This window comes from Sutcliffiella rhizosphaerae, assembly GCF_917563925.1.
Lineage (GTDB): Bacteria > Bacillota > Bacilli > Bacillales > Bacillaceae_I > Sutcliffiella_A > Sutcliffiella_A rhizosphaerae.
The window spans coordinates 1-57,671 of sequence record NZ_CAKJTJ010000013.1; the positions used below are offsets into that span (position 1 = coordinate 1).

General features: G+C 36.3%; 61 protein-coding genes, 2 pseudogenes and 4 riboswitches (1 of these 67 running past the window's edge). Of the genes and pseudogenes, 22 read left to right on the forward strand and 41 right to left on the reverse strand.

Annotated features, from left to right (window positions below; translation table 11 throughout):
* Window positions 1-197: 197 nt before the first annotated feature.
* Window positions 198-304: riboswitch (TPP riboswitch) on the reverse strand.
* Between the two features lie 73 nt (window positions 305-377).
* Together LRP81_RS12400 and LRP81_RS12405 are read right to left on the reverse strand one after the other, a co-directional pair.
* A complete protein-coding gene (locus LRP81_RS12400) occupies window positions 378-1,658 on the reverse strand; it encodes an MFS transporter (RefSeq protein WP_230501600.1) in 1,281 nt (426 codons plus the stop codon).
* Window positions 1,659-1,972: 314 nt separating this feature from the next.
* Window positions 1,973-4,054, reverse strand: coding sequence for a transglycosylase domain-containing protein (locus LRP81_RS12405; protein WP_230501601.1), 2,082 nt, complete (start codon window positions 4,052-4,054; stop codon window positions 1,973-1,975).
* 506 nt (window positions 4,055-4,560) lie between these two features.
* Here LRP81_RS12405 and LRP81_RS12410 point away from each other — a divergent pair.
* Window positions 4,561-5,076, forward strand: coding sequence for a universal stress protein (locus tag LRP81_RS12410; protein WP_230501602.1), 516 nt, complete (start codon window positions 4,561-4,563; stop codon window positions 5,074-5,076).
* A 108-nt stretch (window positions 5,077-5,184) separates the two neighbouring features.
* Window positions 5,185-5,604: a hypothetical protein gene (locus tag LRP81_RS12415; protein WP_230501603.1), complete on the forward strand. Its 420-nt coding sequence runs from the start codon at window positions 5,185-5,187 to the stop codon at window positions 5,602-5,604.
* A 145-nt stretch (window positions 5,605-5,749) separates the two neighbouring features.
* Here LRP81_RS12415 and LRP81_RS12420 read toward each other — a convergent pair whose 3' ends face one another.
* Window positions 5,750-6,079, reverse strand: a complete 330-nt coding sequence (locus LRP81_RS12420; protein ID WP_230501604.1) for a hypothetical protein — start codon at window positions 6,077-6,079, stop codon at window positions 5,750-5,752.
* 13 nt (window positions 6,080-6,092) lie between these two features.
* Window positions 6,093-6,242 (reverse strand): hypothetical protein, encoded by a 150-nt coding sequence (locus LRP81_RS12425; RefSeq protein ID WP_230501605.1) that lies wholly within the window; start codon window positions 6,240-6,242, stop codon window positions 6,093-6,095.
* A gap of 140 nt (window positions 6,243-6,382) precedes the next feature.
* On the opposite strand from LRP81_RS12425, the gene LRP81_RS12430 reads away from it, so the two are divergent.
* From LRP81_RS12430 to LRP81_RS12440, 3 genes are read left to right on the forward strand one after another with little or no spacing between them, the layout of a single operon-like run.
* The gene (locus LRP81_RS12430; RefSeq protein WP_230501606.1) at window positions 6,383-6,979 is read left to right on the forward strand and encodes a TetR/AcrR family transcriptional regulator; all 597 of its coding nucleotides are present in this window, start codon (window positions 6,383-6,385) and stop codon (window positions 6,977-6,979) included.
* Window positions 6,979-7,332 (forward strand): DMT family transporter, encoded by a 354-nt coding sequence (locus LRP81_RS12435; protein WP_230501607.1) that lies wholly within the window; start codon window positions 6,979-6,981, stop codon window positions 7,330-7,332. Before LRP81_RS12430 ends, LRP81_RS12435 begins: the two co-directional genes overlap by 1 nt.
* Complete coding sequence (locus LRP81_RS12440; RefSeq protein ID WP_230501608.1) at window positions 7,333-7,647, forward strand: DMT family transporter; 315 nt, start codon at window positions 7,333-7,335, stop codon at window positions 7,645-7,647.
* Window positions 7,648-7,694: 47 nt separating this feature from the next.
* Here LRP81_RS12440 and LRP81_RS12445 read toward each other — a convergent pair whose 3' ends face one another.
* Entirely contained in the window at window positions 7,695-8,945 is a 1,251-nt protein-coding gene (locus LRP81_RS12445) for a dicarboxylate/amino acid:cation symporter (RefSeq protein ID WP_230501736.1), read from the reverse strand.
* A gap of 272 nt (window positions 8,946-9,217) precedes the next feature.
* Between LRP81_RS12445 and LRP81_RS12450 the strand changes: the two genes are divergently transcribed.
* Window positions 9,218-9,448 carry a hypothetical protein gene (locus tag LRP81_RS12450; protein ID WP_230501609.1) on the forward strand — a complete coding sequence of 77 codons (231 nt, stop codon included), beginning with the start codon at window positions 9,218-9,220 and terminating at the stop codon, window positions 9,446-9,448.
* Between the two features lie 145 nt (window positions 9,449-9,593).
* Here the strand turns inward: LRP81_RS12450 and LRP81_RS12455 are convergent, their stop codons facing one another.
* Entirely contained in the window at window positions 9,594-10,496 is a 903-nt protein-coding gene (locus LRP81_RS12455) for an aldo/keto reductase (RefSeq protein WP_230501610.1), read from the reverse strand.
* Window positions 10,497-10,661: 165 nt separating this feature from the next.
* Window positions 10,662-10,857: riboswitch (cobalamin riboswitch) on the forward strand.
* Window positions 10,858-11,040: 183 nt separating this feature from the next.
* Between LRP81_RS12455 and LRP81_RS12460 the strand changes: the two genes are divergently transcribed.
* Both LRP81_RS12460 and LRP81_RS12465 read left to right on the forward strand, forming a co-directional pair.
* Window positions 11,041-13,290 carry a ribonucleoside-diphosphate reductase subunit alpha gene (locus LRP81_RS12460; RefSeq protein ID WP_230501611.1) on the forward strand — a complete coding sequence of 750 codons (2,250 nt, stop codon included), beginning with the start codon at window positions 11,041-11,043 and terminating at the stop codon, window positions 13,288-13,290.
* Window positions 13,291-13,306: 16 nt separating this feature from the next.
* Window positions 13,307-14,347, forward strand: coding sequence for a ribonucleotide-diphosphate reductase subunit beta (locus tag LRP81_RS12465; RefSeq protein WP_263458242.1), 1,041 nt, complete (start codon window positions 13,307-13,309; stop codon window positions 14,345-14,347).
* Between the two features lie 173 nt (window positions 14,348-14,520).
* On the opposite strand, the gene LRP81_RS12470 is transcribed toward LRP81_RS12465, so the two are convergent.
* Window positions 14,521-15,300 carry an undecaprenyl-diphosphate phosphatase gene (locus tag LRP81_RS12470; protein ID WP_230501612.1) on the reverse strand — a complete coding sequence of 260 codons (780 nt, stop codon included), beginning with the start codon at window positions 15,298-15,300 and terminating at the stop codon, window positions 14,521-14,523.
* A gap of 11 nt (window positions 15,301-15,311) precedes the next feature.
* Window positions 15,312-15,899: a DedA family protein gene (locus LRP81_RS12475; RefSeq protein ID WP_230501613.1), complete on the reverse strand. Its 588-nt coding sequence runs from the start codon at window positions 15,897-15,899 to the stop codon at window positions 15,312-15,314.
* A 152-nt stretch (window positions 15,900-16,051) separates the two neighbouring features.
* On the opposite strand from LRP81_RS12475, the gene LRP81_RS12480 reads away from it, so the two are divergent.
* From LRP81_RS12480 to LRP81_RS12495, 4 genes are all read left to right on the forward strand, one after another.
* Entirely contained in the window at window positions 16,052-16,414 is a 363-nt protein-coding gene (locus tag LRP81_RS12480; protein WP_230501614.1) for a hypothetical protein, read from the forward strand.
* A gap of 287 nt (window positions 16,415-16,701) precedes the next feature.
* Window positions 16,702-17,115 (forward strand): hypothetical protein, encoded by a 414-nt coding sequence (locus LRP81_RS12485; protein WP_230501615.1) that lies wholly within the window; start codon window positions 16,702-16,704, stop codon window positions 17,113-17,115.
* Between the two features lie 59 nt (window positions 17,116-17,174).
* Window positions 17,175-17,831, forward strand: a complete 657-nt coding sequence (locus LRP81_RS12490; protein ID WP_230501616.1) for a hypothetical protein — start codon at window positions 17,175-17,177, stop codon at window positions 17,829-17,831.
* A 325-nt stretch (window positions 17,832-18,156) separates the two neighbouring features.
* The gene (locus LRP81_RS12495; RefSeq protein ID WP_230501617.1) at window positions 18,157-18,351 is read left to right on the forward strand and encodes a hypothetical protein; all 195 of its coding nucleotides are present in this window, start codon (window positions 18,157-18,159) and stop codon (window positions 18,349-18,351) included.
* 49 nt (window positions 18,352-18,400) lie between these two features.
* On the opposite strand, the gene LRP81_RS12500 is transcribed toward LRP81_RS12495, so the two are convergent.
* Window positions 18,401-18,796 (reverse strand): DUF2500 domain-containing protein, encoded by a 396-nt coding sequence (locus tag LRP81_RS12500; RefSeq protein WP_230501618.1) that lies wholly within the window; start codon window positions 18,794-18,796, stop codon window positions 18,401-18,403.
* A 227-nt stretch (window positions 18,797-19,023) separates the two neighbouring features.
* Window positions 19,024-19,125: riboswitch (purine riboswitch) on the forward strand.
* A 157-nt stretch (window positions 19,126-19,282) separates the two neighbouring features.
* On the opposite strand from LRP81_RS12500, the gene LRP81_RS12505 reads away from it, so the two are divergent.
* Window positions 19,283-19,876: a xanthine phosphoribosyltransferase gene (locus tag LRP81_RS12505; RefSeq protein ID WP_230501619.1), complete on the forward strand. Its 594-nt coding sequence runs from the start codon at window positions 19,283-19,285 to the stop codon at window positions 19,874-19,876.
* A gap of 18 nt (window positions 19,877-19,894) precedes the next feature.
* On the forward strand, window positions 19,895-21,424 hold the full coding sequence (locus LRP81_RS12510) for a SulP family inorganic anion transporter (protein ID WP_230501620.1): 1,530 nt from the start codon (window positions 19,895-19,897) through the stop codon (window positions 21,422-21,424).
* Between the two features lie 201 nt (window positions 21,425-21,625).
* On the opposite strand, the gene LRP81_RS12515 is transcribed toward LRP81_RS12510, so the two are convergent.
* The 9 genes from LRP81_RS12515 to LRP81_RS12555 form a co-directional block, all read right to left on the reverse strand.
* Complete coding sequence (locus LRP81_RS12515) at window positions 21,626-22,438, reverse strand: undecaprenyl-diphosphate phosphatase (RefSeq protein WP_230501621.1); 813 nt, start codon at window positions 22,436-22,438, stop codon at window positions 21,626-21,628.
* 193 nt (window positions 22,439-22,631) lie between these two features.
* The gene (locus LRP81_RS12520) at window positions 22,632-23,363 is read right to left on the reverse strand and encodes a DUF3784 domain-containing protein (RefSeq protein WP_230501622.1); all 732 of its coding nucleotides are present in this window, start codon (window positions 23,361-23,363) and stop codon (window positions 22,632-22,634) included.
* Between the two features lie 176 nt (window positions 23,364-23,539).
* Window positions 23,540-24,175 (reverse strand): TVP38/TMEM64 family protein, encoded by a 636-nt coding sequence (locus tag LRP81_RS12525; protein WP_230501623.1) that lies wholly within the window; start codon window positions 24,173-24,175, stop codon window positions 23,540-23,542.
* 405 nt (window positions 24,176-24,580) lie between these two features.
* Window positions 24,581-25,216, reverse strand: a complete 636-nt coding sequence (locus LRP81_RS12530; protein WP_230501624.1) for an FMN-dependent NADH-azoreductase — start codon at window positions 25,214-25,216, stop codon at window positions 24,581-24,583.
* 193 nt (window positions 25,217-25,409) lie between these two features.
* Window positions 25,410-25,562 carry a hypothetical protein gene (locus tag LRP81_RS12535; protein WP_230501625.1) on the reverse strand — a complete coding sequence of 51 codons (153 nt, stop codon included), beginning with the start codon at window positions 25,560-25,562 and terminating at the stop codon, window positions 25,410-25,412.
* A gap of 120 nt (window positions 25,563-25,682) precedes the next feature.
* Window positions 25,683-26,441 (reverse strand): DUF4825 domain-containing protein, encoded by a 759-nt coding sequence (locus tag LRP81_RS12540; RefSeq protein ID WP_230501626.1) that lies wholly within the window; start codon window positions 26,439-26,441, stop codon window positions 25,683-25,685.
* Window positions 26,434-26,946 (reverse strand): RNA polymerase sigma factor, encoded by a 513-nt coding sequence (locus LRP81_RS12545; protein WP_230501627.1) that lies wholly within the window; start codon window positions 26,944-26,946, stop codon window positions 26,434-26,436. Before LRP81_RS12545 ends, LRP81_RS12540 begins: the two co-directional genes overlap by 8 nt.
* A gap of 120 nt (window positions 26,947-27,066) precedes the next feature.
* The gene (locus LRP81_RS12550; protein WP_230501628.1) at window positions 27,067-27,705 is read right to left on the reverse strand and encodes a protein kinase family protein; all 639 of its coding nucleotides are present in this window, start codon (window positions 27,703-27,705) and stop codon (window positions 27,067-27,069) included.
* Between the two features lie 39 nt (window positions 27,706-27,744).
* Window positions 27,745-28,182 carry a DUF6376 family protein gene (locus LRP81_RS12555; RefSeq protein WP_230501629.1) on the reverse strand — a complete coding sequence of 146 codons (438 nt, stop codon included), beginning with the start codon at window positions 28,180-28,182 and terminating at the stop codon, window positions 27,745-27,747.
* A gap of 521 nt (window positions 28,183-28,703) precedes the next feature.
* Here LRP81_RS12555 and LRP81_RS12560 point away from each other — a divergent pair.
* From LRP81_RS12560 to LRP81_RS12580, 5 genes and pseudogenes are all read left to right on the forward strand, one after another.
* Entirely contained in the window at window positions 28,704-29,891 is a 1,188-nt protein-coding gene (locus LRP81_RS12560) for a chromate transporter (protein WP_230501630.1), read from the forward strand.
* A gap of 736 nt (window positions 29,892-30,627) precedes the next feature.
* Window positions 30,628-30,840: pseudogene (locus LRP81_RS12565) on the forward strand (spore germination protein); the annotation flags it as partial.
* Between the two features lie 129 nt (window positions 30,841-30,969).
* Complete coding sequence (locus tag LRP81_RS12570; protein ID WP_230501631.1) at window positions 30,970-31,212, forward strand: spore germination protein; 243 nt, start codon at window positions 30,970-30,972, stop codon at window positions 31,210-31,212.
* Window positions 31,213-31,242: 30 nt separating this feature from the next.
* A complete protein-coding gene (locus LRP81_RS12575) occupies window positions 31,243-31,674 on the forward strand; it encodes an Hsp20/alpha crystallin family protein (protein ID WP_230501632.1) in 432 nt (143 codons plus the stop codon).
* A gap of 41 nt (window positions 31,675-31,715) precedes the next feature.
* Window positions 31,716-32,120: a hypothetical protein gene (locus LRP81_RS12580; protein WP_230501633.1), complete on the forward strand. Its 405-nt coding sequence runs from the start codon at window positions 31,716-31,718 to the stop codon at window positions 32,118-32,120.
* A 138-nt stretch (window positions 32,121-32,258) separates the two neighbouring features.
* On the opposite strand, the gene LRP81_RS12585 is transcribed toward LRP81_RS12580, so the two are convergent.
* From LRP81_RS12585 to LRP81_RS12640, 11 genes and pseudogenes are all read right to left on the reverse strand, one after another.
* Entirely contained in the window at window positions 32,259-32,531 is a 273-nt protein-coding gene (locus tag LRP81_RS12585; RefSeq protein ID WP_230501634.1) for a hypothetical protein, read from the reverse strand.
* A 97-nt stretch (window positions 32,532-32,628) separates the two neighbouring features.
* Window positions 32,629-34,497 (reverse strand): PTS fructose transporter subunit IIABC, encoded by a 1,869-nt coding sequence (locus LRP81_RS12590; RefSeq protein WP_230501635.1) that lies wholly within the window; start codon window positions 34,495-34,497, stop codon window positions 32,629-32,631.
* A 2-nt stretch (window positions 34,498-34,499) separates the two neighbouring features.
* Complete coding sequence (gene pfkB / locus LRP81_RS12595) at window positions 34,500-35,426, reverse strand: 1-phosphofructokinase (RefSeq protein ID WP_230501636.1); 927 nt, start codon at window positions 35,424-35,426, stop codon at window positions 34,500-34,502.
* A complete protein-coding gene (locus LRP81_RS12600; RefSeq protein ID WP_230501740.1) occupies window positions 35,423-36,175 on the reverse strand; it encodes a DeoR/GlpR family DNA-binding transcription regulator in 753 nt (250 codons plus the stop codon). Before LRP81_RS12600 ends, pfkB begins: the two co-directional genes overlap by 4 nt.
* Window positions 36,176-36,516: 341 nt before the next feature.
* On the reverse strand, window positions 36,517-37,137 hold the full coding sequence (locus LRP81_RS12605) for an HAD family hydrolase (RefSeq protein WP_230501637.1): 621 nt from the start codon (window positions 37,135-37,137) through the stop codon (window positions 36,517-36,519).
* 35 nt (window positions 37,138-37,172) lie between these two features.
* A complete protein-coding gene (locus tag LRP81_RS12610; protein WP_230501638.1) occupies window positions 37,173-37,820 on the reverse strand; it encodes a pentapeptide repeat-containing protein in 648 nt (215 codons plus the stop codon).
* Between the two features lie 187 nt (window positions 37,821-38,007).
* Complete coding sequence (locus tag LRP81_RS12615) at window positions 38,008-38,712, reverse strand: DUF5694 domain-containing protein (RefSeq protein ID WP_230501639.1); 705 nt, start codon at window positions 38,710-38,712, stop codon at window positions 38,008-38,010.
* A 200-nt stretch (window positions 38,713-38,912) separates the two neighbouring features.
* Window positions 38,913-39,462, reverse strand: a pseudogene (gene uppS / locus LRP81_RS12620) (polyprenyl diphosphate synthase).
* Between the two features lie 66 nt (window positions 39,463-39,528).
* The gene (locus LRP81_RS12630) at window positions 39,529-39,960 is read right to left on the reverse strand and encodes a hypothetical protein (RefSeq protein WP_230501642.1); all 432 of its coding nucleotides are present in this window, start codon (window positions 39,958-39,960) and stop codon (window positions 39,529-39,531) included.
* A gap of 89 nt (window positions 39,961-40,049) precedes the next feature.
* A complete protein-coding gene (locus tag LRP81_RS12635; protein ID WP_317987069.1) occupies window positions 40,050-40,415 on the reverse strand; it encodes a DUF2975 domain-containing protein in 366 nt (121 codons plus the stop codon).
* A gap of 479 nt (window positions 40,416-40,894) precedes the next feature.
* Window positions 40,895-42,310, reverse strand: coding sequence for a SpoVR family protein (locus LRP81_RS12640; RefSeq protein WP_230501643.1), 1,416 nt, complete (start codon window positions 42,308-42,310; stop codon window positions 40,895-40,897).
* Between the two features lie 158 nt (window positions 42,311-42,468).
* Here LRP81_RS12640 and LRP81_RS12645 point away from each other — a divergent pair, with 158 nt between their 5' ends.
* Window positions 42,469-43,338 (forward strand): sulfite exporter TauE/SafE family protein, encoded by an 870-nt coding sequence (locus LRP81_RS12645; RefSeq protein ID WP_230501644.1) that lies wholly within the window; start codon window positions 42,469-42,471, stop codon window positions 43,336-43,338.
* 40 nt (window positions 43,339-43,378) lie between these two features.
* Here LRP81_RS12645 and mgtE read toward each other — a convergent pair whose 3' ends face one another.
* Window positions 43,379-44,740, reverse strand: a complete 1,362-nt coding sequence (mgtE, locus tag LRP81_RS12650; RefSeq protein ID WP_230501645.1) for a magnesium transporter — start codon at window positions 44,738-44,740, stop codon at window positions 43,379-43,381.
* Window positions 44,741-44,975: 235 nt separating this feature from the next.
* Window positions 44,976-45,141: riboswitch (M-box (ykoK) riboswitch) on the reverse strand.
* A gap of 53 nt (window positions 45,142-45,194) precedes the next feature.
* The gene (locus LRP81_RS12655) at window positions 45,195-45,521 is read right to left on the reverse strand and encodes a DUF3889 domain-containing protein (RefSeq protein WP_230501646.1); all 327 of its coding nucleotides are present in this window, start codon (window positions 45,519-45,521) and stop codon (window positions 45,195-45,197) included.
* Window positions 45,522-45,721: 200 nt separating this feature from the next.
* Between LRP81_RS12655 and LRP81_RS12660 the strand changes: the two genes are divergently transcribed.
* On the forward strand, window positions 45,722-45,979 hold the full coding sequence (locus LRP81_RS12660; protein WP_230501647.1) for a YhdB family protein: 258 nt from the start codon (window positions 45,722-45,724) through the stop codon (window positions 45,977-45,979).
* A 94-nt stretch (window positions 45,980-46,073) separates the two neighbouring features.
* On the opposite strand, the gene LRP81_RS12665 is transcribed toward LRP81_RS12660, so the two are convergent.
* The 9 genes from LRP81_RS12665 to LRP81_RS12705 all read right to left on the reverse strand — a co-directional run bounded on the left by LRP81_RS12665 (window position 46,074) and on the right by LRP81_RS12705 (window position 56,716).
* On the reverse strand, window positions 46,074-46,616 hold the full coding sequence (locus tag LRP81_RS12665; protein ID WP_230501648.1) for an NADPH-dependent FMN reductase: 543 nt from the start codon (window positions 46,614-46,616) through the stop codon (window positions 46,074-46,076).
* Window positions 46,617-46,745: 129 nt separating this feature from the next.
* Window positions 46,746-47,381 carry a response regulator gene (locus tag LRP81_RS12670; protein WP_230501742.1) on the reverse strand — a complete coding sequence of 212 codons (636 nt, stop codon included), beginning with the start codon at window positions 47,379-47,381 and terminating at the stop codon, window positions 46,746-46,748.
* Window positions 47,375-48,514 carry a GAF domain-containing sensor histidine kinase gene (locus LRP81_RS12675; protein ID WP_230501649.1) on the reverse strand — a complete coding sequence of 380 codons (1,140 nt, stop codon included), beginning with the start codon at window positions 48,512-48,514 and terminating at the stop codon, window positions 47,375-47,377. Before LRP81_RS12675 ends, LRP81_RS12670 begins: the two co-directional genes overlap by 7 nt.
* Window positions 48,515-48,869: 355 nt before the next feature.
* On the reverse strand, window positions 48,870-49,592 hold the full coding sequence (locus LRP81_RS12680) for an SDR family oxidoreductase (RefSeq protein ID WP_230501650.1): 723 nt from the start codon (window positions 49,590-49,592) through the stop codon (window positions 48,870-48,872).
* Window positions 49,593-49,812: 220 nt separating this feature from the next.
* The gene (locus LRP81_RS12685; protein WP_230501651.1) at window positions 49,813-51,570 is read right to left on the reverse strand and encodes a phospho-sugar mutase; all 1,758 of its coding nucleotides are present in this window, start codon (window positions 51,568-51,570) and stop codon (window positions 49,813-49,815) included.
* A gap of 176 nt (window positions 51,571-51,746) precedes the next feature.
* Window positions 51,747-53,438: a glycerol-3-phosphate dehydrogenase/oxidase gene (locus LRP81_RS12690; protein WP_230501652.1), complete on the reverse strand. Its 1,692-nt coding sequence runs from the start codon at window positions 53,436-53,438 to the stop codon at window positions 51,747-51,749.
* Window positions 53,439-53,663: 225 nt separating this feature from the next.
* Window positions 53,664-55,154 (reverse strand): glycerol kinase GlpK, encoded by a 1,491-nt coding sequence (gene glpK, locus LRP81_RS12695; protein WP_230501654.1) that lies wholly within the window; start codon window positions 55,152-55,154, stop codon window positions 53,664-53,666.
* A 20-nt stretch (window positions 55,155-55,174) separates the two neighbouring features.
* Window positions 55,175-55,732, reverse strand: a complete 558-nt coding sequence (locus LRP81_RS12700; protein ID WP_317987070.1) for a glycerol-3-phosphate responsive antiterminator — start codon at window positions 55,730-55,732, stop codon at window positions 55,175-55,177.
* Window positions 55,733-55,813: 81 nt separating this feature from the next.
* Window positions 55,814-56,716 (reverse strand): AEC family transporter, encoded by a 903-nt coding sequence (locus tag LRP81_RS12705; protein WP_230501659.1) that lies wholly within the window; start codon window positions 56,714-56,716, stop codon window positions 55,814-55,816.
* Window positions 56,717-56,894: 178 nt separating this feature from the next.
* Here LRP81_RS12705 and LRP81_RS12710 point away from each other — a divergent pair, with 178 nt between their 5' ends.
* Window positions 56,895-57,314, forward strand: a complete 420-nt coding sequence (locus tag LRP81_RS12710; RefSeq protein WP_230501662.1) for a DUF4395 domain-containing protein — start codon at window positions 56,895-56,897, stop codon at window positions 57,312-57,314.
* A 349-nt stretch (window positions 57,315-57,663) separates the two neighbouring features.
* On the opposite strand, the gene LRP81_RS12715 is transcribed toward LRP81_RS12710, so the two are convergent.
* A protein-coding gene (locus tag LRP81_RS12715; RefSeq protein WP_230501664.1) for a carbon-nitrogen hydrolase family protein crosses the window boundary here: on the reverse strand, window positions 57,664-57,671 show its final stretch. It continues 1,528 nt past the right edge of the window; only the last 8 of its 1,536 coding nucleotides appear in the window; the start codon falls outside the window, past its right edge; its stop codon occupies window positions 57,664-57,666.

A 57,671-nucleotide genomic window follows, 5' to 3' on the forward strand; every position in this document is an offset into this window, starting at 1 on the left:
CCGCCCGCTTCCTTCAGATTCCACGTCGCCATGGACACCCTTGCGTTAAGCTAACTGCTACTTCTGTCTTCACAGTTCGGGACTTGCACCCTATAGATTGCACCCATGCCGGGCGCACATAAAAAACCACCTTCCTCACATGCGCAAGAAAGGTGGTGAATACACGTATATCACTAAAAAACAATCATAATAGTAAGCAGTGTTCCGCCCCACTTCCCTACGCTGGTGTTAACCAGATCAGGTTCTAAGAGTCTTGAAGTCACACTTCAATCTCAGCCTTATAAAGGCACCCCTAGTGGTATGTTCGTATTAAGTTATCGGAAAGTAATTTCTGATAATTATCATATCAGCTTTTTCTTTTTTGTCAAAGAGGAATTTTAAACGGACGCTGATTTTTCTAAACTCGATGGAACCTCCTCTTCTTCTGTCGAATGCTTTGGCAACGTAAACAGATAGAAAAGTCCTACAAATAATAAGCAGCCACCTACAAGAAGATGAAGTCCTTCAATCGTTAATGTCTTCTGAAATGTCAAAGCGATGACGCCAAGTGTTATGGATTGGGATAGCATCATCAATGGAGTAATCCATCCTTGTACACGCCCCATCATTTTCGGATCTACAATTCTTGGCAGCCACCCGCCAATTCCTATATTCACATAAGGTAGCCCAAGTCCAATAAGTGCAGTGAATGCTAAGTAATAGTAAACGGTTGAACTATACCCACTAGCAACAACAAATGCTCCTGATATTCCAAGTCCGATAATAACCATCTGATAAAGCTTTAATTTTTTTGACATCATCGAAGCTACTATACTGCCTAACAATACAGATATACCAAAAACTATTCCCATTATCACCATGAATTGCTCGTAATCCTCTGGTGCCAGTTTGTATTTAAGAATGTACGCTGGCATAACGGATAATCCCCCATTTACAATTCCAAAAACAAAGAAACCGATAATTAAATATACGAGCAAGGGGTTCTTTAGAATGTAGACTAATCCTTCTTTAAAGTCATTAGCGACAAATTTAATATTTAACTGGTTCCATTTATGACTGCCATTCGGCAATAATATTTTGCTGTCCAATTTGCAAGCTTTTATGAGGATAGCACTTATCATGTAAGTGACAAAGCAGACAAGTATTGCTCCTTGTAATCCGAACGTCCAATAAATAAAGATGCCAAGTGCATTTCCAAAAAGCATAAACAAGCTGCTCGTCATTTGGTTTAAACCTGCTGCAACCGTATATTCATCCTTCGTGAGGATTCCTTGAATGATTGCTGCCTGTGCAGGATGGAAAAACTTTGACACAGCACTTCGAAGGAACAATAAGGCAAACACTAATGGCATCCAGTCAATGTAAACTGCCCCCATTAGGGCTAGTGAAAGAATCGCACATATGTAATCACTATAAATGGCTATTTTTTGGCGGTTCATTCTATCAGCTAGAACACCTACGAGAAAAAATACAGCGAGTGTAGGTAAAGAATACATAAGCTCTGTTAAAGCTGCATAAAACGGTTGTTCCGAGTATCTATCTAACAAATACAACATCATGGCTGCAATACCAATAATACTACCCATCATTGAAGTAAACGAAGACCAAAACAATAAACTATAATTTCGATTTTTAAAAATATAAATCATTTCTCTCATTTAACTTCCTCCACCCTATCCATTATCTAATTGTATTTTATTAATTTTAGAAAATTCAAGTAACCGCCTATTGGGACTTTTTTTCTCAGCCTATAGTTGGAGGAAGTGTAGGCTTTAAATCCATGCAAAGAAATATGTTTGGCTTGCCCAACATATTTGAAACAGGAGAATTTTTCATATTAATAATATTGGTTTATGACCAAGATTGGTTTGGAATTTATGTTTGAGACTGTTCGACCTTACTACACTTCTACTAAAAAAAATAGTAGCACAAACCATAAGCTTGGTCTGAACTACTATTGTTAGCATGTTTATCAATTATCGTCTTCCTTGCCTTTCTTTTTTTTCTGCTCTTTTTCTTCTTTTTTCTTTTCTTTCTCACGTTTCTTTTCTTCCTTTTTCCGTTTCTTTTCTTGTTCTTTCTCTTTCTTTTTACGTTGCTTTTCTTCTTCTTTCTTTTCATTACGCTGTTCATTTTCTTGATTTTGTTGGTTTTTATCTTGATTTATCTTTTTTTTTAATGAAGATGGTAGGTTAAAAGATTCTTTCGGTTCTCCTTTTAATGCTTCGCTTACCACCTGCTGAAATACTTTCGCAGAAGGACTTCCAGCTCCCGAGATGATAGGTAAGACATTTTCCGATGACTCTTTATCAAAGCCAATCCAAAATGCACCGACTATCTGAGGGGTATAGCCGACAAACCATTGGTTAGAGGTAGCACGATGGTTATTGTCACTCGTTTGAGTGGAACCTGTTTTCCCAGCAACTTCACGTCCATCGATGATAGCATTTTTTCCGCTGCCTTCTTCCACTACACCTTTAAGCATAAAGTTCATTTTTTCCACTGCATTTTCAGAAAAGACCCTCTCTTTCTCTTCTTTAAATGCAGCCACTTCTTCTCCCGTTACCGTCTCAATTTTCACAATAGCATGAGACTCTATCAGTTCCCCATTATTGGCATAGACAGAATAAGCTTCCGCCATATGTTTTGGAGATACACCATAAAAGCCACCTAAAGCGATATTCCCAAGTTTGCGATCCTCTTTTTCATCAACTGGGAGGTATAGCTTTTTGGCAGCGTCCATCCCCTTTTGGATACCCATATCATAAAGAAGAGAGACCGCGGGAACATTATATGATTGTAACACCGCATCATACATACTTACTTCCCCACGAAAATCAAGTGTGTGGTTTTGAGGAGCATACTCCCCAAACTCAGTAGGCGAATCATTTAACATATCATAAATGTCATAGCCCTCTTCCAATGCCGGGGTATAAACCAGTAATGGTTTTGCCGTTGAACCAGGTGGTTTCTTTAATCGAGAAGCTCTATTAAAGTCGCGGTACTGATAATCTCTACCGCCAATCATGCCAAGAATTCCTCCGGTTTTTGGATCAAGCAACACACCACTGCTTTGTGCTAATTCCCCATTTGGTGCTGATGGAAAGTTTTCCGGATCTTCATAAACCTTTTCAAGTGCTTCTTGTACTTTTGGCTCAAGTGTTGTATAAATGCGAAAGCCTCCTGCAAGAATTTCACTTTCACTTATTCCATACATTCTTTCTGCTTCTTCTATTATATAATCTGTAAAACTTGGATATTTTGCTTTATATGGATCAATATTTCTTGTTTCAAGTTTTAATTCCTCTTGCTTCGCTTCTTCCACTTGATCAGCTGTAATAAATCCTTGTTCATACATTAGATGTAACACTAAGTTTCGTCGTTGCACAGAGCGTTCCTCATTGTTAAGTGGGGATAATGCTGAAGGTGCCTTAATTAATCCTGCTAAAGTAGCTGCTTCTGACAATGTTAGTTCTTTAGGATCTTTTGCAAAATAAACCGCAGCTGCACGTTTGATTCCCCATGCACCTTCACCGAAATAAATTTGATTTAAGTAAAGACTGATGATTTGATCCTTTGAATAGGCTTTCTCCACTTTTTTTGCTAAAAAGAATTCATCTGCTTTTCGTTTCAACGTTTTATCATGGGATAAGAAAACATTCTTAGCCAATTGCTGTGTTATCGTACTTCCACCTTGAACATAGCTCCCGGCCTTTACATTTGTTGCCAATGCTCTCACGGTCCCTACAAAATCAAATCCATCATGTTCATAAAAACGTTGGTCTTCTACTGCCACAACCGCTTGCTTCATGATGTCCGGAATATCTTCTGATGATACTCCTTCAATCTGATTCGATGTTATTCTGCTAGCCACTTCCCCGTGACGGTCATAAATGACAGATGATTGAGGTAATGGATCCGTTAATGCACTCACATCTCTTGAATTAATATATATTTGCATTCCAATAAGTATAATTAATGCAAGCAAACCTCCTATGAGGAGCAAAGCTCTAAAACTCACTAATGGTTTGCGTGTATTTACTCTTTCAGCCATGACAACCCCCTATAGTTGCAACAAAATCTTCATAGTTATTCGTAAGGTTACAGTACTTTTTTAGGGTACTGTTATTAGATATAAAAATGAAAAGTTTTCCTATGTAGATAATAACACTCCCTTAACTGAAACACTATTACATACCCTTTTTCTCCGTATATGAATCCCCCATAATAAGCTTGATAGTGGCTTTTGAGGAAAAGGTTTGGAGTACAGCTCATGTCGTTGGCTTCGTATACAGTCTTAAATATTGTTTACGATTTTGATGTAAGTAATATTGGAATTTATGGCACCAAAAGACTAAGTAGAAATTTTTACTATCCTTACTTAAAATTTATTCGATGTCCAAGTTATCGTTCGTCTTGCATGCTCTAAAATCAATCATCCTTTCATATACTCACACACTATCTTCTTATGATCCTTTTACAAAGTTTTAAATGATTAGCAATCGGGTATTTATAAATCAACAATATGATAAATTTAATCAGATAAGGAGTAGATATGAGATGAATGTCTTTCAAAACATATTAATTGCTTATGATGGTTCTGAAAGTAGCTTAAAAGCTGTTAGAATGGGAATTGATATGAAAAAGAAAATGGGAACTAACATTACCATTGTGCATGTTTTAGAAGAAACGCCAGTAACTGTCCCAATTCAATCTACTAGACCTGATGCTTTGCCGACTGGTACCATGGGGAATGTCGATGGTCTAAATATCTATACTCATAGTGTAAAAGAACAAATGCCAGGTCAAAGGCACGTTGCAGATACACAAGGAGATTCCACTCAGGAAATGTTAAATGAGATTCACGCCATTCTTTCAAATGAAAGACTGGAAGCTCCAGTAGAAGTTCTCCAAGGGGACCCAGCAAAATCTATCTGTAATTTTGCTAATACACATGAAAGCGACCTAATAATAATTGGTAGCAGAGGTCTTGGTGGTCTAAAAAAACTGATTCTTGGCAGTGTCAGTGATAAAGTAACTAACACCGCTGAGTGTCCAGTTTTAATTGCAAAATAAAATAAAGGCAAGTCTCAAGCAAGGTTTCCAATTGGAGCCTTGCTTTTTTTCACCAAATTTTGGGCATATGCATATCTTATAGGGAATTGAATAGAAGGGAGAAACCCTATGAATTTTTATCGTCAACTTAACTTCCCTCCAATGGGACCTCCTGGCGGGGGCCAAGGTCCAGGGTTTGGACCACCTACAGGAGGTCCTCCTGGATTTGGACCTCCTGGTCAATCAGTTAGTCCTGGTGGCGGAGGACCAGGTAGTGGACCACCTACTAGCCCACCACCCTCCACTCCACCACTTGAAACAGTAAGCTTTGGGGCTCCAGGAGGACCAACTGCATTTGCTGTTGATCCTGGTGCATTTTTCGGTTGTCTTTATCGATTTACTTGGGTAAGGCTAAATAACGGGGAGTCATTCTGGTTTTATCCTACATTTATTGGAAGAAGGTCTGTTGCCGGATACCGTTGGTTCTTCTTTAGATGGGTATATTTCGGGATTGACACAAACAGAATCCGCTCGTTTCAATGTGTTTGATTAGAAAAGCTTGGGCGCCTTGTTTAGCCCCGACAAACATAATATCAGTCGGTGAGAAGGTTGGGTTTTACCTTCCTAAAGGATAGGCTTAAGACCTTGAAGGGCTAAACAAACAAAACACACCACATAATTGCGGTGTGTTTTGTTATCCTTGTATTCTTTTAGCCTCAATATTTACTTCTTCATCGTTTTCTTTCATTTTGTTTATCATATTGTGAAATGCGCTCCATTTAGACAATTTATCAATTGCTTCCTTTTCTGATTGAACTCCAGTTACTTTAAAGGAATTGTCATTGACTGAAACTTCATATGCTGGCTGGGCTGCTTTTTGTTCTTTTCTGTTTTTTTCGCGTTCCATATGCCGATTTATTCTTCTAACACTTTTTGCATCCTTTTTCAACCCTGAACCATCTTCTGCGTACTTTGCCTTTTCCATCAATGTTTGGTTCTTTCTTTTTAGTGTATTGTTATTCAAGGAAATACCCTCCTTATTGTTGCTCTTCTTTGCGGTGTGTGTTGCTTTGTGTTCTTTGTCGTGAAGCAACTAATCTATTGGTGTGCCCGATGGCTCGATGTTTTGCTTGCGATTTAAAAAGAGCCTGTCGCTTCTCCAACTTTGCCTTTAATCGTTTTTTCACATCAATTCCTCCCTCATCTCTTACTTAATATTTACCCTCGATACCTAATGATAAAACCGGAAAAAATGTATTGATTTTTTGGTAAGCTTCCACTATAATCAAACCTAACGAACGTTAGGAAGGTTAGTGAGGTGAAAGACATGACATTACCGACGCATGAGCGAATAAAATTACATGCTCTTAAACTTTTTGCACAAAAGGGGTATTTCGGAACATCACTAAACGATGTAGCAACCATGGTTGGAATAAAAAAACCATCTTTATATGCACACTACAAAAATAAAGATGATTTGTATCAGTCCATTCTTAAAGAATTAATGGACCTCTTTTCCAAAAGAGTTTCTTTGTCATCAATACAATTGGAACAACTTTCTACTAAAGAGCTTTTATACTTATTTACAAATAAAATAGTAGACTTTTGGAAAGACGATACATTAGGTCTTTTATATAAGCGCACTGTGTTGTTCCCAGAAGAAAAGTTTCGTACCACGATTCAAGAGCAATTCTTACAAACAGAAGCTTATACAACTGATATACTTTATTCGATTTTAGAAAAAGGACAACAACAAGGGGATATTCCAAAACAACCTTTCGAACCCCTCATTCACGCATATTATTGTTTAATTGATGGTCTTTTTGTTCAACGGTTCTTGTATTCTTCCTCTGATTATGACGTTAAAGTAAAACATGCTTTTGAACATTTTTGGAAAGCAACAGAAATAGGAGTGGAAAAATAATGCCTTGGGTTTATATTTTTTTTGCTGGTTTATTAGAAATAGTTTGGGTTCTAGGACTTAGATTCTCAGAAGGGTTTACCGTTTTGGTCCCGAGTATTCTAACTATTATCACACTTGGTATCAGTTTTTATTTATTTTCAAAATCTCTAAAATTTTTACCGATTGGTACGGCTTACGCTATTTTTACCGGTTTTGGAGCAGCTGGAACTGCTGTCGTAGGTATATTCTTCTTTCATGAATCTGCGAGCTTTTCAAAGCTCTTTTTTATTGGACTCATGCTTGCGGGAATTATGGGCTTAAAAATGACAACGGGTTATCAGGATGAACCGGAAGTGGAAAAGGAGGGGATTTAGATGGCATGGTTTTTTCTTTTTCTTGCAGGTGTTTGTGAAATAGGTGCTGTTATATCTTTGAAACTAGCCGAAGGGTTTAAACGACTCATCCCTTCTATCTGTTTTGTTGTAATCGGTATGATGAGTTTTTATTTTCTCTCACTAGCACTAACTGTAATACCAATGGGTACTGCTTACGCTATTTGGACAGGTATTGGAAGTGCGGGGAGCGTCCTGTTGGGAATGATCCTTTTTAAAGAACCTAAAGATAGAATGCGTATCGTATTTTTATCCTTTATTATTATAGGAGTCATTGGACTTAAAATGACTCATTAAAAAAAGCCATTCCAGAATCCACTTCTGGAATGGCTTTTTCATATATTTTACATTTTTGCCTCTTCTGGTATCTTCACTTCACCATCTTCAGATTTTGCAACTATCATTGCACATACAGCATCACCTGTAATATTTACAGAAGTTCTTGTCATATCTAATATACGATCGATACCTAAAATGAGAGCTATACCTTCAACAGGCAAACCAACTTGTTGTAATACCATTGCTAATAAGATAAATCCGACACCTGGCACTCCTGCCGTTCCTATACTCGCAATTACTGCAAGCCCTACTATTGTTAAAAGTTGCATTAGTGATAATTCTACTCCATATACTTGGGCAATAAATATGGTAGCAACGCCCTGCATTATTGCTGTTCCGTCCATATTTATGGTAGCTCCCAGAGGCTGGATAAAACTACTAATTTTCTTGGGAATACCGAGATTTTCTTGAGCTACATCCATTGAAACAGGTAATGTAGCATTACTACTAGATGTACTAAAGGCAACACTTATAGCTGGGAAAAACCGCTTAAAAAACAAAATGGGATTTGTTTTTGCCATAAAGAATATGGCAGCTCCATATACAATAAAGAAATGAATTGCCAATGCTAGTAATACAACACCAAAATATGCTCCCATAGCTTTAACTGCATTTATTCCTAGTCCTCCAACTGCAGAAGCAATTAATCCAAATGCACCATAAGGGGCCGTTTTTATAGCAAGGTTAACTAGTAGCATAATGACATCATTTGCTTGTTCTAATAATGATTTAATACCATTCACTTTTTCTCCAAGCACGTTCATCGCAAAGCCCAGTAATATGGCAAAGAAGATTACCTGAAGCATTTCACCTTCTGCCATAGCTTGAACTGGATTTGTCGGAATGATGTTTAATAAAGTGTCCATGATTGGTGGAGCTTCTTCTTGTTTTTGATCACCAGTTAATTCATCTACCATCATATTTTCAAAATTCCCTGCGTTACCTGGTTCAAAAACAAGTGCTAATGTTAACCCAATTATTATGGCCATACAGGTAGTCACTAAGAAGAATGTTACAGTCTTAAGACCAATAGAGCCTAGTTTTTTTGTGTCTCCTAAGCCAACTACACCTAGCGTAATGGAAATAAAAACGATGGGAACTACAAGCATGGTGATTAAATTTAGAAAAATTTGTCCCAGTGGCTGAAACAAATATGTATCTAGAGGATTAAATAGTGAAGGTGCAAATATATTTAAAGCTAGTCCTACTAAGATACCAAAGATTAAGCCAACTACAATTTTTTTTGTTAAGGTCATTTTCACTTATTATTCCTCCTTTTTTGTTATTAAAACTTTCTCGAGAAAAAGGGATTTTATCATTTTACGTTGCTTGCTACTATCTGTAAAGTGATTTGTTATAGAAGAATTTTTTCCAACCTGTTATAATACATAAAGAAAAGTTCGAAAGTCGGGTTGTCTTTCTATCAATTATTTGATATATTTAACAACGATTTTCTACCCATCAACTTAACTTTTAATATATTTATAGATAGAGATATTTTCACATAATATTTATGGAGGGGTTACAATTGAAATTACTTTGGAGGGTAATTGTTGCTATTTTTGTCTTAGTTGCTGCAAAAGTAGCAATCGATTCCTATCAAATGATTAAAGTGGCAGCTGGAGGAGAACATATCCGTATTGATCCGGCACTATACTTTAATCTTTCCTACTTGATTTTTGCTCTTGTTGGATTAATGTTCTTTTCGGATATCGTTCAAAAATATTTGGCAAAACGAAACAATCAGTTTAAGTACTAATTATCTTCGGCACCTTTCTAAGAGATAAAAAGAGCACAACAGATTAAATTAATACGAATTTCCCGCAAAATTTAAAAGCATTATAAACGACCAAAACAAAAGCAGGGCTATAGCCCTGCTTTTTATTCTTCTACTATAATAATTATTAATCCACTTCTCTCCCTCTAGATGCCTCAAATATTTCAAACCATTGTTGTCTTGTCATAGTAAGTTCTAAAGATTTTACTGCCGCTATTACTCTTTCCATTTTCCCTGAGCCAACTATTGGCATAATTTTAGAAGGATGAGTAAGTAACCAAGTGTATAAGACTTGATCAATGGATACTGCACCTATTTCATCCTTTATTTTATTTAACACTTTCCTTACCCTTATCATTTTCTCTTCATCACTAGTTAAAATAGCACCGCCACCAAGTGGAGACCAGGCCATAGGGGCTATCTTTTCATATTGACATTGTTCTATTGTCCCGTTTCCAAAATGATCCAAATATGTAGCTGATATCTCTATTTGATTTGTTACTAACGGGTCATCTAAGTATGCATTTAATAATTTAAATTGTGAAGGTAAGAAATTGGAGACTCCAAAAGCTCTTACTTTCCCTTCTTTTTTTAGCTTGTAAAATGCTTCAGCTACTTCGCTAGGATTCATCATTGGATCTGGTCTGTGAATGAGTAGGACATCTAAATAATCAGTCTGAAAGTTTTTTAATGAATTTTCCACAGATAAAACGATATGCTCTTTGCTAGTGTCGTAATATTTTATCTTATGTTCCGGTCTATTTTTTGAAATTAATTTTATTCCACACTTTGTTACAAGCTCAATTTTTTGCCTAATACTAGGTTTCAACGCTAGAGATTGTCCAAACAATTCTTCTACAGAGTAGTTACCATAAATATCAGCATGATCAAATGTCGTTATTCCGATATCCATACAACTTTCAATAAATTCCAACGCTTTCTCTTTATCGTATTGCCATTTGTCCAATCTCCACATCCCATGCACGATTCTTGAAAAGGATAATTCATTAGCTAATTGTACTCTTTCCATCTTCTCACCCCTAATTAAGTTACTATTTTCCGATTATACATTTTACTCTCCAAATAATCAGCCTTTTCCTCTTCATTTTATTCTTGTCATTTTATTATATTTCCTTTATGATAATACTATCGCTTAAGAACAACACAATATATAGTGTTGTTTTATATACATAATACTATATACAGTAATAAAGGTGTCTATTAGTAGACTTAATAGGGAATCTGGTGAAACTCCAGAACTGTCCCCGCAACTGTAAGTGCAGACGATTTTGAAATACCACTATATGAGGAGGCTTCACGGCTCTTATATGGGAAGGTTCAAATGAGGAAGAAGCACAAGTCAGGAGACCTGCCTTTTTCATTCAGTTTCTTTTTCTTCGGGAGTTGAGAAGATGAAACGATTAGTAGAAAACAAGAGAAATCAGTATCTTTGCATATTCGGATATTCAGATCTCTCTTCTCCAATTTTTTCTATTATCGTTTGATCCACTCAACTTATATGAGTGGATTTTTTTGTTCAAGAATGACAGTTATTTAATTGAGGAGTGACATTAATGAGTACACAATCTGTTATTAGACATTCAGAGGATTATCAACTGGACTTGCTGTTGGAAAGTATAGCGAAGGAATTTCCAGAGTTAAAGTTTACGGAGTTTCACGAAAAATATAAAAGAATAATAGAGAAAAGCTCCCAAAGCTTGAACACAAATCATGTATACAACCAGCTTATTCTTGATGCATTAAGCAGGATGACAGAGGATGAACATGAATGGACGTTCGTTGCAGCTCGCCTTTATTTGGATTTACTGCATAAACAGGTAACTAACACTAGAAAAGGAACAATTCCTTATTCCGGGTTATATTCCCTATTAGAAAGCCTTACTAAACAAGGAATTTATGACACCAATTTATTAAATGCCTATACAGTTGAAGAAATTACCGAATTAGAGAAATCCCTTGTCCCAGACAGAGACTTGCTTTTTACCTACATAGGTTTGAAAACATTAGCAGATCGATATTTAACTCGCGATCATCAAAAAAACCTTTGGGAACTCCCGCAAGAGCGCTTTATGATTATTGCAATGACACTTATGCAAAAAGAAGAAAGAAATAAGGTTGCGTTAGTAAAAGAAGCTTACTGGGCTTTGAGCAATCTCTATATGACTGTCGCCACTCCCACTTTTGCAAATGCTGGAAAAACGCACGGACAGTTATCAAGTTGTTTTATCGATACGGTCGATGATAGCCTACAAGGAATATATGACAGCAATACAGATATTGCTAATTTATCCAAATCCGGTGGTGGGCTTGGTGTATATTTAGGAAAAATTAGAAGTCGCGGGAGTGATATTCGCGGATATAAAAAAGTTTCAAGTGGGGTTATTCCGTGGATGAAGCAATTAAACAATACTGCCGTAAGTGTGGACCAACTTGGGCAACGAAAAGGAGCCATTTCCGTTTATTTGGATATTTGGCATAAAGATATTTTTTCCTTCCTTGATAGTAAGCTAAATAATGGGGATGAAAGAATGCGAACGCATGATCTTTTTACTGGAGTGTGTATCCCAGACTACTTTATGGAAAAAGTTAAGAAGAGAGAAGACTGGTATTTGTTTGACCCACATGAAGTGAGAACAAAGACAGGATATTCACTTGAGGATTGTTTTGATGAAGAAAATGGTTCTGGAACATTCCGTACTAGATATGAAGAATGTGTTGCAAATCCAACTATCCATAAAGAAAAAGTACCTGCCATTGAAATTATGAAGGGTATCATGAAAAGCCAGCTGGAGACAGGAAGCCCGTTCATGTTTTACCGGGATGAAGTTAACAGAATGAATCCGAATCACCATAAGGGAATGATTTACTGCACTAATTTATGTACAGAAATCGTACAAAATCAAAGCGCAACTATAACAGAAACTCAATATGTAAAAGATGGCAGTATTGTAACCGTTAAATCTCCCGGTGATTTTGTGGTATGCAATCTATCATCCATAAATCTTGCTAGTACTGTAAAAGCCGGAGAATTAGAGCGACTTATTCAAATTCAAGTCCGCATGCTCGATAATGTTATTGATTTAAATCAGATCCCTGTCCTCCAAGCGAAAATTACCAATGAGAAATATCGTGCGATTGGATTAGGCACTTTCGGTTGGCATCATCTGCTTGCACTTAAAGGAATCAAATGGGAGTCTGATGAGGCAGTACAATACGCGGACGAGCTTTATGAGAAAATCGCCTATTATACCATTCAAGCAAGTGCTTCTTTAGCAAAGGAGAAAGGAACTTATCCTTCATTTGAAGGGTCAGACTGGCAAAGTGGAGCATACTTCGTCAAAAGAAACTATGAAAGCACAAGAAGCTTAGATTGGTTTAAACTTAGAGATCAAGTTGCCTCTTTCGGAATTCGTAATGGTTATTTAATGGCAGTTGCACCAAATGCGACGACTTCCATTATAGCAGGTAGCACAGCTAGTATAGATCCAATATTCAGGAAGATATATTCAGAAGAAAAAAAGGATTACAAAATTCCTGTTACAGCACCTGATCTTAACTCCCATACCACGTGGTTTTATAAATCAGCCTATCATATAAATCAGCACTGGAGTATTGCCCAGAATGCAGCAAGACAAAAACATATTGACCAAGCCATCTCCTTCAACCTTTATGTGGCAAATACTATAAAAGCAAAAGCATTGCTAGACCTTCACTTAGACGCATGGAAAAACGGATTAAAAACAACTTATTATATTCGCTCCACTTCTACCGAATTAGAAGAATGCGAATCTTGTTCTAGCTAACTTAGGAGGAATTAATTTGAATAATCTTCAAGCACGGTCTATCATGGATCCCCATGCACCTAACAGATCAACCAAAATTATTAACGGTCACAGCTCTAACGTATTAAATTGGGATGATATCGCTTTCTCATGGGCATATCCTAAATATAAAAAAATGCTTGCCAACTTTTGGTCTCCCTTTGAAATAAATATGTCCCAGGACATTAAACAGTTCCCTGATTTAACAGTAAAAGAGCAGGATACTTTTCTAAAAATAATTGGTCTCTTGGCATTGCTTGATAGCATTCAAACAGATTATGCAGGTAAAGTTGCAGATTACTTAACCGACTCAAGTTTGAATGCCTTGATGATCATGCTTGCCCAACAGGAAGTCATCCATAATCATTCTTATTCATATGTATTGTCCAGCCTAGTCCCACGCTCTAAACAAGAGGAAGTTTTCGAGTACTGGAGAACAGAACCAATTCTTCGAAAAAGGAATGATTTTATTACGGACGGTTATAAAGCATTTGCGGAAAACCCAACTGTCGAAAACCTGCTTCGTTCCATCGTTTATGATGTCATACTAGAAGGATTGTTCTTCTATTCTGGCTTCGCATTCTTTTATCATTTGGCAAGAAATCAAAAAATGGTTTCATCCAGTACTATGATTAATTATATTAACCGTGATGAACAAATTCATGTGGACTTATTTGTTAAAATCTTTCAGGAGGTCCTTACTGAATACCCTGAACACAACACGCCAGAGCTTGCATCGTTTGTAGAGAGAACATTTCTACATGCTTCAGAACTCGAAATCGATTGGGCAAGACATGTAATCGGAGATAATTTCGAGGGCATTGATTTAGAAGATGTAGAAGCATATATAAAATTTTATACGAATGTCCGCTCGAATCAATTAGGATTTCAACGTCCATATGAAGGCTATCGAACAAACCCATTAAAATGGATTAAAGCATATGAAGAAGTGGACCTTGGAAAGTCAGATTTCTTCGAACAAAAATCGAGGCAATACACAAAAGTCAATGTCGTTGATAATGGATTTGATGACTTGTAATAAGAATTGTCGTTCACGGATCACAAAAGCAATGGTTTAATCATTACTGGAATACGGGGCTTTCATTCTGGATATGAAAGTCCCTTTTTCTTAAAATGGTTGAATTCGGGGGCTCTCCAGAAAGTGAATACTTTATGTCTGGCAGTGCTTATTAATAAAATTCCCCGTAATATCTAAAATAGCCCTAAATATTGCAAACTAAGTACAACAGCACCTAAAATCCAAACATAAACCGCAAAAGTACGGAGTGAGTGCTTCTTTAAATAATTGATCATCCATTTAACAGCAATATAACCAAATATACATGAAGTAATAATTCCTATTATCAATGCACTTAGCGATATATCTTCTTTACCTGCTTCTGCCACATCCAAGGTTTGCAAAAAAACTGCTCCCGCAATAGCAGGCGTAGAAAGTAAAAAGGAAAAATATGCTGCTGTTTCTCGATCTAGTTTCCGGAACAAGCCAGCGACAATAGTTAATCCAGACCTAGAAATGGCAGGAAAAATGGCAGCAGCTTGAAACGACCCTATAAACAAGGCATCTTTCCATGAGATGTCTTCCATTTTTTTAGTACCTTTTTTAATGGAATCAGCAAACCAGAGAAAAGCACCAGTGATAAGGAACTCCCACCCGATTGTCACGCCGGTTTTTGAAATGTTTTCAAAGTAGTCTTTAAAAGCTAGTCCAATTACTACGGCTGGAAGGGTACCAATTATTAGTAAAAAAGTGAGCTTATGAAATGGGTTACGAATAATTTTTATAAACTCTTCCCTATAAAAATAAAGAATGGCAAGTAATGTTCCGAAATGAAGCATTGTATCAAGAAGTAGCCCTGCTTCCTTTAGATCAAATAAGTTTCGACCTAAATAAAGATGACCAGTACTTGAAATGGGTAAAAACTCAGTCAGGCCCTGAATTACACCTAATATAAACGCTTCAATCTTTGACATTTTCTCATCTCCTATCTCGCTCTCTTTCGGTCAAACACAAAGTAAGTAATAGCTCCAAGAATTATCATTATCATTAGAGGGATAACAAGTGGTTGTGCAGCATGTTTAATCTCCCGCCAATTTTCTCCTAGCTGAAATCCTATATACAAAAACAAAATGGTCCAAGGAATGACTGCCGCTAATGTATATAGCAAAAACGGTAGGAATTTCATTTTTGCAATCCCGGCTGGAATAGAAATTGCATGTCTGACAATCGGAATAAATCTCGCAGTAAACACAACAATTGGTCCGTAATTCTGAAACCACTTTTCTGATATATCCAAATGCTTCGGTTGAATAAGTATGTACTTTCCGTATTTCTCCAAAAATGGCCTTCCCCCGATACTACCCGCCCAATACAAAAAAAGCTGAGCAAGAGTCCCGCCAATTACTCCAGCAGTTATTGCTCCGAGTGCTCCCACTTCACCGATAGAAATCAAATAACCTCCATAGCCAAGAACTATTTCACTGGGGATTACTTCGACCATTAGCCCAAGTGCTATTCCCCATACACCCATATCGGCAAAGAACGAAAATACACTAAGAAAGAATTGCTCCATTTTCTCACCTCATTTTGTAAGAAAGTTGTCCATACAATGTATGAGGGCAAGTCCATGAAAAGCACTATAAATTCTAAATGATTCATTTTTGACTTTTTTAAAGGAAAATTCTTCTTTTTAGCGAATATATAATGTCGGGGGTGATTTACATCATGAAAAAACGCCTACTTTTAGTTTCCTTGTTTCTCCTCCTTTTAACAGCCTGTCAGCCATATCAAGAAACAGAAAGGTTTTCTTTTATTGAAGTCGTTGAGCAAAAAGAAGAGGCGGAATTATCTCAGATTGAAGATATTGACCTGATTCTAAAAAATAGCGATATCATTATTGGTCTAGATCAGGCAAATGAACGGTATCCATCATATAACTTTGAGGCATCACCTGCCTATATTGTCTTTGAATATACCGGTTTCCTTACTAACGATATGATTTTATTCACCTATGATAAAGAAGAGGCTGTAACGTTTTTAGAGGAATTGATTCAAGCGGAAAAAGATAGGGAAGATGAATTTAACTAGTGGAAAAGTCGAACAAGACGTACTTTAAATAAGTCGTTTATGATTTGGCTTTTCTGGCCTTAATGGAATATTAGTCTTTTCTTTTTCATATCTATTATCAACATTACTGTAGGAGGAAAAATATGGGTGAATTATGCTATAAATCCACCTGTGTTGGATATGAATTACTTATCATTACACTTTGTTGCTTTCTAATTCTCTACATTGGGTATCGTTTCCTTGGTCATGAGGATTGAGGTTCTCATGTTTTCACCTTAACTGTCCATACTATACTTGAGGTGAATAAAATGAAAAAAACCTTCATCCTTCTTCTAATTTTCTTTAGTAGTTATGGATTGTATGCCTATGCCCAACCTCTCCAGGTGGAAGTATTTGATGTTAAACAGTCAGAAGTGATAAAGCAAATCCCATTAGAAGAAAACATAAGAAAAGAAGCATTTTCTCTTGTGAAAAGTGCGGATTCCCTTTTTCCAAAATTGAACCCAACTCCCATATCCGGTTTTATGGTAAAAGTGCCTTTTGAACCAGAAGAAGAAATTGAAACAAAGGTCCTTCATCAAAAGGTCAATCAGGTTATTTTTATCTTCCCGGAAGCAGAGAAACCTTATATGCTAATATTTAACGAAAAAAAACAGCCGATGTTCTATTATTTTAGTGAAGATCATCTTAGTTTTCTGAAACATATAAAGATGGAATTATGAAGGAATAAGTTATAGGGTACACTATCGTTAATTATTCACTTTTAAAAGGAGTGTTTCAGTTGCGAAGTGTACTTTTTATTTTTGGTCTTTATTTATTTCTTTTATCTGCTTGTGAATCACCTACTCAAGAACAGCCAGGACAAACAGAAAAAGAACTTCATCTTTTACCTGTTTCAGGAGATTACACCTTTAAGCGTTATATTGAAGATAAAGAACATACTGAGTATAGGGTATTGTATAGCAATGTTAAGGATAGCAATATCATTCAAGTGAAGACTGTCCAAACGCTAAATGAAGATCATACTACTAACATTTCTGAATCCAATAACTTTTACGAAGAGACACAAAATGGAGTTTATGGATACATTGTTATCTCAGAGGATTTTCCAACTGAATGGAAAGCAAAAGATATTGAAAAATTTCCAAAAACCAAAATTATTTCCTATCCTTTAGAAGAAAACAAAGTATGGAATGAAAAAATAGAAGATTTCGACTTAGAAATTTCATACAAAATAAATTCACTATCTACTGAAGTTAAAACTCCTGCTGAAACATTTCAAAACGGAATCGTAATTGAGTTTGAGGAAAAAGATTTAAACGGGAACATTCTTCGTAAAGGAAATATGACTTTCGTACCACATATCGGTTGGGTACGACATGAAATTGAAGGAGAAATATTAAAGGATGTTCATAAGTTAGTAAGGATAAATAAATAAATAAATAAGACTGTTTTGCGGACTTTACATGAATCCTGAAATATCCCTCTCGATATAGGGTCATTTTTAAGTAGAGGCTATGAAAACTAACTACATGGAATAATAATAATTTTTAAAAATAGTTTAAATAACAGAACTTTTAGCACTTTTTTATCGTCATATATATAGAATTTTTGTTTTGCGAAGAATTTTACATAACTGTAATGATGAGTTGACAGGATTTATTGTATAATAACCCCATATTAGTTTTATTTTTAGGGTATATAGATACCGATACAGATAAAAGTGCTCCCATTATTATTTTTGGTGTAAGGAGATGATAATTTTGAGATTAAGTAAAATAGTATTTGTTATAAGTATTATGGCAAGTTTTCTTATGTTAGTAGCCTCTGTCATTGCGTTTGTTATACACGATTTCGGATACTTTTGGATAATGTTTGCTTTGATGGTAGTTAGTATTTTTCAAAACATCTCCGTTTACCGTCATATTTCTACAACCGATGAACCAATAGAAAGTTAGACCGCTATTAGTATTTATTTACTTTAGTGGTCTAGCTTTTTACAACTAATTACATTCTTCTTTCAAATCCCAAAAATCTTCTACCTTTAAAATTTAATTTTCCCTTATCCTCTTCTACAATTTGACTATAATCCTTCCCGTCCACCATGAACTCCATCCTATCACCGCTTTCCACCTGAAATGTTACATAATAAGTAGTATGGGAGCTAGAATTAGTATCACTTAATGAGGAATGACTTACATCCATTCTCTTTGTCACAACTATCGCAGCTACTGTCAACTCTGGTTGATTATTGTTATACTTCCACTCTTTCAGCCCATTAAATATGATAAAGCAAAATACAGAAATAATAGCAAAGAGAATAATAAAAAAGAACAACTCAAAGAACCCATCACCCATAAAAAAACCGTCAATCATTTCCATCATCCCTGAATGCATTTCCATTCCTCCTTTCCCCCTTAATACGTTCGAATAAAGAAAAAAGTTCCAACACTAAAAGTTAATATGTTTTATATGATTTGAAAAAATGCGGACAATAATTAGAAAATACAAGGTCCACTCTACTCATTTCCGAATTCAGAATTATCTTATCATATTTTTTATTCGTGTTTTTATGCAATAAGGGTTTTCAAACGACAAAATATCCTATATAATCACTTCATAATCCAAACAATTTCATAAAATAATTAACTCGTATAATAGTAGGAATATGGCCTACAAGTCTCTACCAAGCTACCGTAAATGGCTTGACTACGGGTGATACTTTACTTTTTGTCTTGCTCAGTATTTGTAAAACTGAGTTAGTTTCTAGTTTCTATTGGAATCCCGAAAGTAAAAAGTGGTCACTTGTAGTACAAATGCCACTTTTACTTTCGGGATTTTTTATTTTGAAAAACTACTAAAACCATGGTGTTAAAGGAGATTGATACAATGCAAATGTTACAAGAGGCAATCTGTGAAAAAGGTACGGTACTTCCAAATGGGGTACTAAAAGTAAATAGTTTTTTAAACCATCAAATTGATACCGGATTAATGATTGAAATTGGAAAGGAGTTCGCTTCCCGTTTCTCAGAGTACAAAATCGATAAAGTCATTACCATCGAGTCTTCTGGTATTGCCCCTAGTTTTTTTGCCGCTCACTCACTTGATGTACCACTTGTTTTTGCGCGAAAGAAAAAATCATTGACATTGAAGGATAATGTATATACGAGTGAAGTATTTTCCTTCACCAAACAAGAAAGCAGTGAGATTACTGTTGCAAAGGAATTTATTAAAGAAAACGAACGCGTATTGATAATTGATGATTTCCTAGCAAATGGACAAGCTGCACAAGGATTAATTAATGTAGTTAAGCAAGCAGGGGCGATTGTTGCAGGAATTGGAATTGTAATTGAAAAATCGTTTCAACCAGGACGTAAGCTTTTAGAGGATAAAGGCTATCATGTTGAATCTCTAGCAAGAATAGATTCCCTATCTGACGGAAAGATTACATTTTTACAAGAGGACGCCGGCATCACCATATAAAAAATTGGAGGTATTACCATGAAAGCTTCTACTTTTCACTATCCTTGGTATAAAAAACAAGATACAGATGCATTCTTTGCTCTTTTTCAAAACAATCTAGCCAATTTCGTCATTATCGCTGTCACTATGCTTGGTATGGGCTTCTCCACCAGTATTGTCTTTGGAAAAGTCATACCTGGTGCTGCGGTTGCAGTTATGGTGGGAAATCTTTATTATGCCTATATGGCAAAACGCCTTGCTGAAAAAGAAAGACGATTAGATGTAACAGCACTTTCCTACGGGATTAGTACCCCTGTAATGTTTGTCTTCCTTTTCGGGGTATTGGCACCAGCACTTGCATTAACAGGAGATCATGAGCTCGCATGGAAAATTACAGTAGCTGCTGCCTTTTTAAGTGGGTTAATTGAAGCATTAGTTAGTTTTACTGGAAACTGGGTAAGAAAAAAGCTCCCTCGCGCTGCCATGCTCGGTGCACTTGCAGGTGTGGCGTTAACATTTATCGCTGGAGAAATGCTTTTTAACACATTCTCCATACCAGTTGTTGGATTGGTTGCCCTTGTTATCATTATTGCTGGAGTAGTAGGGAAAATTGCAATGCCCTTTAAAATTCCGGCATCACTCTTTGCAGTATTAATTGGAACATTACTAGCTTTTACACTAGGGTATCAATCCCCATCTCAAATTTCTGAAGGGCTGGCAAGCATTGGTTTTTATCCAATTCTTCCTTCTCTTGCAGCTTTTGAAGGAATGAGTTATTTGTTTACCGCTTTAATCGGCTTACTTGCCATTATTTTACCGATTACGCTTTACAATGCTATCGAAACGATGAACAATGTTGATGCCATGTCTGCAGCAGGTGACTCTTATGATGTACGTGAGTGTCAAGCAGTTGATGGAGTTGGAACGATGGTTGGTGCGATTTTTGGAGGCCCTTTTCCTACTACCGTCTATATTGCTACGGTTGGCTCTAAATGGATGGGTGCAGGAAGAGGATATAGTATTCTAAATGCTATTGTTTTCGGATTAGCAGCTATGACTGGGGTAATTGCTGCTATGGCTGCTATTATTCCACTTGCTGCAGTAGCTCCAATTTTGGTGTTTGTAGGGATATCAATGGTAGCAACTGCTTTCCAATCCAATGAAAAACGATATTTTCCAGCAGTTGCAATCGCAATGCTACCATATTTCGCAAACTATGTAATGACAAGGTTTAACAACAGTGCTGGGGAAGTTGTCTCTGGTATTTCTGAAGGAATTGTTCCCTTAGGCCAGGGAGCGATGTTTACTGCTATTATTCTAGGTTCCATTACTGTCTATATTATCGATCAAGACTACAAAAAAGGAGCATATTTCGCATTGATTGGAGCCTTCTTATCTTTTATAGGGTTAATGCATGCTCCAAGTTTAACTTTTAATGCGGCACAAGACTTTACCATTGGTTATCTATTAATTACGGTATTTCTCGTTTATTGCACATATAGACACAATGCGACCGTTCTAAGTAAGGAAAACAAAAAGATACCTGCCAAACCAAAAATGGCATCATAATAACAATGAACCAGGAGATGTAGAGACCTGGTTCTTTTTATGGTGTTTGGCTCTACCAAAAAAGGAGGAAGGAAAAACTAGTCGTTTTTCCTTCCTCCCTTCTTTATAGGGACTCATTTATCATTTCACTCTAACCACTTATTTAATAGCAGTTATGACCGCTTTAGCCAATCAACGAAAACTACTTGGTTATACGTTTCATTATAAGAATAGGATTACAAGTGTACCTGCAACGAAACAGTAAATAGAGAAATAAATAAGATTTCCTTTTGCCATAATTCCCATAAACCATTTTAAAGCAAAGAAGGATGCAATAAATGAAGCGATAAAGGCCAATGAATAAGGCAAAATTAATTCATTCAAGTTTTCCATTCCTAACAAATCCTTAGCGGCAAGTATGACACCACCTAAGCTTACTGGGACATATAGAAGGAATGAAAATCGAAGTGCAGTTTCTTGCTTCATTCCACGAGCCATTGCAGCAACAATGGTAGCTCCTGATCGGCTTATCCCAGGAATTAATGCGAAGGCTTGTGCAAGTCCAACAATGATTGAATCTTTGAATGTTAATTCTGCATCATTTTTTCTGCCTCGTAAATTTCTAATTAACCATAGTGCTACACCGGTTATTAGCAGGGTAATACCAATAACTTTAATATTCTCTAAAGCACTTGATATCGCATCTCCAAATAAGACACCAATAACCCCTGCTGGTATTGTACCTACTACCAAATACACGACAAACATAAAGTCTGCCTTATCTTCTTTGTCCTTCTTTGTAATAAATCTTAGTGCTCCAAAAAAGAGCCTTGAAATGGATTCACGAAAAATAATTAAGATTGCTAGTAAGGACGCAGTATTTACAACAATTTCAAATGTTAGTCCTTCCAAGTTCATACCAAATAATTCTTGTAGAATCATAACATGACCACTTGATGAAACAGGGATTGGTTCCGTTACACCTTGTAAAATTCCGAGTAAAATGTACTGTAATAAAATTAAAATATCTTCCATAGATAATACCTCAATTTCTAATAATAGTTAAAATGACATATGCTACAGCCAGGAAGCCTATTAGTTAAAATCTGGCGAACCTCAACTGGAATTTTAATGATGTAACTTAGTACGACTTACACAATATAATACAAGCTAGCAGAAAAAATCAACTCAAATGCCATTGTAACATTTTCTAATAAAAAATAATGACTTAATCCCCATTAATGATTTGTTTTTCTAAATGATTATACCAACCTTCTGTAATTTCTGCATTTTTGGAATTAATAAGAATAGTATCTTCCTCCGTTTGAATCAATAAATATGGCGAAATACCTTTGTGAATAAATAATAGACTACTTCCATACTCCTTCAAAGCAAAATGCCCTTTTGATATATCTTGCAGTCCATATCCATTAGTCCTAAAGGTAACCTCAGGCATACTATCTAAAAGAGTAATAGCTGTCAATTCTTCATAAGTCCATTCATCCCCATACACACCAGTAATTTCGAAGGATGTATCATGAGTCTTCAGTTCAAAATCTTGGTAGCCTAAGAAAAAGACAACACTTAAGAAAATAACGGTAATGAGCGTTATACTTGTGCTTATAATATAACTTTTCTTTCGTTTTTTTGGAATTTCATATTTAGATAAATAAATAAAACCACCGAGCAACAATACGATCATAGCCATTATATTAATTTCCAATGCATAGGAGATGGGAAAAAACAGTAATGGCAATAATAACAGCAATACTATTCCAGTAGTAATTAATAGTTTTCCTGTCTTTTGAGTATATCCCCTTTTTATCAGTTCTTCTTGTTCCTCTTTTGGTCTTGTAGCAAAATTGGAAATTAAATTATATGCCTTCTTTTTTGAAATTGCCCAACCTAAAAGGATAAAAATAGCAATAAGAAAAAGTTGAACACTTAATAATATCCACATTGAATCATCCCTCCTAATTACTAACTAATACGTTTTTCATGCCTTAAAGTTCCAAGCAAAAATATTCCTAGTATAAGGATTGCCAGTTCATAATTATAGGGCCGCTTCTTCCAAATTTTCTGGAGAAAACCGCCCATGTAAAAATATGTATTAATTGTGGAGTCCATGCAAAAGACTCAACCTCTACTTACCTTTTTTTTCTGGTTTTCTTCTATTTTGACCTTTTGTTTTAATAAACGATAAAAATAAAAACTTGGAATAAGGGCCAGCACTAACGCAACTAAAATATAGCCTTCAATCTCTGCTGTTAGCAATCCATCTGCCACAAAGCTAAGCAAAAGTAGATAAATACCATTCCCAATTAAGGTTGCAATGAAAAATGCAGTGAGACTTATGGAACTTACTCCTCCAGCTAAATTAATAAAACTAGAAGGGATAAAAGGAATCATTCTCAAAAATAAAACAAACCAAAATCCATTATTTTCTAGCCTATTTAGGTAAACATTCGGTACTTTCTTCGTAAGAATCGATTGAAACCAGTAACGAAAAACTACAAATCCTAATGCACCAGCGATAACACTTGTTAGGACACTCCAAATGTAACCATATACAAATCCAAACAATGCAATATTTATAACGATAATACCGACAATCGGAATTAAAGTAAGCACATTTTGTATCATCATTAAAAAGAACGTAAGAAATATAATGGTTGTAGTTTTTTCTTGTAACAATAATTGAATCTGTTCCATGTCACCGCTTTTAAAAACGGCAAACCACTCTGTTTGAGTTACCCATATTAAAGCAGTCACAACTAATATGAAAGTACCTATCTTCCATTTTATTTGATTGGGAATGATCGCTCTCTCCCTTCTGTATATAGTTTATTTTATAATGATTAGAATGAATGAACCAATAAAATAATGGGAGAATTAAATTGGATATAATGGGAAATCTTTCGTTCAAAACATCCCTTAATAGCATTATAGCTGGAAAACAAGATGAAATGTTTAACAATCTGTGTATAATTAAGGAAATCAAAAAATATCTGTAAAGATGATAATGTGGAAATTACGAGGAAAGTGCCACTTGACGCTTTTCATAAAAAAATCCGGAAGTTCCTAAAAAAGGAACTCCCGATCATTAACGAACGGTCAATTCTTCATTTTTTCTAAAAGCATATAGATCCCTTAGAAAGAATCTCTTTCTCATTAGAATTAGAAAGTTTGTGCTTTATCTTTTGCACGCGCAATTGCGTCTGCTTTAATAGCTTCTGCATTAGCAGGCATTGCATTGTGACCTTCCACAAATATTCCTTCGAAGGAAGGCACTCCAAAGAATTGCATGATAACATCTATATAACGATGTCCCATTTCCAACGCAGCAGCCGGACCTTCAGAATAAATGCCTCCACGTGCTTGAATATGTAAAGCTTTTTTGTCTGTTAACAGTCCAACAGGTCCTTCGGCAGTATATTTAAAAGTTTTTCCTGCAACCGCAACTGAATCTAGATATGCCTTCATAACAGGAGGGAATGAGAAATTCCACAAAGGAGTTACAAATACATATTTGTCTGCCTCAACGAATTGCTCAGATAACTCAGAAAGTCGGCTAACCTTCGCTTTTTCTTCTTCGGAAAGCTCTTCAAAACCTTTTCCTGTTTGAAGTTTCCCCCACCCGCTGAATACGTCCGCATCAATATAAGGGATATGCTCTTTATACAGGTCTAGGTGTACTACTTCATCATTAGGATTAGCTGCTTTATATGTATCAATAAAAGCTTTCCCTACTGCCATACTATAAGATTGTGTGTCATCATGTGGATGAGCTGTAATGTATAAAACTTTTGCCATGTTGAATCTTCCTCTCTTGTTTGTCATTTATTATTAGTTTGCAACAAAAAGGGATATGTTACCAACTATCTTGAATTAATTTATTTTTAATTCGAGATATATCGTAAAATAAAATCGCTAATATTGCAAGTAATATGAATAAAAAAAGATTTGCTTTTGGACAATCAAGCAAATCTTTTACATCTAACCTTCATTATTTTCCTTCGTTCTGCAGAATATAAGGGTTTCCTCCGAGATTTTTTCGGATATCATCAGTTAAGATGAAAGGTTCTTCACTATAAATATTTACGTTCTCTGCTGAATAATTTTGAATACTGCCATCATAGTGATTTGGTTTACCATCCATTTTATCCACCTACACTTTTAGCATTATCTTTCACTACTATTGTACTATTTTATGCAAAATTTTTACAGATGAATTTAGGATAATATTGGATAAATTCCAATGATAGGTAAAAAAACTGCATCATTCGCTTTTTTGTATTTGCGCAATGAAACTTTCTACCATATCACGATCATTTAGTACTTTCTGCATTACTTCTTCCTGCCAAATCTTCTTATCCTCTTTAAATACACGAACATCTTTACCATATAGCTCCTCTATCTGTTCCCTATTAAAGGTATAGGAGATTGTTTCTCCTAACGAATTTATATGAAATGTTACGAATTCCCCATTGTCAAAAAAAGTAAAGTAGACAGTGGCATTAAAGATTAATGTATATGGCAAATTCCTTTCAATAAAAGCATCTTTTTCAAAATCAGTCGCAGAATTTCCTTCCGATAATCGGTAATTCATGTTTATCCCCATTGGATCTTCTGAAGTCTGTAGTTCCATTCCATTAGCAAAATACTTTCCGGGTAAAATTTGACTGTGGAATTTACCTAGAGATCCGTTGTTACCTATATAAGCTGTATCTTGATTTATTTGATCATGCACTTCTATACTACTCAAGTACGATACATAATTGTCATGAACCTGCTCTGTATTATCCCCTCTTGAAGTAGGGTTTATTGCTCCATTCTCTGAAAAAATAATGATCGAAAACAAAATAATTACAGCAGCGCTCGCAAAAGCCATACTAATCCCCTTCAGATTCCCCATCAAGCTCCCTCGTTCTTTTCTGATCTTTTGCTTCATAATAGTTTGATGCATTTTTTGTTTATCCACTTCATTGAGGCGGGGCTTTGGCATTGATTTCAATCGTTCATCTAGCTTTCTATTCACGGAACTCCCCCCCTAACTTTTGGTGCAGCGCCAGTTTGGCACGATATAAAGTGGAACCGACCTTCTTCTCACTCCACCCAAGAATTTCTGCCGTTTCCTGTACAGATAACTCCTTAATGCCCCTCATCACCAATACTTCCTGATATGACTGCTTTAAAGACCTGATGGCACACATGAACTCTTTTTGATCCTCCGTTAAAAAATATATACTCTCAGGGGAAGCTACCTCTGATCTTGCTTTATCTGTTTCTAATAAAAAGAACCATCTCTCCCTTTTTTTCTTTCTTAATGCGTCGATGGCAACATTTCGAGCAATACTATACAACCATGTTTTAGGAGAAGAGTTTCCCTTGAACGTTGAAAAGCCTTTTAAAGCTTTAATAAAAACCTCTTGAATAAGGTCCTCCACATCATGTTTTTCAGTACCCAATCTGTAAAATAAAAATTGAAAAATATCATCGCTATATTCATAAAACCATTTCGAAATGACTTCTTTGTTGGACATCCTTTTCCCCCAGTAAAAACAGTTTCTTATCTATTAGACGTACCTATATTCATTTTATCGCAGTGATTACAAAAAAATCTTTCCCGTAAATGGAAAAGATTTAAGAGGGGTATATATTTGTTAATTAAAAATTCGTCTAAATAGGCCTTTCTTATATAAAAATGCTATACATAATAAAAGTTTCGAAGGCAAACGCTTAGGAAAAAATGGTTTGTGATAAAAAAGATCATAGGCTTTTTTTAAATCATTCCATTGATTACAACGGTTCTTCTGCGTAAAGCGTACAACATCGATAAGTATTATTCTTTCTGTCGGTGTAATTAAAATATTGTGAAGATGAATATCAGAAGGGTTCAATCCCCTCTCCCTTGCATGTTTTATTGCGTCATCCACATCTGATAAGATACTTCTATTCATTTGTTTTCCCGTCACTAAACAACCAAATAAGGTCAGCCCTTCGACAAAGTCAATAACAATAAAGTTCTTCCCAGAATTATAGAGGATAGGAAAATAGGATATTCCTGCTAATCTCTCATAAACACTTGCTTCTTTTTGAGCTAAATGTTCAAAAGGAGGATAAAACACTTTAATTGCAATATTCCTTCCTCTTATCCGAAATACATAAGCGCTTCTACCTGACCCTATTAATTCTAACTCTTGGTAATTATAAGATATTAACTTCATATGATTTCGCTTGTTGTTAAAGACAATAGATTCAGCAAGCTGTTGATAAGGTTTACTACTCCTGTTTGTTTCCATCAATTTATCGTCGCTCACTTTCTCAACTCGTTATTCCATTTATTGACCGAGTTCTTCCAACAAATTCATCATAGTTGTGACTTCATTTATTAATGTGAACAGCTCGGAATCCTGCAGTTTTTCTAGCGTTAATTCACCATTTATCATAGAATTTTCAATAACATGTTTGATTTCTTCATTTTTTTCTACTAACTGTTGATGAACTCCTTTTGCAATAGCTGGTGGTTCTGTTTCATTAAATTCATCTATTGCGTCAGATAATGATTTTAATTCCGCTTCCAATTCATTTTTAGCTTCTGCATTTATTGCAGCGTCTTTAACCATTTGCGGGGCAACTTGCCCGAAATCCTGCCACTTGTTAATATGTTCTGTTGCTTTATTTACATATTGTAAGGTACTGTTTACCTCACCTAATAAGGAACAACCACTTAAAAAAAAGGAAAATAATAGGATTATTGGAATAAATAATTTACGCATATACATTTCTCCTTACTTCTTCATTCTCTTCTTTACTTCTTTCATCACCACAGGTAAAACTTTTTGCTTAGCAAAAGTGAGCCCTTTTTTTAAAATCAATGCTTTTACTAGTTTTTTGATCATGAAACTACCTCCAGAATAATCTCCACAAAAAAGGGACCTTTCACCACATCTGGCAAAAGATCCCTAGAAATAAAGAAAGACCTTTGCCAGATTGAATGTACTGACAAAGGTCTCGCTAACAACATACGTTGCCAACAAAGCCGAGGATATTTAAATCCCGTAATGACGACTTTGCTGTTTATATAGCTACTCCCCTTTGGGAAATTAAATTTTAATTTACACTATCATAATAGCCTAAATTGAACGAACAGTCAACCATCACTACCATTGTAAAGATATCATGAAGATTCCTTAGGAGGGTTTCTACAAAAAAAACACTATGCTATAGTAATAGCTAATTCCGATATACATATTCTACATTAAAGGAGTATTTGAACTACTATTTGAGGTGAACATTATTGAAAAGAAACAAAAGCTTAAAATCATTACTTGAAATACTCTTGGTATCAACTAGACTTGGTCTAACTTCCTTCGGAGGACCAGTGGCACATCTCGGTTATTTCCACACAGAATATATTCGCCGCAGAAAATGGATGGATGAAAAAAGCTATGCAGACCTTGTGGCACTAAGTCAGTTCATCCCTGGTCCTGCTAGTTCTCAAGTTGGTATAGGGATAGGAGTTATGCGCGCAGGTGTCCTTGGTGGAATTGTTTCCTTTCTTGGCTTCACACTTCCATCTGTCCTTGCATTAATCCTTTTTGCACTTATTTTACAAGGGTTTGATGTAGGAAATGCCGGCTGGATTCACGGCTTAAAAATAGTGGCAGTTGCTATAGTTGCTCACGCTATTATTGGCATGGCTAATAATTTGACGCCAGATTTAAAAAGAAAGGCTATTTGCTTGTTAGCGTTAGTTGTAACACTCCTTTGGCAAACAACTTTCTCCCAAGTATTAGTCATTTTACTTGCAGCAGGGTTCGGGTTTCTTTTTTTCAAGCATCATGCTCAAGCAGATGATTCTAAGCTTGAATTTCCAATATCAAAACGTTTGGCTATTATTTGTCTCACCATATTTTTCGGTCTATTATTTCTTTTACCTGTTCTTAAAGAAGTAACATCCTCAAGTTGGCTAGCACTTTTTGATAGCTTTTACCGAGCCGGCTCCCTTGTATTTGGTGGGGGACATGTTGTGTTACCTTTGCTTGAAAGAGAATTTGTACCAACAGGATGGATTAGTGAAGAACAATTTCTTGCTGGTTATGGTGCTGCACAGGCAGTTCCTGGCCCATTGTTTACCTTCGCTGCTTACATCGGTGCCGTCATCAACGGCTGGCAAGGTGGACTACTTGCAACAATCGCCATCTTTTTGCCTGCCTTCTTATTAATTTTAGGCGCATTACCCTTTTGGGATTCGCTCCGTCGTAATACAAAAGTAAAAGCTGCCTTAATGGGGGTAAACGCTGCAGTTGTAGGAATATTAATTTCTGCTTTCTATTTCCCAATTTGGACAAGTTCCATCCTTGCACCAATTGATTTTGCCTTTGCTGCCATCTTGTTCAGTATGCTTGTTTTTTGGAAATTGCCTCCATGGATGATCGTCTTAACAGGGGCTATAGGAGGAACACTTATTAGTGCTTTCCTATGAGTTGATTACTTTTCGTTTGGGAAGAGCATCTTAATGTGTATTAAAGCAATCTCTCGAGGATTTTGGTAGTAACCGGAAAACCTTTCGTGGTGTTTCACACATTTTTGATGGTAAATCGAATTCCTTTGAAGGTGTTCCCTATTCCTTTGGAGATCCAACATACATCTGCCATTTCCTTAGAGGAGTGGCAGTTTTTCTTCATTAAATTGTTATACCATTTGAGGATACCGGGGATCCTTTGATGGTCTTTTGAAAACCTTTAGTTGATTTTGACAAACATTTGATGCTAACTTCTAAACCTTTCGAGGTATTCCGTAAACCTTTGATGGTATTTGAAGAACCTTTGGAGATACCTCTAACTAGACCCTTTTCAAGATAGATAGTTTGTAACCACTTGTTATTTTCACTTCCTTCCACCTTTCGTGCTATCCGACACACCTTTAGTGGTCTTCCCAAATCCTTTGATGCTATCCTCTAAACCTGTTGAGGTATTCCGCGAACCTATGATGGTCTTTTGAAAACCTTTGGAGGTACCTCTAACAAGACCTTTTCCAAGATAGATAGTTTGTAACCATTTGTACTTTTCGGATAATCTTATGTGATCTTCCTATAAACTTTCTATGTAATCTGCAAGCTTTTAACCCCGGACAGCTATCACCTCATCCCCAATAACCCGAACATTTGGGCACCGTAGTGCATAGGATATTTTTAAAGAGCAATAGGGGGTTTATCATAGATGCCGACGGTTGTTAATCTTTACTGCATGAAGGTAAATAGTATATCAGGTAATGGCTCCGTGACAATTGGAGAAGCGACACATAATAGCCCAACTTCCAATAACAAATCACAGGGTATAAATTCATCCTATGGTGATACATCTCCTACAGAAGCAATGATGGAGAACGTGTTTATTGATCCAGATGTAAATGATCAATCTGAAATTGCAAGTCAAGCAGCGTTAAGAACAGAGCCTGATTTTTGGGATTCGGGCAATAGAATACCTGTTTCATCAACTGATTCTATGCCAATTCCGATACCTATCAATAGTTCACCAGAGCCAAATTAATGGAGGTTTCTCATGCCGTATCAAATAAATATTTTCAATATTAAAGTGAATGGAATTTCTCATAACGGAAATGTGGATATTGGTCCAACTGTTCATAATAGTCACACTGCTAACAGTAAAAATTATGGGGTGAACATATCACTGGGAGATTTGTCGCCAACTAGTTCCCAAATGAATACAGGTGTTTTGGACCCAGATGTTAGTGATCAAGATCAAATTGCGAATCCAGCAATTCCTGTGTCAAATATGATTTAGCGTGTTAAATTTTTGAATGGGGGATTTTTGATGAATATGGAAAAAATGAAAAAATGGATGGAGCTGACATCACAGTATCAAAATAATGATTTTTGGAACAAGATATTTACGAATCATTCCCCCAATCAGTTTTTTAACTTAAATGATGATTTTCCACTTCATGATGTTTATCAGAATGAATCTCACATTGGGGTAATTATTGAGCTCCCAGGTATACATCCAGATCATGTTCAATTGTCTCTTCATACTCCTAGTCACCTTTTAATAAAGGGGGATTCCAAACCACTTTTCCCATCAGAAAAAGAAATCAAAAAAGAACGTTTCTATGGGGAGTTTGAGAGGATTTTACTTTTGCCTGAGCCAGCTGATGCAAATGAGCTCGATGTCAAGTTTCATCAAGGTTTACTTACCATTTTTTATCCTAGAAAAAACAAATCTGTCCCGTATAGGACGAATACTTAATTGTATCACTACTAACTAATAAGTGTGTGATCATAATGATATTGAATTTTTTTAAAAAGAAAATAATTGCTGAATTCAGGGAAGAAACCAAGGTTGAACGGACATTTCTTCAAAAAAGGATTGCAGACCTTGAGTTAGAATTGGTTCAAATAAAGGGATTGATAGCAAAAGCGAATGTAGAAAAAGCAATACAAGAACCTGAGAAATCTACAATCATCATAGAAAACCTTTCAATTGAAGCTATTAATATCGACACTGCAGATTTAAGCAATAATTTTGGCCAGTTAGGAATAAAAGATTTAACTGGACAATTATATATTGGGACTAACTCGCAAACAACTCTACCGAATCAAGCATCTCCTCCCGCTCTTCAACCTTTAATCAAAAAAGCACCTAAGTTCTCCATTCATTCAAAAAAAGAAAATAAAACCATTCAAAAAAATTAGCTTTTCGTTATTATCGGTAAATACTAGCTTACTCCTTACTTTTTGGTAAGTTTCTAAAAAATAAACCCAAGAATGTGATTGGTCAACATTCTTGGGCAATTTTTTTACTATTAACTTGTATTCGCGTTTTATATATATTTACCAATAATAAGGATACCCGTACCCATAATATGGATAACCATAGTATGGATATCCATAACCGTAGCCCCCAAGTAAACTTGCTCCAAGAAGTCCTCCTGCAAGTCCTCCTATGAAAGGACCTCCGAAAAATGGCCTTCCAAATCCAAATGGGCGGCCAAATCCGAATGGTCTTCCGAAACCGAATGGTCTCCCGAATCCAAAAGGCCTTCCAAAAATTCGCTGGTCTTCTGTATTACCATATAAGGCAGTTTGTTCAAAAGGTTGGTTCATGTTTATCTCCTCCATCAAAATTGAATTACTCAATTATAAATATGAAGGATTTATCATGTAGGTACTTTGTCTATTTATGGATGGGCACTTTACCAAATTATATGGTTGCTCTCTTTTTTAATACACCCACCATTAGTGCGGTCACAAACGCTCCGATACTGATTGCAAGAACGTAAAGGAGAATACCACCTGATACGATAGGAATAACGAATATTCCACCATGCGGAGCAGGTAATCCAATACCAAATAACATTGTTAAACCACCTGCTACTGCAGACCCTACAACTGCGGAAGGTATAACACGTAACGGATCTGCTGCGGCAAATGGGATGGCTCCCTCAGTAATAAATGAGGCACCCATTATATAGCAAGTTTTCCCCGCTTCTCTTTCCTGCTTATTAAACTTATTTTTAAATATGGTAGTGGCGATGGCCAATCCTAGCGGAGGTACCATACCAGCTGCCATGATAGCTGCATGAGGTGCAAAGTTTCCTGCATCAATCATGGCAATACCAAATGTAAATGCAGCTTTGTTAATTGGTCCCCCCATATCAATTGCCATCATAGCACCTAAAATAATCCCCAATAGAACAAGATTTCCAGAGCCAAGACTACCTAGCCAGCTTGTTAATCCGGTATTGATTGCTTTTAAAGGAGTTACTAATTGGAGCATGATCATTCCAGTAAAAAAGACCCCAAATAAAGGATATAACAGAACAGGTTTAATCCCCTCAAGAGAAGTAGGTAGCGTACTGAATACTTTTTTAAGCCCAAGTACAAGATATCCAGCTAAGAAACCTGCAATTAACCCACCTAAAAAGCCTGCCTCCCCTGTAAAGGCAATAAATCCGCCGACCATCCCTGCAGCAAATCCAGGTCTGTCAGAGATACTCATCGCAATAAATCCAGCTAAAACCGGAATCATTAAAGCAAATGCATTTTTACCACCAATTATATTCAATTGTTCTGCAAACCAATTGTAGCTCGGGTCATTAGGGTCAGCTGAATTAATACCGAACATGAAAGAAATGGCAATAAGGATACCGCCCCCTACAACAAACGGCAGCATGTTGGAAACTCCGCTCATTAAATGCTTATAAAAACCTGAGCGCCCCTTCTTTTCATCAGAAGAAGTACGATTCACAGTCCCGGTGTATTCTTTTCCTTCTCCTCTGTTCGCTTTTGTTAGAAGTTCCTCAGGCTTTCGAATCGCCTGCGCAACAGGTACTTGGATAATTTTTTTCCCGTTGAAACGGTCCATTTCTACTTGTTTATCCGCTGCGACAATAATGCCTGTTGCATTTTCAATATCAGTCTGTGTTAATTCATTCTTAACACCACTAGATCCATTCGTTTCCACTTTAAGGTTTAATCCTATTTCTTTTGCTTTATGCTTTAGCGCATCCGCTGCCATGTAAGTATGCGCAATGCCTGTTGGACATGCGGTTACAGCAAGAATTAGGTTATCTTCATTTCTATTTACTTTTTCTTGCTCTTCTTCTTGAAACAGCTCGTTTTCCTTTGAATTAATTATCTGTATTACCTCTTCTTTACTAGCTGCTTCCATTAGTTTTGTTCTAAAATCACTATCCATCAGCATAGAAGACAAACGGGACAGCGTTTCTAAGTGAGCATTGTTTGCCCCTTCACTAGCCGCGATCATAAAGAACAGGTGGCTTGGCTGACCATCAAGAGATTCGTAGTCAATCCCTTGTTTTGACATACCAAATGCGATGGCTGGTGTTTTTACTGCATTGGTTTTTGCATGTGGTATAGCAATCCCTTCTCCTATTCCAGTAGTGCTTTGTGCTTCTCTGGCAAGGATCGCTTCCTCATATTTATGTTTATCTGAAAGGCGCCCTGCTTGATGAAGAGATTCAATCAATTCCTTAATAACGTCCCTTTTGGAATTAGCCTTCAACTCTAAAATTACGGTATCTATTGTCAATAAGTCTGTAATCTTCATCCTTACTCCTCCTTACCTGTCCATTTTTCTATGGTAACTTCATTTAAAGTAGTTAAAACCTCATCACTTCGGCATAGGTCGTGGGAAAATGCCGTCGCACTTCCTGATGCAATTCCAAATTTTAAAGCTTCAGAAGCACCTCCGGATTTTACATATTCTGCTAGAAATCCAGCAACAAGTGAATCACCAGCTCCAACAGAATTTTTCACTTCCCCTTTTGGTGCCTTTGCTAGATAGACCCCTTCACCTGTATATAAAACTGCCCCATCTCCTGCCATCGAAACTACTACGTTCTCAATTCCTTGATCATGAAGTTTTTTGGCGTAATACACTACCTCATCAATCGATTGAATAGCAACACCAAACAATTCTGCAAGTTCCAGATGATTCGGTTTAATGAAAAAAGGCTTATAAAAAAGCAATTCTTTCAATACAGTTCCACCAGTATCTAATACAACCTTTGCCCCTTTTGTCTGACACTTCTGAATCAAAATTTCGTAAATTCTTGGATTAATAGTACTTGGAATACTACCAGCCAATACGACAAAATCATCCGTTGTCAGGGAGTCCAGTTGATTTAGCAAACTGCTGATAGCACTTTCATCCACAATTGGTCCTGTGCCATTTATTTCAGTTTCATCTCCTGCTTTTAGCTTTACATTAATTCTAGACTCTCCACTCACCTCTAAAAGAAGTGTGTTCACTTGCTCTTCCATTAATTTTTGTTGAATGAAGTTCCCGGTAAATCCAGCTACAAAACCTAATGCAGCTGTATTTGCACCGAGCCTCTTTAACACTCTTGATACATTAATTCCTTTTCCTCCAGGGAAGTAATTCGTCTGTTTTGCACGATTAAGTTCACCTTCTTGAAAAGATTCCAGTTCCATTACATAATCAACAGATGGATTAAGTGTGATGGTATAAATCATGAATGAACCTCCGTTACTGATGTTTTCTCTCGATATGCTTCTGCTACTTCGTGATCCATTCTATTAGTAATAATGTTTGCAGATGAAATGTTTGCTATTTTTGCAAAAGCAATTTCATTGAACTTAGAGATGTCTGCTAGAATAAAAGTCTCATTTGATTGTTTGATTGCTGTGCTTTTCACAATTGCTTCTTCGGGATCAGGAGTTGTAAAACCACTTTGAATATGAACTCCATTAGTCCCAATAAAAGCTTTGTCAAAATAGTATTCTTTAAGGGAATCCACAGCCTTACTTCCGATAATGGCACCTGTTTGATTCTTCATATATCCACCAATGATATATGTTGTTACTCCTTTTTCCATCAAAGATTGAATATGAGCGAAACCATTAGTCACTACCTTAACTTTCTTGTTTTCCAGCAGCGGAATCATCTGATAAGTTGTAGTACCAGCATCTAGAAAAATACAATCGCCGTCTTTTATTAAATTTGCTGCAGCTTTAGCAATTAGCTTTTTTTCTGAAAGGTTGATAGAAGATTTTTCAATGATACTTGGTTCCATCCCTTTTTGAAGTATCCTTGCCGCGCCACCGTGTACTCTTTTTAGTCTGTTACCTTTTTCAAGCTGACTAAGATCTCTTCGTATGGTAGATTCCGAAGCTCCTGTCGCATCCACCAGTTCTGAAAGCTTTACAACTTCCTGATGTTGAATCATCTCCATTATTTTTTGCAGTCTTTCTGGAGTTAACATTTTATTCACCTTTTTCCTTTTCACTACCTTATATATCTGCTGAGTAATATGCCCAATAAATGAACACAAACCGATATTAGAAAGAAATATTGTGATGTATTTTATAATAGCTACATGCTTATTCTATTGTAAGCTCTTCCAAAAATCAATCAAAAACAATCACTTTCAATCATTACCAATCATTAACCTTTCACATATTAAATTGAACTCAATCACTGGATGGAAGGAGGAAGTGGCTTTACAAACTGTTTGTGGTTACATTTCACTAAAAATAAAAACATGGAGCCTCTTATTGTGAGGTCCATGTTTTTATGGGTTTTATGCATTAAAGCATAAATGATTTAGTTAAAATGGGTTAATAAATCTTCCAACGTATGAATAATGTAATCGTAGTCTTCTACATCACCAAAACCATACTCTGCATAAACAAAAGGGATACCAGCCTCTTTGGCAGCATTATAATCACCTAAAGTATCACCTACATAGACAGGGCTGGCTAAATTATTTCTTTCCATAATTAACTTTATATTTTCTCCTTTTGATAGCCCTGTTTTTCCAGGATTTTCATAATCTATAAAGAAGCTTTCTAATTGATGATACTTATAAAAAGCTTCAATATAGCCATCTTGGCAATTACTCACGATGAAAAGCTTATATTTATTTGATAATTTTTCCAAAACCGCTTCTACATTTTGATATAGTTGGCCACCTTGTTCTTCCAAAACTACATTTTCTAACTCCCCACAATCCTTTATGACTTTATTCCGAGTCACTTCATCTAGATCTGGAAAAAAACGTTTTCCTATTTCATTCATTTGAAGTCCCATCGTTGCTCTAAAGTCTTCACTAGTCAATTCTTTTTCCACTAGCTCAGATTGTTTTAACACCTTATTCCAAGCATTTAATACAGTATCTATCGAATCCCATAAAGTTCCATCCAAGTCAAAAATGATACTATCCATAAATTCTCCTTTTTGGAAAAGTAATACTTTCTTATTTATTCCTTTACAATCAATCCTAACAAAGAGGCAAACATAATAGCTTGTTGCGGCGATACAGTACAACCTTGTAAATTGTTCGGGGATACATTAATATTTTCGAAAATACAGCTACTTATATCTACCCCTTTAAGTTTTGTAGTAGAAAAATCAGTATCATTGATGTCACATTTATGTAAGTCTACTTTTTCTAGGGAACACTCAAAAAAGTTAGCACTATGTAAGCAAGAATCTTCAAATTTCACATGCTTTAAATCCGCATCCACAAAATTACTCATATTAAGAATACAATTTTCAAATGTTACATGTCTCAGACGAGCATCTAACAAATCTAATCCTATTAATTTACAGTCTTTGAATCTTACTCTATGTAAGTTTCCTTTAGGAAATTTAGTATTCGATAGGTCACAACCTTCAAATACGACATCGGTCATATCTATTTGGTGAAAGGAAGAGCTGAATACCTGCACTTTTTTAAACATCACGCCTTGTAAAACGAAATGATTGATTTCTTCATCCGTCACAAATGTATTAGAAACTTCACATCTGCTTAGTTCAGGATCTTCGTGATAAAAAACATCTTGAAAATTCGCCTCTACTAAATTAGAAGGAATTTTTGGCTTATCCACTTTATATCTGGTTGTCATCATTAACTCATCCTTTCCAAAAAGAAAAAATACCTTTCACTTATATTAAGTAAATATCTAGATAAATAAAAGGCTTTTTATTCTGGTGAGTTTCTGTTACATGTCATTATTTAGTTATGTGAGGAATCAAAGACTGACTAAATTAAGTTAATAAGTATAATACTTTATGAGGTGCTTTATCTTACATTTAGGATAAGAATTTTACTGGATCTACAATCTCACAAAGTTCACTTTCTTCAAGAAACTTAGTAACAATTGAACTATGAGAACACCCAACAATAAATAAAATATTTTCATTTTTGGATTCTATATGACGAGTTAAATTAGAGAAAATAATTAAATTTCTTTTGTACCACCAAGTTAACCAATCCATACCAATATAATTGTTAAAATCTCCTATTCGAGCCATATTTACATATAGCTTGTTTAGTTGATTTAGAAAGAATGGGTGATTAAACTCTCTATAAAATTCTAAGAGACTCTTATTTCTAACTAGTTGAGGAAAATGGACTCCTTCAAATAATTCTTTATAAAGGTCTTGCTGGTTATTTTTTAGCCATGCTTCGATTTCTTCATATTCTTTATCTGCTTTTCCCATCCAATCAACTGCATAGAGCTGTTCGTGTTGTAGTTTGGAAGCCAGTCGAAACCCAATCTGATATATTTCGTTCATCTTTAAATGATAATTACCATACTTGTATAGTCGATACCTCTTATTCAATTCCTCATTCTTACTCACTTCCATTTCTACTGCAATTTTTGTAGGGTGAAATTTTTCTAATTTACTTACTAATTCGTTAATTTCCTCTTGTCTTTCCTGAGAATTCAATTCTTCATAACTACTCATGTGAAAAGTTCCTAGTACTAATATTCTAGGTTTATTAACTACCATTAAAGGCACTCCTTCCCTTTATTATGAAGTACAATTGTTCATACAATGATTCATCATTGTAATTTTTATTGCCATTACATTTCCCTTGCACTTGAAGAAATCGAATTTATCGTCTTCTTTGTTTTACTTCATTGATTGCTTGGATTAGTAATTGTTTATTGAAATCAGGGAATAAGATGTTGGTGAACCATATTTCAGACTTAGAGGCTTGCTTTACTAATTCGCTTTTCTCCCCCTGTCCTGATTAATATTTCGGGGGCTGGAAGTCCTTTTGTAAAAAGATAATTTCCAATGATTTCTTCATTTAAATCATCAGTTTTTATAGTTGAACTATTAATATCTTTTACTATAGATTTAACGGCATTTAGAATTTCGTTTCTTCCACCATAATTTAAAGCAAAATTTACTATTAATGAACGGTTTTGTGATGTATGGTTAATTGCTTTTTCTACTGCCGTTTTTGTATGAATCGGTAAACCATTTATATCACCCGAAATGAGGATTTTTATATCCTTTGACATAAATTCAGGTAGTTTTTTAGTTAAGTAAGTGCAGGCAAATCCATAAGATAATTTACTTCGTCTTTTGGTCTTTTCCAATTTTCAGTTGAAAAAGCATACAGGCATCAATAATCTTCTCCATTGCTTTAGAACCAGCAAAATGCCCTTGACTACGTGTCAGCCCCCGTTTTGTCCCCCATCTCCCATTACCGTCCATCAAAATAGCTATATGTTTTGGAATATTTTTCATTTGATTTACCCCTACATCATTCTTCCTACTTAAATGTGTAAACCCATTTAGTTTTTCCGTGTCTTTTTATTTTATTGTGATGCTTTTTTTATCTACCTCATTGATTTCAAGATAATAAACACTCTTCAATGACGCTAGCATCGTTTTTATTGGTGAGCTAATCATTAGTTTTTCATTTTCTCTTCTGTCGATTATAATAGTTACTTCAAACTCGACTTCTTCATCCAATATGAAGTTATGTTTATTAAAATCTAGTGGTAATACATCTCCTTTTCTCACCTTTTCCTTCTCACTTGCATACCCTATATTTGCAGAACCTCTATATGTACCTTTTTGATAATAGGAAACTTCAATGCCTTGGAATTCAATATTTGATTTATTAACAAAATTTATAAGGAAAGTATTCTCATCAGGTATCGTTGTATCTTCGGAATAACTACACCCCAATAGTTGGATACACATAATGAAAATGAAAAAACTACTAAGGTTTTTTTTCATCTCTTTCTCCTTTCAATATATAATTTCACTAAAAAACTTTGAAAGACGAATAGCTTCAATTTCCATCCTTCCAAAATCATTGTTTCCCCTCAGACCGTCGATTCATTTTCTGCTTTTAATACTATGGCATTCGTTAATAGCTTCTTAAGAACAGCGGTAAAAACGGCAAGTAAACTACATGAAAAAATAATTATTAATGCAATAATTCCTATTCCCGGGTGTAAAGCATTTTGCAGTAATAGAAAAATACAACCTATTACATACATATTGCTAATTAAAATTGCACACTTTTTTATATTGTTTAAGGGTATGACAGCAGACTCCGAAAAAGCATTGTGGTTTTCAATAAAATTTAAGAGAGTTGAAGCCTGATATAAAGCAATGAAAAATGGAATTGTCGTTACATACAATCCCAACAATCCTGGGTATTGTAAAAAGGCATATTCAGGGAACATCTCTGCTGTGTAAGTAGCTATATTAGGTAACCAAAATAAACATAAACTACAGTAACTCCGATTAGAAAAATTGCTCCTCTTAAAAACATTGTTGATACTCGATTCATATTATACCGACCTTTCATATTCCATAATTTAACTATAACTCCTTATTTATTGTTTTACAATAAATTTTTGTTTATATTTAATACATTTTCACTCTAACCTATCAAAAGTACTGAAATAGTTTTTTGATAGTAAAGTTTACCCCACAAAAAAAAGTCTTCCTAAAGGAAAACGTCATCATAATCATATTCATCAATTTTGTAACAAGATACGTTATTAGTTGAGCATCCAGCTAAAGTCATACTCGAGTCTTTCAACCGATACGGTTCTTCCATTCAGGAAAATCAAAATAAGTACTATCCCCCATTTCAGCTATAATGGGGGATAGTTTATAGTGGTTAGCTCGGTCTAGTCTTGTTGGATACTTACAAAATTTATATATACTTCCGGTGCACGCTTTTCCCGTCATACGTAAACAAGACATTTTTCGTTTCAATCACAGACTCCATATGAACTGGTCTTCCCCAAAGTTGATATATATATGGTAACACCTTCTCTAAGTACTTCAGGTCTAGTTCAATGCCCTCATACCAGTGTTTTAAATATAATTCCCCGGTGCGTAAGTAGTCGCCATCATTGACAGTAAGGTATGGGAATCCCCCATTTACGCGCATATTTACTAGTTGATCTCGAACACTTTCCCATGTTTTGTCGACAATTTTATAGTCTTTACCTTGTTTTTGGAAGAGGTACATGTCTTCTCTCATCACAAGGTCCTTGTTAAGATAGTTTCTTAAAAAAGAAATATCTGATTCTACTTCCCTTACCTCAAACATTTTTTCACGGCCAGATCCCGGTTTTACTCCATCTCGCTTCATTTTCTCTGTTGGATTGTTATATCGTTCCTCGATGTCTTCAAAAATTTTGATGCCTAAATAATATGGATTGATGCTTGTTTTGGAAGGTTGCACAACGCCAGCATTCAATTTTGCGTATTCGAATGCTTCATCACTTGTTAGATCCATTTCGCGGAGGATGCGTTGGTGCCAGTAGGAAGCCCAGCCTTCGTTCATGATTTTTGTTTCCATTTGCGGCCAAAAGTAAAGCATTTCCTCACGCATCATTGTAAGGATATCACGCTGCCAGTCCTCGAGTTCACTACTGTATTGTTCAATGAATAATAGAATATCTTTTTCAGGCTGCGGAGGGAATTTTTTTTTGCGCTTTTTAGGTGGCACTCTTGGTTTGTTCCTGTCATCCAGGTTCCATAAATCATCGTAAGCAGTTATCTGTTTTCGGGTTTCTTCCTCTTCTTCTAAATCGTGAATACTCCAGGCGAGTTTAGAGCGAATCAAAGATGGGTCGATATGTTCCTGGATTGCGAGTACTGCATTCAGAAAATCTTCTACCTCTTTTTTGCCATAGTCATGTTCATATTGCTTGATTCGTTCTGCTGTTGCTGCCATGCTCTCTACCATATCTCTATTTGTGTTTTGAAAACGGCAGTTGTTTTTGAAAAAATCACAATGCGCTAGGACATGTGCAACAATCAATTTGTTTTGGATTAACGAATTGGTGTCTAATAGGAAGGCATAGCATGGGTTAGAGTTAATGACTAATTCATAAATTTTACTTAGTCCAAGGTCATAATGAAGCTTCATTTTATGAAATTGCTTTCCAAAGCTCCAATGGGAGAATCGTGTCGGCATTCCATAAGCTCCGAATGTATAAATGATGTCAGCAGGACAAATTTCGTAACGCATAGGATAAAAGTCAAGCCCGAATCCTTTAGCGATCTCGGTAATCTCATCAATAGCGTGAAACAAGGCCTTTTCGTCATTCGCTTTCATCAAACTACCTCCCTTTTCCTCTTAACACAATGTATGACGAAGGTGACCATATCATGAAAGGGGATTGTTTGTTAGGATTTTTTTTCGATAGTACATCCATTTGGTAAGGGTAGTGGTATACTAGTATAGGATTTTGATTAATGAAGGAGTATACATATATGGAGTATATATTATTTATCCTATTAGGTTTTTCGATAAGTATGCTTTCTGGTTTTTTTGGTATTGGGGGAGGTCTTGTCCTGACACCAGTACTTTTGCTCTTTGGATATAGCCCAATTGAAGCAATCTCTACTAGTCTATTGTATACAATTGGTACGTCTTTATCAGGAGTGTATGCGCATTTTAAAATGAAGAATATTCAATGGAAAGCTGCATTTATTATGGGGATTAGCGGAATATTGGCAACTCAGTTAGCCTACCCAGTTGTTAATTGGTTGGAACAGAATGGATATGATACGACCGTCGTTCCACTTTTATATTTCGTACTGCTTTCTTACTTTGCGTTTAGGATGTTAAAAAAGGAATCAGGTAATTTGCATCCGCCTTTTGACGCGACTGATAAAAACCAACGATGGATTCCATTTATCTTAATCGGGTTTGTTGCTGGATTTCTTTCCACCACACTTGGAGTAGGCGGCGGATTTATTATTGTGCCTCTAGTTATTTCCTTTTACGGCTTCACCTCTAGGCAAGCTGTTGCAACTAGTCTTGCCAGTGTTATTATGATTGTTAGTGCAGGGTTTATCACCTATGCATTTAATCAGCCAATTCAATACAAGATTGGTCTTTTCTTAATTATCGGAGCTCTTGTCGGTTCTCAACTAGGAGCAATTGCAACCTCGTACTTTAAAAATAGAACCATTCAACAGTTACTCGGATTTTTGTATATTGTTACGATAGCCAGTTTAGTATTAAATATGCTGGAGCTTTCTGTTGTAGGCTTGGTATGCATAGCAGGATATACACTGTTTATTAACATCTATCTAATAGCTAGAATATTAAAGAAAAAAGTCCCATTAGCAAATTAAAAGAGCCTCACTCCAACTTTTTTGGAGTGAGGCATTATTTTTATGTTAAATATGAAAGAAAAGCTGTAGCTATGCCAAAATAAATCATCAAAGATAGAATATCATTTAATGTTGTGATCAGTGGACCAGAAGCGATGGCAGGGTCGATGTTTAATTTATAGAGTATCAAGGGAATAATGGTGCCTGCCAATGTACCGATAATTAGAGTAATGAAAAGGGATGACCCTACAACAATCCCTAGTATCCAGTTGCCATCCTGCCATACATAGGCAATGATGGTAATGAGGATAGCACATGTTATTCCGATGGTGAGACCGACACGAAATTCACGAAATACGAGTTTGAACACAACTTTTTTATCGATTTCTTTGGAGATTAAACCACGAACAACTACCGCGAGCGATTGGGTACCTGTGTTACCGGTCATCCCTGCTATCATTGGCATAAAAAATGCGAGTGCCACTACAGCATCTAATGTTTCTTCAAATCCGCTTATAATACTTCCTGATATGAGTCCTATAAATAATAATAAGATTAACCATGGTAGTCGGCGTGCTGATGCTACAAGTGCCGGTGTTTCAAAATCAATATCCTTACCAGATGCAGAAAGCTTTTCAATATCCTCATTAGCTTCTTGAATAACAACGTCAATAACATCATCTACTGTAATGATCCCAATAAGTGTTTTATTATCATCCACTACCGGGATAGCTAAGAAGTCATATCGTTCAATGATATGAGCGACTTCTTCCTGATCTGTATCGACATGTACAGATATAACACGTGAAAACATAATGTCTTGTATTTTTTCAGTTGCATCTGCAAGAATTAAGTCACGATAAGAGACAACGCCAACAAGGCGCTTTTCTTCGTCAATTACATATAAATAGTTGATGGTTTCAGCGAGTTCAGCATAGGATTTTAATTTATCTACAACTTCCCTCACTGTATACTCCTGTGGAATCCACACATACCGGTTTGTCATCAAACGTCCGGCAGTTTCAGTTTCATATTTCATTAAACCTTGAACAGCTATAGATTCTTCTTTGTTCATCTTCTCAAGGAACCTAGCTTTAATTTCAGGATCCATTTCATCAAATAAGTCTGCAAGATCATCATTGTCCATCAGGTTCATAACCTTGGCTGACTTTTCCACCCCAATTTTTTGTAAAATCTCTAATTGGGTTTCTTGATTTAACTCCCCGATTAATGCAGTCAATTGGTCAATCGTTAAATAGGTAAGGAACCTTACTTTATGTTTTTCTGGGAGTTGTTGATAAATGATACCAGTATCATATGGTTGTAATTCTTCAATAATATCCTGGAATGCCTTACGTTTTCCTTCTTTAAGGAAATTAATAATATTTAATATTATTTGATCCTCAGTCATGTTATTTACCATGAGATTTTGCCTCCTTCTCTCTTTCTAAGGAGTACAAGGAATCATATTATTTTGTTACAAAAGACGTGGTAACAAAAATAAATATGTATTCACTTGCACTAAACTCCACGTTGTCCTCGGACTTGGACTACTATCCATTTTTGTTACCACCACCTGTTTTTTTATTACTTTCTCCATTAAAAAAGCACCTGTCATTATCCGAATGAAGGTGCATGAAGGCATAAAAATCCTTTATGATTTCCCTCATTCGTAGAGCTTTAGCACTGTGTGGCATAGGAAGAATTCCAGCTGCATTAAAAACCACCTTATCTCGATGGTTTCTGTTGACCCATTGGCGTCTTTAGACGTTTCTGGGCAGCAGCATATCTCCGGCACAGGAGCCTCACCTAACGAAGGTATGAGTATATTACAAGTAATACTCTACTAGGGAAAAACAGAATATGTCAACCTTAATTTATCTACTCTTTTTTTCTTCAATCGTCAAAGATTTCAATTGTTTCGTCTGTGGATTAAATGTAAGCGCTACAATTATCTGAAAGGATTTTTGACCTTCTTTAGCTAACAACTCAAATGTGTCAATAGCTTCTGTTTCGGAAACGTTTTTGCGTCCAAGATATTTATACTCCGAAATTTCTATTTGGTCATAATTTTCCTTTGCAACTTCAACCGCAATTTTACCCCATTTTTCATAATCCACTTCCCGTTTTATTTCTGCCACTGCTATATTACTTCCTGAGATGATAATAAAAACACTTAACAAACTTAATACCCATTTTTTCATTAAAAAAAACCTCCTTGTGCAGTTAATACAGTTATTCTGTCTCAAGGAATGGATAATCATTACTTTTCAATAAAGATTTTTTGATTCTACAGGAAGATAACAATCTTTATGGAGATACGACCAACATTTTCAATGAAGAAAAGTGCTTGTTCTGAGCAAAATAATAGCACTCCTTAACAAAAAGGAGGAGAGGATGCAGAATGAACTCAGTTGATTATGACCGTGCATTATATTACACACATCGGTCGGAATGGGATAACCTTCTCATATTAATGGTTCGTACAAAGGATGACTTTCTTTCCAAAAATATCGAGCATTTTCTTCACTCCTACAATTTTTCCAAGGACTATAAAGAAGTGGAGAAAAACTTGTATCAATTGCTTCGATATATTGATCATGCTGTAACAAAAAGTTCAGAAGAGCAACTGGGAGAAGTCAGCCATGGATATTTAGTATAAACGTTCTTACTAAAGCAGTGATTCAAGGTGGTTAACCATACCTTGAGTCGCTGTTTATAGGCGAAAGTGAGTCTCGTTCTGAAAAAAAGAGACCTTATAAGGCCTCTTCATTCTCATATAAATATTCTCGCATTTTCACATACATCACAAGCTCTTTATAAAGCCCATTAACTAATTCTGCGCTTTCCTTATTTAAGGAATCGTTATCGTAATCAAAGCAGTGTGGATCAAGAACAAGCTGTTTTGGGATAATATTGGCATAAACACCTCGACCCACAATACGCATATTATTTAGGGCATTAATGCCTCCCTTTCCTCCTCCTGCAACTGCTAATAATCCAACTGGCTTACTATGAAACTGCTCGCTGCTTAGATAATCAAGTGCATTTTTTAAGGAACCGCTCATTCCACTATGATATTCTGGTGTTAGCAAAATAATGGCATCTGCCTCCTTTGCCTTTGCACGTAAAGCTAATACATTATCCAGGTCTGATTGATAAGCTTCGCCGTTGTATAATGGAATATTCCCTTCACTTAAATCAATAACTTCCACACCATATTCCTTTGCCAAAAACCTTGCTGCTATTCCTGTTCTTCCACTTTTGCGGGGGCTTCCGCTTATTGCTAATATCTTCATTTATTTTTGCTCCTCCCGATTGGGTTTCTATTTTCAGTATAGCTTTTATGGATGATAAATAAATCGGAAGATATGGCTAACTTTACCTACGATAAATGAATCATTCTTTCCTAAGACTAAAGATGGAGATTAAGCGATTCCATTTTTGACAGCATAAAGGGCAGCCTGAGTTCGGTCTGCGAGCTCTAATTTTGCAAGTATATTGGAAACATGTGTTTTTACTGTTTTTTCTGTAATAAAAAGGGCTGCTGCTATCTCCTTGTTGCTTTTCCCCTTTGCTATTTCCGCAAGTACATCAAGCTCTCTTGGTGTTAATTCTTCATGAAGTCTATTTTTGCTTGTGTCTTTTGTAAAATGGGACATAACATGGGAGGTGACTTTCGGATGCAACTGACTTTCTCCTTTATACACAGCACGAATGGATTCCGCTAATTGATCTGGTTCAACATCTTTCAATTGATAGCCTGATGCTCCAGCTCGTATGGCAGGTATGACATGATCTTGATCAGAAAAACTTGTAAGAATTAACACTTTAGAAGAAGCACCTATTTCCATAATTTGTTTAGTGGCCTCAATACCGTTCAGTTCAGGCATGACTAAATCCATTAAAATGACATCTGGCTTCAGCTTAGCTGCCAGTTCCACTGCTTCTTTACCATTCTTTGCTTCTCCGACGATTTCTATATCTTTTTGAGTTTGAAGGAAAAAAAGTAGTCCTCTTCTTACAACATGATGGTCGTCAGCAATCACTACCTTAATCAATATTTTTCCTCCTTCGTAACTGGCATTTGAATACTTACAATGGTTCCTTTTCCAAGTTCACTTAATATAGTAAACGTTCCTTTTAAGGATTCTGTGCGTTCTTTCATACTTTTTAAGCCAAGTGATGGTATCACTTCACTTTGTTTAAAAGAAAAGCCGTTCCCATTATCCATAATTTCAAGCCTTACTTCATTATTCTTTACTTCCATATGGATACAAGCAGATTTTGTGCCTGAATGTTTTTTGCAATTATTAAGTGCCTCCTGGCCAATTCTCCATAGGCACTCTTCTATGTGATTGGGCAGATCGATGACCCCCTTAATTTCGGAATTAATCGTTAGTCCAAGGACTTTTCCATAATTAAGCAATGCACTGAGGACACCGTTTTCCAAACCCTCTGGTCGTAACTGCCATATAAGAGCTCTCATTTCACTTAATGCTTCTTGTGACAATTCTTGCATATAAGTTAACATTTCTAACATCTTTGGATCACTTGTTAATTCCTTCGTCCCTCTAGCAGTAAGCATTAAAGAAAAAAGAAGTTGATTGACAGAGTCATGTAAATCTCGTGCAAGTCTATTTCGCTCAGCTAAAACAGAAAGATGTTGCTCATTTTCTGATAGTCGAATTCTCTTAATTGCTGTTCCAATCTGAAATGCCACAGATTCTAATAGGGCAAGCTCCGTATCATCAAAATGAGTTTTATTAGGTGATGCAATATTCAATAACCCGAATTTTTCCTTTCCAGCTTTAAGTGGAATTGTCGCATGATGTGTAATATCGTTCGTATCACCCCACTCAAACTTTATGGCGTCTTCTATTCTTTTACAAGATATAATATTGGAAGCACGCTGGAGCCTGCCTTCTTTATAGCGGTCTATACACCAGCATCCCCCTTTACACATAGGGCTTTTGTTATCGCCCTTAAGTGCTTCTGGGAGATTATGATCAGCTGCAAGTGTATAGTTTTCTTTTTCATCAATAAGGAATATCCATCCGGTTGTAAGTCCGGTTACTTGAATCAATTTTTTTAGCACATCATCTAACACTGTAGACAAATCATTTGCCTGATTTAAGGATTCTGCAATAATCTTTAAAGCACGTAGTTCCTCAACCCTTTGTGTTTTATGCTCCATTTTGTTGAACCTCCTTCTCTTTTCGGATAATTATCATCTACTATCTTTCTATTGTATCAGAGAAAATCCCTTTCCTCGTTCGGAAATAGTCTGTCTTTTCTTGCGACTTTAGTCGTAGAAAAAGGCTGTTTTCGCAAATTTTGTTGCTTTTGCTAATTGATTAAGGAACTCATAAAATTCCTTATTGCCGAGCTCTTTTCCTACATAATAGTTTAATTTAAATGGCATGTTTTTAGAAACAAACAAATAAAAAGTCCAGAACTCGACTTTTTAATGGTTAGTAAAAGAAAAGAGCATAGAAAAAAGCCGCTTCCATCCCTATTATCTAATAACGATTGAAACGACATTTTAAAATTTATGCAATTGGGTATTGTTGAACAAGTGGATGAACGACAATTTCATCGACTAGCATATGCTTTGGTGCACTTGCCATATAGACCACTGCATCTGCAATATCTTCCCCTTTTAGCCAATCTTTTTTGTCTTCAATTCCCTGTTCCGAGTTATTGAAATAGCTATCCACCATTCCAGGGTTAATGGTTCCAACACGGATGCCATATTCACGAACCTCTTGGGCAAGAGAGCCACAAAAGCCTTGGACAGCATACTTGGTTGCAGTGTAAGCAGAACCATTCGCAATGGAATATCTACCAACATCAGAAGAAATGGTGATGATGGTACCAGCTTTATTCGATTTCATATGCGGTAAAACGGCTTTTGAACAGAGGAATACTCCTTGTACATTGACCTCAAATACCTTTCTCCATTCTTCCACGGATGTTTCTTCCACTAATTTAAAGAAACCTATGCCAGCATTATTGATTAGTACATCCACTTGACCGAAGGTACCAATAATAGAAGATACCATTTGGTTAACTGCTTTTTCATCAGCAACATCTACCTGAAAACCTTTTACATCTACAAACCCTTGTTCCTTTAGTTCTCTTTCTACCTTTAGGATTTCTTCGGAGCTCCCAACTAATGCAAGCTTCATACCTTGTTTAGCCAATTTATGAGCGATTGCCTTTCCTATTCCACGGGACGCACCCGTTACAATTGCAACTTGATTTTTTAACATATCGTTCTATCTTCCCTTCCTCAGTATATGGATTAGGCTGTTTTTACAAACTTTATTTGCCTTTGTGAATTTTATTAGAAATACTTTTCTGCTTATTTTTCTTTAAAGTAAAAAGTCTAGAAGCCGACTTTTAAGGATTAATTGCAACAATCTTTTTAGATAAGAGCCAATTTTAAAAAAAGAAATGGAAAGGCACTCTCTCCATGCCTTTCCAAACAGGTTATCCGACTGTGCTCATGCTATTCAATAACTTTTCTACTTTCAGCATTAAGGATTCTGAGATAGTCGCAAGCTTACCCTGACTCTTTTCTAAGGAATCGGATTGTGAACCGAAATAAAATTTAATTTTTGGTTCCGTCCCAGATGGCCGTACACATACCCATGTGCCATCTTCTAGGAAGTATTTTAATACATTGGATTTTGGTAGTTCGATGGGTTCCACTGTATTTGACTCTAGAATCAATTTTTCCTGTGTCGAGTAATCTTCTACCACTTTCACATCAAATCCGCCAATTTCACTTGGAGGAGTATTACGGAATGCCATCAGGAGGTTGGCAATTTGTTCTGCTCCTTCTTTCCCTTTTAGCGTTAAGGATTTCATCCCTTCTAAGTAGTAACCGTATTGATTATACAAATCGATAAGAGCCTCAAACATAGTCTTACCTTGCTTCTTATAGAAAGCACAAATCTCTACTGCCATAATACAAGCTTGAACAGCATCCTTATCTCTCGCAAAATCTGCGATTAAAGAACCATAGCTTTCTTCGTACCCGAATAGGAATGTATATTCACCTGTTTTTTCATATTCTTTTATTTTTTCTCCGATGAACTTAAAACCAGTCAACGTATCAACAGTTGTTACCCCAAAGCTTTCTGCAATTACTCGTCCAAATTCTGAGGTTACAATTGTTTTTAACATAATTCCATTGGTTGGTAGTGTCCCAGTCGCTTTTTTTTCTGCCAAAAGATAATGGAGGAAAAGCGCTCCTGTTTGGTTACCGGTTAACACTACGTACTCACCATCTGGATTTTTCACTGCTACTCCTAGTCGATCGGCATCTGGGTCTGTTGCAATTAATATGTCTGCATCTATTTTCTTTCCGTCACGTATGGCAAGCTCAAATGCTGCGTGCTCTTCCGGGTTTGGAGAAGCAACAGTTGAAAAGTTTGGGTCAGGCATTTCTTGCTCTTCTACTACGTATACCTGATTATATCCAAGCTGTTGAAGCCCTTCACGGACCGGCAAATTAGCAGTTCCATGCAAAGGTGTAAAAATAACCTTTACATCGTCTCCCATATCTTTACCAAGCTCTGGGTGAACACTAATGGTGGTCAAATGATTCAAGTACTCTTTGTCCACTTCTTCACCGATGATTTTAATAAGCCCTTGTTCTTTAAGTTCCTTTTCAGAGCGCACATGGATTTCTAGCTCATTCTCTATTTCATTCACTTTTGAAATTACTTGATCAGCTTCCAATAATGGCAGTTGACCACCATCTGGACCATAAACTTTGTATCCATTGTATTCCGGTGGGTTGTGACTTGCTGTGATGACAATCCCTGAATATGCTTGCAATTGACGAACTGCAAATGATAAAACTGGTGTTGGGCGAAGGCTTTCAAATACATAAGTCTGAATGCCATGACTTGCAAGCGTTTTAGCTGCTTCCATAGCAAATTCAGGTGATTTATGACGACAATCATAGGCAATTGCTACCCCTTTTTTTATCGCCTCTTCACCAAACGATTCTATGTACCGTGCTAAACCTTCCGAAGCCTTGCGCACGGTATATATATTCATACGGTTTGTTCCAGCTCCAATTTCACCACGCATACCACCTGTACCAAATTCTAAATCTTTATAAAAGCTTTCTTCTTTCGCTTTATCATCGGATTTCATTTCCTGGATAAGCTTATTCATTTCTTTATCTAAATTGGTATGAGACTCCCATAGATCATATTTCTTCAACCAGTCCATCTGTCTTTTCCTCCTTGCATATTTCAAGATACTGTTTCTTTTCTACTTTTTTATCCAGCTTCCTGCAAAAAAATTACGTCGATTTTTGACTAAGTACGCATACGTGAACGTTTTCACTGAATATTATACTAAAAAAGAAAAGGAATTGCTTGAGCAATTCCTGAAATCATTAAATCTTAAATGCTTTTAGAGTCTTGATGCTCATTATTTATTTCTTTTACGGCATCATTAAGGCGCTGTTCTAGCAACAATCGGTTCTTTTCCTTTTGTTCACTACTCCAAACTAATTCACTAGTCATTATGTGAAGAACTTTTTCTTTCCACTTTTCCACCCATTCAATATGGAAAAATAGCGCACCTGTCCGTCGAATAAAGAAGTCATTTATTGTAGCAGCCATTTCTTCTCGGATTGCATAAAGTACCTGCACATAGACATCAAGTGGTACTCCAAGCTTTACTGCTTTCTCTTCGTTTTCCTTGCCTAACTTAAAAAGCTTCACTACATTAGAGCCATACATGGATGCTAATTTTTGTGCTTGATTATTAGTAAACCCACTGTTCATTCCTTCCTTTACTTGGTGATGAAGAAAAGATTGAAAATTTTTAGAACCACCAACATCTCCACCTGAAATAGGCATGTTTTTTGTTTTAGAACCCCCATAATTTTTTCCTGATTCTTTTACTAATTGATTATTAATTAAATTCACGACCATCTCCGCCATTTTCCGATATCCTGTTAATTTTCCGCCGGCAATCGTTATTAATCCTGACTCAGAAACCCACACTTCATCTTTTCTCGATATTTCAGAAGCTGACTTTCCTTCCTCGAATATTAGCGGTCGCAATCCAGTCCAGCTTGACTCAATGTCAGCTTCCTTAATAGTTAAAGAAGGAAACATATAGGCAACAGCACCCAGCACATATTCTTTATCCTCTTTTGTCATGCGAGGGTTCTCCATATCGTCCTTATACACTGTATCGGTTGTGCCTACATAAGTCTTTCCATCACGAGGAATGGCAAAAATCATCCGTTTATCTTCTGTATCAAAATAAATAGCTTGTTTTAATGGGAACTTACTTTGATCAAATACTAAGTGAATTCCTTTCGTTAGTTGCAGATGCTTTCCTTTTTTGGATCCATCCATTTCTCTCAAGCTATCAACCCATGGTCCAGCAGCATTTACTATTTTTTTTGCGTATATGTAATGCCCTTTCTCTGTTAGCTGATCAACTACTTTTACACCTATTACTTTGTTATTCTCGTATAGAAGCTCCTCTACTTTGACATAATTGACAGCTTCAGCTCCGTGCTTTACCGCTTCTTTTAAGACTTCAATCGTTAAACGCGCATCGTCTGTCCGATACTCCACATATAAACCGCCACCTTTAAGGCCTCTTCTGTTCAATAATGGTTCCCTTTGTAAAGTTTCTTCTGCATTTAACATTTTGCGCCGTTCTGATTTCTTCACATTAGCCAAAAAATCATACACCCTTAACCCTAAAGAAGTGGAGAGCTTTCCAAAAGTGCCTCCTTTTTGAATGGGAAGAAGCATCCACTCGGGTGTAGTAACATGCGGCCCATTTTCATAGACAATTGCCCGTTCTTTTCCTACCTCTGCAACCATCTTTACTTCTAATTGTTTTAAATAACGGAGTCCACCATGTACTAGTTTGGTAGAACGGCTAGACGTTCCTGCTGCAAAATCCTGCATCTCCACTACAGCTGTTTTCATTCCACGGGTTGCAGCATCAAGAGCTATACCACTTCCTGTAATACCTCCACCAATAACTAATACATCATACGTTTCCTCTGTCATTTTTTCTAAAATAAGGCTTCTGTTATAGCTTGCAAATGCTATCTTTTTCATTGGATGTGCCTCCAATCAATTTTTATATTTCTCATTGTGGCTATTTTAACTTTTAGTCATAATTGGAGATTTCCAGAGATATCAAAGCAATTGTTTTCTTCCTTTTATATACAAAAAGAGACCACTAGAAACATAACGAAGCACAAATGCTTTGTCTATGTTCTGTGGTCTCTCCTAATCTCCAACCGAATTATTAACTTATTATAAGTATATCATATGCGGCTATTACTTAAAAGCCATTGCTGCATGTACAGCCTTTTTCCAGCCAGAATATAGTTCCTGTTGTTTTACCTCGTCCATATGCGCTTCAAAGCTTGCTTCCATTTGCCATTGGGAAGAGATTTCTTCTTTATCCTTCCAATAACCTACTGCAAGACCAGCCAAATAAGCAGCCCCAAGTGCAGTTGTCTCGTTAATAGAAGGTCGTTCAACACTAACTCGGAGCATATCACTTTGAAATTGTATCAGGAAATTATTTCTCACAGCTCCACCATCTACACGGAGTGTTTTTAACGTTATCCCTGAATCCTGTTCCATTGCAGTTAATACATCTTTAGTTTGGTAAGCGAGAGATTCTAATGTTGCACGAATAAAATGCTCTTTAGACGTACCTCTTGTCAAACCGAACACAGCTCCTCTTACTTCACTATCCCAATATGGGGTTCCTAAACCAACAAATGCTGGAACCAAATAAACACCATCTGATGAATCAACTCTCGCTGCGTACTCTTCACTTTGGCTAGCGTCCTTAAACATTCTTAAGCCGTCTCTTAGCCATTGAATTGCGGATCCAGCAACGAAAATACTCCCTTCAAGTGCATAGGTTACCTGACCGTCCATCCCCCATGCAATGGTGGTTAACAAACCATTCTTCGATTGAATCGGCTTCTCTCCTGTATTCATTAACATAAAACAGCCGGTTCCATATGTATTTTTAGCCATTCCCTTTTTATAACAAGCTTGGCCAAAGAGTGCAGCCTGTTGATCTCCAGCAGCACCAGCTATCGGTATCTCGTGCCCAAAGAAATGATAATCCACTGTTTTTGCATACACCTCAGACGATTGCTTTACTTCAGGTAGCATACTTGCAGGTACTTGTAGAATGTTTAACAGTTCTTCATCCCACTTCAGCTCGTGAATATTATACATTAACGTCCTGGATGCATTTGAATAATCTGTTACGTGTGCCTTTCCACCAGATAGCTTCCAAATTAACCACGTATCAATCGTTCCGAAAAGAAGCTCACCATTCTCTGCTTTTTGTCGTGCTCCTTCTACATGGTCAAGTATCCATTTTACTTTTGTTCCTGAAAAATAGGCGTCTATAAGCAAACCCGTCTTATTACGAAAAGTATCTTCAAATCCCGCTGCCTTCAAGTCCTCACATATAGAAGAAGTTTGTCGTGACTGCCACACGATGGCATGATGTATTGGTTGCCCTGTTGCTTTATCCCATACTACGGTAGTTTCACGTTGGTTTGTTATACCGATTCCTGCTACTTGCTCCGGTTTCACACCAGATTCAGAAAGGCAAGATGCTATCACAGCAAGGATTGAACCCCATATTTCATTGGCATTGTGCTCCACCCATCCTGATTTAGGAAAATATTGCTTGAATTCCTTTTGTGCGATATGAACTGGTTCGCCTTTTTTGTTAAAAAGTATGGCACGTGAACTAGTCGTCCCTTGATCCAAAGAAAGGATATACATCTCCATCCTCATCACTCCTTTTCGTATTATTTCGAGTAATGCACCCAAAGTTCCTGCTTGGATGTTGTGACAGCTGTTGCCCCTGCATCAATAGCTTTTTTCACGTCATCAACAGAACGAATCAACCCTCCAGCTAAAATAGGTATGCCCGTTTTTTCGTTTACTTCCCTTATCAAATGGGGGACAACTCCGGGGAGTACTTCAATAAAATCTGGTTGAACTTTTTCAATTAACTGATAGCTTTTCTCTAATGCATTGGAATCAAGTAAAAAAAGCCTTTGAATTGCATACACTCCTCTTTGCTTAGCTTTTGCAATAATAGCTGCCCTAGTGGAAATGAGGCCATCCGGCTTCCAAAACTGAAAAAGGAATTCTGCAGCATGTTCATCATTCTTTAAGCCAGAAATAAGGTCCACATGCACAAACAGCTTTTTCCCTGACTTCTTTGCTGCTCGGAAAAAGCCTGGTAGCTGAGACAAAGTGCTATCTAAAATAACCCCATATTCATATGAACTATTCAAAAATTCTTCCAATGTTTTACCGTTTTTTATTGCTGGAAGGATTGTTTGATTTTGAAAGCTCATCATGTGCGCCCCCCTTTATGAACAGCTCTTTTTTAATTGAATGTCAGTTTTTGAAAGTTTACCTTCACTCTTATTAAATACCTATAATATCAACCAAAACAAAATTGGAAGTGTTATTATGGAAAGCAGTGTACTAACTAAAGTGGCACTTGAAACAAAATCTGGCTCTGTATTAAATTCTAGTGCATACATCGTAGTATTTGCAGCTGCAGGCATTGCCGCCATAATGATCATTAATTGCTTTACTAATAGGTCTACTGGCAAGATAAGGGTAAATAAGAATGCAATAATTGGCGATACGATCAGCTTAATCGATAAAGCATATCCTAGCTTTTCTTTTGCAGTATTCCTTATGGAAATTTTAGCTAATTGCATACCGAGAATGACCATGATAACTGGAATCGTTGCATCTGCAACAAGGTTCACGGCCTGCATAATGGAATCGGATATTTGGATAGACAGTAATTGGAAGAAAAGTCCTATAACAGCTCCATACATAATTGGCATTTTAACGACGGATAATAACGCCGAGCGAACACCATCATTATCAGGACTTCCTTTTGCTGCATAATAGACCCCCACCGTGGCCATCAAAAGCGATTGAAAAACCATTAGGACAACCGCATATTCGAATCCAGCGGCACCAAATAATAAAAGCGCAACTGGTGTTCCATAATTCCCATTGTTCATAAAGCTTGATGATAAGATTAGTCCACATGTCTCTGATTTGTTAAACTTTCTAATCCAAGCTACACAATAGGTAACTAGAATAAGAGAAAAACAAAGTAGAAAACAATATAAAATAATATAAAAATGCTCACTCGTAAACTCGTTCACATAAAATGTACGAAATACGAGAACCGGTGATAATAAGTACATCGCCATTTTCGAAAGTGCTTTCACATCAAATCCAAGCATTTTCTGACCAATAAAGCCAATCGCAAAAATTAAAAACACCGGTAAAATGACTTGTAAAAATATCAAAATTCTCTCCTCGAATCCTTATGTATTTCTTGCATGCAATCTATATTACTCCTATACTACCAAAACTTTTCAAAAGAATCTCCTGTTCTGTTTTCATTATTGCATTTAGCTATATTCTTGGAGTATGATATTAGTAATCATTTTTATATCCGATTGAATAGGTGGGGATAATATCTCTATGAAAAATCATACCGTACCAAAGCCGTTAGTTACCTTCAACCAATGGTTTATCCTAATTTCAGTTATACTTTCCTTATTGACAGGGGTTTATTGGATTATGTCACTTCCTTTATTGGCAGGGTTGTCGGGACTCCTTTTTAAGTGGAATCCTGTGCTTCAAGTTGCCCGAACATTTCTTAAAAAACCCTCAAGTTCATACCCTCAGGAAGAATTAGCACAGCTACATTTCAACCAGACCATTGCTGTAACGTGTTTGGCACTTTCCCTCATTGGTTTTTATGCTGGAAATTTAGCTGTGGGATATGCATTTGCTTTAATGGTAGGTATTGCATCTAGTGTGGCACTTATGGGATTTTGTATCGGCTGTTTTCTCCGTTTTCAATGGCAGCAATATAAATACCGCAGAGCTAAGGGATGAACCGATTTTTGGGGTTTATCCTTTTTTTAAACCTTCCACCTTGTTCTCAATCAATTGACTTTTCCCAACAATAAAAAAGCGATCAAAAAAGATCGCTTCAGACTGTTGACAAACCCAAATTATTTTTAGATTTGTATTTAACTGTTGATCTTCGTTGCAGACGCTTCGCTTTCCGCGGGCGGTCCGGGAACCTCCTCGGGCTTGCGCCCTGCGGGGTTTCCCATGTCCCTTCCTCCCGCAGGAGTCTTCGCGTCTTTCACTACGATCAACATAGGAATCGCGTTAACATAAGAAAAGTACCTTTGTCTACACACTGAGACGATCAAAAAAGATCGCTTTTCCTAAGATGTTACTTTT

What these genes read in the sequence shown, in the direction of transcription:
- LRP81_RS12430 (WP_230501606.1), top strand. Translation starts at nt 6,383, where the DNA reads ATGACATTACCGACGCATGAGCGAATAAAATTACATGCTCTTAAACTT.
- LRP81_RS12515 (WP_230501621.1), bottom strand. Translation starts at nt 22,438, where the DNA reads ATGGAAGATATTTTAATTTTATTACAGTACATTTTACTCGGAATTTTA.
- LRP81_RS12605 (WP_230501637.1), bottom strand. Translation starts at nt 37,137, where the DNA reads ATGGATAGTATCATTTTTGACTTGGATGGAACTTTATGGGATTCGATA.
- pfkB (WP_230501636.1), bottom strand. Translation starts at nt 35,426, where the DNA reads ATGATTTATACCATCACACTTAATCCATCTGTTGATTATGTAATGGAA.
- LRP81_RS12475 (WP_230501613.1), bottom strand. Translation starts at nt 15,899, where the DNA reads ATGGAGCAATTCTTTCTTAGTGTATTTTCGTTCTTTGCCGATATGGGT.
- LRP81_RS12680 (WP_230501650.1), bottom strand. Translation starts at nt 49,592, where the DNA reads ATGTTAAAAAATCAAGTTGCAATTGTAACGGGTGCGTCCCGTGGAATA.
- LRP81_RS12520 (WP_230501622.1), bottom strand. Translation starts at nt 23,363, where the DNA reads ATGTGGATATTATTAAGTGTTCAACTTTTTCTTATTGCTATTTTTATC.
- LRP81_RS12555 (WP_230501629.1), bottom strand. Translation starts at nt 28,182, where the DNA reads ATGCGTAAATTATTTATTCCAATAATCCTATTATTTTCCTTTTTTTTA.
- LRP81_RS12400 (WP_230501600.1), bottom strand. Translation starts at nt 1,658, where the DNA reads ATGAGAGAAATGATTTATATTTTTAAAAATCGAAATTATAGTTTATTG.
- LRP81_RS12575 (WP_230501632.1), top strand. Translation starts at nt 31,243, where the DNA reads ATGAATATGGAAAAAATGAAAAAATGGATGGAGCTGACATCACAGTAT.
- LRP81_RS12455 (WP_230501610.1), bottom strand. Translation starts at nt 10,496, where the DNA reads ATGGAAAGAGTACAATTAGCTAATGAATTATCCTTTTCAAGAATCGTG.
- LRP81_RS12660 (WP_230501647.1), top strand. Translation starts at nt 45,722, where the DNA reads ATGAACTCAGTTGATTATGACCGTGCATTATATTACACACATCGGTCG.
- LRP81_RS12480 (WP_230501614.1), top strand. Translation starts at nt 16,052, where the DNA reads ATGAAAAAACGCCTACTTTTAGTTTCCTTGTTTCTCCTCCTTTTAACA.
- LRP81_RS12700 (WP_317987070.1), bottom strand. Translation starts at nt 55,732, where the DNA reads ATGAGCTTTCAAAATCAAACAATCCTTCCAGCAATAAAAAACGGTAAA.
- LRP81_RS12675 (WP_230501649.1), bottom strand. Translation starts at nt 48,514, where the DNA reads ATGGAGCATAAAACACAAAGGGTTGAGGAACTACGTGCTTTAAAGATT.
- LRP81_RS12415 (WP_230501603.1), top strand. Translation starts at nt 5,185, where the DNA reads ATGAATTTTTATCGTCAACTTAACTTCCCTCCAATGGGACCTCCTGGC.
- mgtE (WP_230501645.1), bottom strand. Translation starts at nt 44,740, where the DNA reads ATGGTAAATAACATGACTGAGGATCAAATAATATTAAATATTATTAAT.
- LRP81_RS12685 (WP_230501651.1), bottom strand. Translation starts at nt 51,570, where the DNA reads ATGGACTGGTTGAAGAAATATGATCTATGGGAGTCTCATACCAATTTA.
- LRP81_RS12445 (WP_230501736.1), bottom strand. Translation starts at nt 8,945, where the DNA reads ATGACCTTAACAAAAAAAATTGTAGTTGGCTTAATCTTTGGTATCTTA.
- LRP81_RS12505 (WP_230501619.1), top strand. Translation starts at nt 19,283, where the DNA reads ATGCAAATGTTACAAGAGGCAATCTGTGAAAAAGGTACGGTACTTCCA.
- LRP81_RS12665 (WP_230501648.1), bottom strand. Translation starts at nt 46,616, where the DNA reads ATGAAGATATTAGCAATAAGCGGAAGCCCCCGCAAAAGTGGAAGAACA.
- LRP81_RS12470 (WP_230501612.1), bottom strand. Translation starts at nt 15,300, where the DNA reads ATGTCAAAGATTGAAGCGTTTATATTAGGTGTAATTCAGGGCCTGACT.
- LRP81_RS12635 (WP_317987069.1), bottom strand. Translation starts at nt 40,415, where the DNA reads ATGTTCCCTGAATATGCCTTTTTACAATACCCAGGATTGTTGGGATTG.
- LRP81_RS12640 (WP_230501643.1), bottom strand. Translation starts at nt 42,310, where the DNA reads ATGAAAGCGAATGACGAAAAGGCCTTGTTTCACGCTATTGATGAGATT.
- LRP81_RS12485 (WP_230501615.1), top strand. Translation starts at nt 16,702, where the DNA reads ATGAAAAAAACCTTCATCCTTCTTCTAATTTTCTTTAGTAGTTATGGA.
- LRP81_RS12535 (WP_230501625.1), bottom strand. Translation starts at nt 25,562, where the DNA reads ATGGATGGTAAACCAAATCACTATGATGGCAGTATTCAAAATTATTCA.
- LRP81_RS12590 (WP_230501635.1), bottom strand. Translation starts at nt 34,497, where the DNA reads ATGAAGATTACAGACTTATTGACAATAGATACCGTAATTTTAGAGTTG.
- LRP81_RS12460 (WP_230501611.1), top strand. Translation starts at nt 11,041, where the DNA reads ATGAGTACACAATCTGTTATTAGACATTCAGAGGATTATCAACTGGAC.
- LRP81_RS12690 (WP_230501652.1), bottom strand. Translation starts at nt 53,438, where the DNA reads ATGAAAAAGATAGCATTTGCAAGCTATAACAGAAGCCTTATTTTAGAA.
- LRP81_RS12510 (WP_230501620.1), top strand. Translation starts at nt 19,895, where the DNA reads ATGAAAGCTTCTACTTTTCACTATCCTTGGTATAAAAAACAAGATACA.
- LRP81_RS12405 (WP_230501601.1), bottom strand. Translation starts at nt 4,054, where the DNA reads ATGGCTGAAAGAGTAAATACACGCAAACCATTAGTGAGTTTTAGAGCT.
- glpK (WP_230501654.1), bottom strand. Translation starts at nt 55,154, where the DNA reads ATGGAGATGTATATCCTTTCTTTGGATCAAGGGACGACTAGTTCACGT.
- LRP81_RS12530 (WP_230501624.1), bottom strand. Translation starts at nt 25,216, where the DNA reads ATGGCAAAAGTTTTATACATTACAGCTCATCCACATGATGACACACAA.
- LRP81_RS12410 (WP_230501602.1), top strand. Translation starts at nt 4,561, where the DNA reads ATGAATGTCTTTCAAAACATATTAATTGCTTATGATGGTTCTGAAAGT.
- LRP81_RS12545 (WP_230501627.1), bottom strand. Translation starts at nt 26,946, where the DNA reads ATGTCCAACAAAGAAGTCATTTCGAAATGGTTTTATGAATATAGCGAT.
- LRP81_RS12550 (WP_230501628.1), bottom strand. Translation starts at nt 27,705, where the DNA reads ATGGAAACAAACAGGAGTAGTAAACCTTATCAACAGCTTGCTGAATCT.
- LRP81_RS12710 (WP_230501662.1), top strand. Translation starts at nt 56,895, where the DNA reads ATGAAAAATCATACCGTACCAAAGCCGTTAGTTACCTTCAACCAATGG.
- LRP81_RS12610 (WP_230501638.1), bottom strand. Translation starts at nt 37,820, where the DNA reads ATGACAACCAGATATAAAGTGGATAAGCCAAAAATTCCTTCTAATTTA.
- LRP81_RS12585 (WP_230501634.1), bottom strand. Translation starts at nt 32,531, where the DNA reads ATGAACCAACCTTTTGAACAAACTGCCTTATATGGTAATACAGAAGAC.
- LRP81_RS12500 (WP_230501618.1), bottom strand. Translation starts at nt 18,796, where the DNA reads ATGGAAATGCATTCAGGGATGATGGAAATGATTGACGGTTTTTTTATG.
- LRP81_RS12645 (WP_230501644.1), top strand. Translation starts at nt 42,469, where the DNA reads ATGGAGTATATATTATTTATCCTATTAGGTTTTTCGATAAGTATGCTT.
- LRP81_RS12630 (WP_230501642.1), bottom strand. Translation starts at nt 39,960, where the DNA reads ATGAAAAAAAACCTTAGTAGTTTTTTCATTTTCATTATGTGTATCCAA.
- LRP81_RS12440 (WP_230501608.1), top strand. Translation starts at nt 7,333, where the DNA reads ATGGCATGGTTTTTTCTTTTTCTTGCAGGTGTTTGTGAAATAGGTGCT.
- LRP81_RS12570 (WP_230501631.1), top strand. Translation starts at nt 30,970, where the DNA reads ATGCCGTATCAAATAAATATTTTCAATATTAAAGTGAATGGAATTTCT.
- LRP81_RS12600 (WP_230501740.1), bottom strand. Translation starts at nt 36,175, where the DNA reads ATGTTAACTCCAGAAAGACTGCAAAAAATAATGGAGATGATTCAACAT.
- LRP81_RS12615 (WP_230501639.1), bottom strand. Translation starts at nt 38,712, where the DNA reads ATGGTAGTTAATAAACCTAGAATATTAGTACTAGGAACTTTTCACATG.
- LRP81_RS12435 (WP_230501607.1), top strand. Translation starts at nt 6,979, where the DNA reads ATGCCTTGGGTTTATATTTTTTTTGCTGGTTTATTAGAAATAGTTTGG.
- LRP81_RS12655 (WP_230501646.1), bottom strand. Translation starts at nt 45,521, where the DNA reads ATGAAAAAATGGGTATTAAGTTTGTTAAGTGTTTTTATTATCATCTCA.